Source organism: Agathobacter ruminis, assembly GCF_002735305.1.
Lineage (GTDB): Bacteria > Bacillota > Clostridia > Lachnospirales > Lachnospiraceae > Roseburia > Roseburia ruminis.
Map to the genome: position 1 here is coordinate 1 of NZ_PDYG01000012.1, position 57671 is coordinate 57671.

At 42.1% G+C, this 57671-nt stretch carries 57 protein-coding genes and 2 tRNA genes; 55 read left to right on the forward strand and 4 right to left on the reverse strand.

Annotated features, from left to right (window positions below):
- The 27 genes from flhA to CSX02_RS03570 all read left to right on the forward strand — a co-directional run.
- A partial coding sequence (flhA, locus tag CSX02_RS03440; RefSeq protein ID WP_099385654.1) for a flagellar biosynthesis protein FlhA occupies positions 1–1980 on the forward strand: 1980 nt, incomplete at its 5' end.
- The gene (flhF, locus tag CSX02_RS03445; RefSeq protein WP_031545700.1) at positions 1981–3243 is read left to right on the forward strand and encodes a flagellar biosynthesis protein FlhF; all 1263 of its coding nucleotides are present in this window, start codon (positions 1981–1983) and stop codon (positions 3241–3243) included.
- A gap of 3 nt (positions 3244–3246) precedes the next feature.
- Positions 3247–4125 carry a MinD/ParA family protein gene (locus CSX02_RS03450; protein WP_031545698.1) on the forward strand — a complete coding sequence of 293 codons (879 nt, stop codon included), beginning with the start codon at positions 3247–3249 and terminating at the stop codon, positions 4123–4125.
- 20 nt (positions 4126–4145) lie between these two features.
- Positions 4146–4886: a flagellar brake protein gene (locus CSX02_RS03455; protein ID WP_099385655.1), complete on the forward strand. Its 741-nt coding sequence runs from the start codon at positions 4146–4148 to the stop codon at positions 4884–4886.
- 9 nt (positions 4887–4895) lie between these two features.
- The gene (cheB, locus tag CSX02_RS03460; protein ID WP_099385656.1) at positions 4896–6038 is read left to right on the forward strand and encodes a chemotaxis-specific protein-glutamate methyltransferase CheB; all 1143 of its coding nucleotides are present in this window, start codon (positions 4896–4898) and stop codon (positions 6036–6038) included.
- A 1-nt stretch (position 6039) separates the two neighbouring features.
- A complete protein-coding gene (locus CSX02_RS03465; RefSeq protein WP_099385657.1) occupies positions 6040–8121 on the forward strand; it encodes a chemotaxis protein CheA in 2082 nt (693 codons plus the stop codon).
- A 12-nt stretch (positions 8122–8133) separates the two neighbouring features.
- Entirely contained in the window at positions 8134–8601 is a 468-nt protein-coding gene (locus CSX02_RS03470; RefSeq protein WP_031545690.1) for a chemotaxis protein CheW, read from the forward strand.
- Between the two features lie 71 nt (positions 8602–8672).
- The gene (locus CSX02_RS03475; protein WP_031545688.1) at positions 8673–9293 is read left to right on the forward strand and encodes a chemotaxis protein CheC; all 621 of its coding nucleotides are present in this window, start codon (positions 8673–8675) and stop codon (positions 9291–9293) included.
- 28 nt (positions 9294–9321) lie between these two features.
- The gene (locus tag CSX02_RS03480; protein ID WP_031545685.1) at positions 9322–9807 is read left to right on the forward strand and encodes a chemotaxis protein CheD; all 486 of its coding nucleotides are present in this window, start codon (positions 9322–9324) and stop codon (positions 9805–9807) included.
- Positions 9808–9826: 19 nt separating this feature from the next.
- The gene (locus tag CSX02_RS03485; RefSeq protein ID WP_031545683.1) at positions 9827–10114 is read left to right on the forward strand and encodes a hypothetical protein; all 288 of its coding nucleotides are present in this window, start codon (positions 9827–9829) and stop codon (positions 10112–10114) included.
- A 12-nt stretch (positions 10115–10126) separates the two neighbouring features.
- The gene (locus tag CSX02_RS03490; RefSeq protein ID WP_099385658.1) at positions 10127–10894 is read left to right on the forward strand and encodes a FliA/WhiG family RNA polymerase sigma factor; all 768 of its coding nucleotides are present in this window, start codon (positions 10127–10129) and stop codon (positions 10892–10894) included.
- An 11-nt stretch (positions 10895–10905) separates the two neighbouring features.
- Entirely contained in the window at positions 10906–12498 is a 1593-nt protein-coding gene (locus CSX02_RS03495; protein ID WP_099385659.1) for a DUF342 domain-containing protein, read from the forward strand.
- Between the two features lie 46 nt (positions 12499–12544).
- On the forward strand, positions 12545–12835 hold the full coding sequence (locus tag CSX02_RS03500; RefSeq protein WP_207653745.1) for a hypothetical protein: 291 nt from the start codon (positions 12545–12547) through the stop codon (positions 12833–12835).
- Positions 12836–12848: 13 nt separating this feature from the next.
- On the forward strand, positions 12849–13517 hold the full coding sequence (locus tag CSX02_RS03505; RefSeq protein ID WP_099385660.1) for a DUF6115 domain-containing protein: 669 nt from the start codon (positions 12849–12851) through the stop codon (positions 13515–13517).
- Positions 13507–14028, forward strand: a complete 522-nt coding sequence (locus tag CSX02_RS03510) for a hypothetical protein (protein WP_099385661.1) — start codon at positions 13507–13509, stop codon at positions 14026–14028. The genes CSX02_RS03505 and CSX02_RS03510 overlap by 11 nt, the downstream gene beginning before the upstream one ends.
- A 169-nt stretch (positions 14029–14197) precedes the next feature.
- Positions 14198–14938: a 30S ribosomal protein S2 gene (gene rpsB, locus CSX02_RS03515; protein ID WP_031545666.1), complete on the forward strand. Its 741-nt coding sequence runs from the start codon at positions 14198–14200 to the stop codon at positions 14936–14938.
- A gap of 29 nt (positions 14939–14967) precedes the next feature.
- Positions 14968–15903, forward strand: coding sequence for a translation elongation factor Ts (gene tsf, locus CSX02_RS03520; protein WP_031545664.1), 936 nt, complete (start codon positions 14968–14970; stop codon positions 15901–15903).
- A gap of 156 nt (positions 15904–16059) precedes the next feature.
- Positions 16060–16980 carry a polysaccharide deacetylase family protein gene (locus CSX02_RS03525; protein WP_099385662.1) on the forward strand — a complete coding sequence of 307 codons (921 nt, stop codon included), beginning with the start codon at positions 16060–16062 and terminating at the stop codon, positions 16978–16980.
- Positions 16981–17001: 21 nt separating this feature from the next.
- The gene (locus tag CSX02_RS03530; RefSeq protein WP_031545660.1) at positions 17002–17706 is read left to right on the forward strand and encodes a polymer-forming cytoskeletal protein; all 705 of its coding nucleotides are present in this window, start codon (positions 17002–17004) and stop codon (positions 17704–17706) included.
- Between the two features lie 25 nt (positions 17707–17731).
- The gene (pyrH, locus tag CSX02_RS03535) at positions 17732–18427 is read left to right on the forward strand and encodes a UMP kinase (protein WP_031545658.1); all 696 of its coding nucleotides are present in this window, start codon (positions 17732–17734) and stop codon (positions 18425–18427) included.
- A 15-nt stretch (positions 18428–18442) separates the two neighbouring features.
- Entirely contained in the window at positions 18443–18997 is a 555-nt protein-coding gene (gene frr, locus CSX02_RS03540) for a ribosome recycling factor (RefSeq protein ID WP_031545657.1), read from the forward strand.
- A 60-nt stretch (positions 18998–19057) separates the two neighbouring features.
- Entirely contained in the window at positions 19058–19771 is a 714-nt protein-coding gene (locus CSX02_RS03545) for an isoprenyl transferase (RefSeq protein ID WP_099385663.1), read from the forward strand.
- A gap of 21 nt (positions 19772–19792) precedes the next feature.
- Positions 19793–20614 carry a phosphatidate cytidylyltransferase gene (locus tag CSX02_RS03550; protein ID WP_099385664.1) on the forward strand — a complete coding sequence of 274 codons (822 nt, stop codon included), beginning with the start codon at positions 19793–19795 and terminating at the stop codon, positions 20612–20614.
- A gap of 27 nt (positions 20615–20641) precedes the next feature.
- Positions 20642–21784, forward strand: coding sequence for a 1-deoxy-D-xylulose-5-phosphate reductoisomerase (locus CSX02_RS03555; RefSeq protein WP_099385665.1), 1143 nt, complete (start codon positions 20642–20644; stop codon positions 21782–21784).
- Between the two features lie 11 nt (positions 21785–21795).
- Positions 21796–22830 (forward strand): RIP metalloprotease RseP, encoded by a 1035-nt coding sequence (rseP, locus tag CSX02_RS03560; protein ID WP_099385688.1) that lies wholly within the window; start codon positions 21796–21798, stop codon positions 22828–22830.
- A 20-nt stretch (positions 22831–22850) separates the two neighbouring features.
- Complete coding sequence (gene ispG, locus CSX02_RS03565; protein ID WP_099385666.1) at positions 22851–23906, forward strand: flavodoxin-dependent (E)-4-hydroxy-3-methylbut-2-enyl-diphosphate synthase; 1056 nt, start codon at positions 22851–22853, stop codon at positions 23904–23906.
- The gene (locus tag CSX02_RS03570) at positions 23899–28383 is read left to right on the forward strand and encodes a PolC-type DNA polymerase III (RefSeq protein ID WP_099385667.1); all 4485 of its coding nucleotides are present in this window, start codon (positions 23899–23901) and stop codon (positions 28381–28383) included. Before ispG ends, CSX02_RS03570 begins: the two co-directional genes overlap by 8 nt.
- 62 nt (positions 28384–28445) lie before the next feature.
- On the opposite strand, the gene CSX02_RS03575 is transcribed toward CSX02_RS03570, so the two are convergent.
- Entirely contained in the window at positions 28446–29465 is a 1020-nt protein-coding gene (locus CSX02_RS03575; RefSeq protein WP_242970406.1) for a DUF5050 domain-containing protein, read from the reverse strand.
- 116 nt (positions 29466–29581) lie between these two features.
- Between CSX02_RS03575 and pheA the strand changes: the two genes are divergently transcribed.
- The 6 genes from pheA to rplT all read left to right on the forward strand — a co-directional run bounded on the left by pheA (position 29582) and on the right by rplT (position 35679).
- Positions 29582–30712 carry a prephenate dehydratase gene (pheA, locus tag CSX02_RS03580; RefSeq protein ID WP_099385668.1) on the forward strand — a complete coding sequence of 377 codons (1131 nt, stop codon included), beginning with the start codon at positions 29582–29584 and terminating at the stop codon, positions 30710–30712.
- Between the two features lie 19 nt (positions 30713–30731).
- Positions 30732–32237 (forward strand): Ppx/GppA phosphatase family protein, encoded by a 1506-nt coding sequence (locus CSX02_RS03585; RefSeq protein WP_099385669.1) that lies wholly within the window; start codon positions 30732–30734, stop codon positions 32235–32237.
- Positions 32238–32254: 17 nt separating this feature from the next.
- The gene (locus tag CSX02_RS03590; RefSeq protein ID WP_031545635.1) at positions 32255–34369 is read left to right on the forward strand and encodes an RNA degradosome polyphosphate kinase; all 2115 of its coding nucleotides are present in this window, start codon (positions 32255–32257) and stop codon (positions 34367–34369) included.
- A gap of 216 nt (positions 34370–34585) precedes the next feature.
- A complete protein-coding gene (infC, locus tag CSX02_RS03595) occupies positions 34586–35080 on the forward strand; it encodes a translation initiation factor IF-3 (protein ID WP_031545633.1) in 495 nt (164 codons plus the stop codon).
- Positions 35081–35101: 21 nt separating this feature from the next.
- The gene (rpmI, locus tag CSX02_RS03600) at positions 35102–35299 is read left to right on the forward strand and encodes a 50S ribosomal protein L35 (RefSeq protein WP_031545631.1); all 198 of its coding nucleotides are present in this window, start codon (positions 35102–35104) and stop codon (positions 35297–35299) included.
- Between the two features lie 23 nt (positions 35300–35322).
- Positions 35323–35679, forward strand: coding sequence for a 50S ribosomal protein L20 (gene rplT, locus CSX02_RS03605; RefSeq protein ID WP_099385670.1), 357 nt, complete (start codon positions 35323–35325; stop codon positions 35677–35679).
- Between the two features lie 53 nt (positions 35680–35732).
- Here rplT and CSX02_RS03610 read toward each other — a convergent pair whose 3' ends face one another.
- Positions 35733–36578, reverse strand: coding sequence for an AraC family transcriptional regulator (locus CSX02_RS03610; protein ID WP_099385689.1), 846 nt, complete (start codon positions 36576–36578; stop codon positions 35733–35735).
- Between the two features lie 157 nt (positions 36579–36735).
- On the opposite strand from CSX02_RS03610, the gene galE reads away from it, so the two are divergent.
- A complete protein-coding gene (gene galE, locus CSX02_RS03615) occupies positions 36736–37752 on the forward strand; it encodes a UDP-glucose 4-epimerase GalE (protein ID WP_099385671.1) in 1017 nt (338 codons plus the stop codon).
- Between the two features lie 75 nt (positions 37753–37827).
- Here galE and CSX02_RS03620 read toward each other — a convergent pair.
- A tRNA-Glu gene (locus CSX02_RS03620) sits at positions 37828–37899 on the reverse strand.
- A 16-nt stretch (positions 37900–37915) separates the two neighbouring features.
- Positions 37916–37987: transfer RNA gene (locus tag CSX02_RS03625), tRNA-Glu, on the reverse strand.
- A gap of 215 nt (positions 37988–38202) precedes the next feature.
- Between CSX02_RS03625 and CSX02_RS03630 the strand changes: the two genes are divergently transcribed.
- The 21 genes from CSX02_RS03630 to CSX02_RS03730 all read left to right on the forward strand — a co-directional run bounded on the left by CSX02_RS03630 (position 38203) and on the right by CSX02_RS03730 (position 57570).
- Positions 38203–38667, forward strand: coding sequence for a ribosome maturation factor RimP (locus tag CSX02_RS03630; protein WP_099385672.1), 465 nt, complete (start codon positions 38203–38205; stop codon positions 38665–38667).
- A 21-nt stretch (positions 38668–38688) separates the two neighbouring features.
- Complete coding sequence (gene nusA / locus CSX02_RS03635; protein WP_031545618.1) at positions 38689–39831, forward strand: transcription termination factor NusA; 1143 nt, start codon at positions 38689–38691, stop codon at positions 39829–39831.
- Positions 39832–39844: 13 nt separating this feature from the next.
- Positions 39845–40114: an RNase P modulator RnpM gene (gene rnpM, locus CSX02_RS03640; protein WP_099385673.1), complete on the forward strand. Its 270-nt coding sequence runs from the start codon at positions 39845–39847 to the stop codon at positions 40112–40114.
- On the forward strand, positions 40107–40418 hold the full coding sequence (locus CSX02_RS03645; protein WP_242970407.1) for a L7Ae/L30e/S12e/Gadd45 family ribosomal protein: 312 nt from the start codon (positions 40107–40109) through the stop codon (positions 40416–40418). Before rnpM ends, CSX02_RS03645 begins: the two co-directional genes overlap by 8 nt.
- A 21-nt stretch (positions 40419–40439) precedes the next feature.
- The gene (gene infB / locus CSX02_RS03650) at positions 40440–43106 is read left to right on the forward strand and encodes a translation initiation factor IF-2 (protein WP_099385674.1); all 2667 of its coding nucleotides are present in this window, start codon (positions 40440–40442) and stop codon (positions 43104–43106) included.
- A complete protein-coding gene (gene rbfA, locus CSX02_RS03655) occupies positions 43106–43477 on the forward strand; it encodes a 30S ribosome-binding factor RbfA (protein ID WP_031545610.1) in 372 nt (123 codons plus the stop codon). The genes infB and rbfA overlap by 1 nt, the downstream gene beginning before the upstream one ends.
- Positions 43478–44425, forward strand: a complete 948-nt coding sequence (locus tag CSX02_RS03660; RefSeq protein ID WP_099385675.1) for a DHH family phosphoesterase — start codon at positions 43478–43480, stop codon at positions 44423–44425.
- A gap of 2 nt (positions 44426–44427) precedes the next feature.
- Entirely contained in the window at positions 44428–45312 is an 885-nt protein-coding gene (truB, locus tag CSX02_RS03665; RefSeq protein WP_099385676.1) for a tRNA pseudouridine(55) synthase TruB, read from the forward strand.
- Entirely contained in the window at positions 45309–46250 is a 942-nt protein-coding gene (locus CSX02_RS03670; RefSeq protein WP_031545603.1) for a bifunctional riboflavin kinase/FAD synthetase, read from the forward strand. The genes truB and CSX02_RS03670 overlap by 4 nt, the downstream gene beginning before the upstream one ends.
- A 62-nt stretch (positions 46251–46312) precedes the next feature.
- A complete protein-coding gene (locus CSX02_RS03675) occupies positions 46313–47524 on the forward strand; it encodes a C40 family peptidase (protein WP_099385677.1) in 1212 nt (403 codons plus the stop codon).
- Positions 47525–47675: 151 nt separating this feature from the next.
- Positions 47676–47942: a 30S ribosomal protein S15 gene (rpsO, locus tag CSX02_RS03680; RefSeq protein WP_034219439.1), complete on the forward strand. Its 267-nt coding sequence runs from the start codon at positions 47676–47678 to the stop codon at positions 47940–47942.
- A 170-nt stretch (positions 47943–48112) separates the two neighbouring features.
- A complete protein-coding gene (locus tag CSX02_RS03685; RefSeq protein WP_031545595.1) occupies positions 48113–50197 on the forward strand; it encodes a polyribonucleotide nucleotidyltransferase in 2085 nt (694 codons plus the stop codon).
- A gap of 136 nt (positions 50198–50333) precedes the next feature.
- The gene (locus CSX02_RS03690) at positions 50334–51086 is read left to right on the forward strand and encodes a segregation and condensation protein A (protein ID WP_099385678.1); all 753 of its coding nucleotides are present in this window, start codon (positions 50334–50336) and stop codon (positions 51084–51086) included.
- 23 nt (positions 51087–51109) lie between these two features.
- Positions 51110–51679, forward strand: coding sequence for an SMC-Scp complex subunit ScpB (gene scpB / locus CSX02_RS03695; RefSeq protein ID WP_099385679.1), 570 nt, complete (start codon positions 51110–51112; stop codon positions 51677–51679).
- 111 nt (positions 51680–51790) lie between these two features.
- Positions 51791–52498, forward strand: a complete 708-nt coding sequence (locus CSX02_RS03700) for a LytR/AlgR family response regulator transcription factor (RefSeq protein WP_189281323.1) — start codon at positions 51791–51793, stop codon at positions 52496–52498.
- Between the two features lie 6 nt (positions 52499–52504).
- Positions 52505–53758 carry a sensor histidine kinase gene (locus CSX02_RS03705; RefSeq protein WP_099385681.1) on the forward strand — a complete coding sequence of 418 codons (1254 nt, stop codon included), beginning with the start codon at positions 52505–52507 and terminating at the stop codon, positions 53756–53758.
- Between the two features lie 107 nt (positions 53759–53865).
- Complete coding sequence (locus CSX02_RS03710) at positions 53866–54243, forward strand: hypothetical protein (protein WP_099385682.1); 378 nt, start codon at positions 53866–53868, stop codon at positions 54241–54243.
- 2 nt (positions 54244–54245) lie between these two features.
- Entirely contained in the window at positions 54246–55475 is a 1230-nt protein-coding gene (locus CSX02_RS03715) for a hypothetical protein (protein WP_099385683.1), read from the forward strand.
- The gene (locus tag CSX02_RS03720; protein ID WP_099385684.1) at positions 55459–56142 is read left to right on the forward strand and encodes a hypothetical protein; all 684 of its coding nucleotides are present in this window, start codon (positions 55459–55461) and stop codon (positions 56140–56142) included. Before CSX02_RS03715 ends, CSX02_RS03720 begins: the two co-directional genes overlap by 17 nt.
- A complete protein-coding gene (locus tag CSX02_RS03725; protein WP_099385685.1) occupies positions 56136–56951 on the forward strand; it encodes a hypothetical protein in 816 nt (271 codons plus the stop codon). Before CSX02_RS03720 ends, CSX02_RS03725 begins: the two co-directional genes overlap by 7 nt.
- A gap of 1 nt (position 56952) precedes the next feature.
- Positions 56953–57570, forward strand: coding sequence for an ABC transporter ATP-binding protein (locus CSX02_RS03730; RefSeq protein ID WP_099385686.1), 618 nt, complete (start codon positions 56953–56955; stop codon positions 57568–57570).
- Positions 57571–57671 lie beyond the last annotated feature (101 nt).

A 57671-nucleotide genomic window follows, 5' to 3' on the forward strand; every position in this document is an offset into this window, starting at 1 on the left:
TTTATCATCCCAATCCCGAATATCCTTTTGGATGTAATGCTGGCAATCAATTTGTCGATGGCCTTGATTATCCTGTTTCGCGTGCTGTTTGCGCGTGAGGTTTTGGATATGTCATTCTTCCCGACACTGTTACTGTTTACAACCATTTTCCGAATCTCATTGAATGTTTCTTCAACGAGACTGATTCTGATGTCGGGTGATCCGGGTAATGTCGTTATGACATTCGGATCTTTCGTCGGCGGCAGCGATATCATCATCGGAGGTATTGTATTTATTGTTCTGGTATTGATCCAGTTCATCGTCATCAATAAAGGTTCGGAACGTGTATCTGAAGTAACCGCCCGATTTACATTGGATGCGATGCCGGGAAAACAGATGGCAATCGATGCCGATTTGAATACCGGTGCAATTACAGATGCAGAGGCAAAGCAACGCCGAGATAAGATTCAGCAGGAATCCGCATTTTACGGAGCCATGGATGGTGCTACCAAGTATGTAAAAGGAGATGCGACTGCCGGATTGATTATCACTTTGATCAACCTTGTGGGTGGTACTGCAATGGGTGTCATGAATCAGGGGCTTGGATTTGCGGAAGCAATTCAAAAATTCGGAATTCTGACAATCGGTGACGGACTTGTTTCCCAGCTGCCTTCCCTTTTGATTTCTTTATCAACCGGTATTCTGGTCACAAAGAATTCGGCCGAAGAAGATTTTTCCGGTACATTGGTCAAGCAGCTGTTTGGTACTTCACAGGTCATGTATATCGTGGGTGGTGTTATGGTCGCAATTTCTGTTGTGACACCGCTTCCGAAGCTGGTATTCATTCCACTCGGAATCGGATTGATTGCCTACGGATATATGACACAAAACGAAAAGAAGGAAGAGCAGATTGTAGAAGAGGTTCAACAGGCAGAGACCGAGGCCGAGGAAATCCGAAAGCCCGAAAATGTCGTATCGCTTTTGTCTGTGGATCCGATTGAACTGGAATTCGGTTATGGTATTATTCCGTTGGCGGATGTCAATCAGGGAGGCGATTTGCTGGATCGTGTCGTTATGATTCGAAGGCAGATTGCGCTTGAGCTTGGAACGGTCGTTCCAATCATTCGTCTTCGAGACAACATTCAGCTGAATCCGAATCAGTATATCATCAAAATCAAAGGAATTCAGGTTACCGAAGGAGAAATCCTTTTTGACCATTATATGGCAATGAATCCGGGATATGTGGAAGAAGAAATTACCGGTATTCCGACATTTGAGCCGTCGTTCCATCTGCCGGCAATCTGGATTACGGAAAGTCAGAGAGAACGTGCGGAAAGTTTGGGATATACGGTTGTTGACCCGCCTTCCATTATCGCAACACATCTGACAGAAGTGATTCGAAGCCATATCGCAGAACTTTTGACGAGACAGGATGTTCAGGGACTGATCAACAATATCAAAGAGACCAATCCGGTATTGGTCGACGAATTGACACCGAAGCTTTTGAATCTCGGCGAAATTCAAAAGGTATTGCAAAACCTGCTCAGAGAAGGCATTTCTATCCGGGATTTGCTTACAATTTTTGAAACATTGGCAGACCATGCGCAGACAACACATGATACAGATGTCCTGACAGAATATACGAGACAGGCGCTCAAGAGAGCAATCTCAAGCAAATATTTTGCTGCAAATGAGACAACCAGTGTAGTAACACTCGATCCGAAAGTGGAGCAGGAGATTATGTCTTCCGTAAAGCAGACCGAGCAGGGAGCATATCTGACACTCGATCCGGAAAAGACGCGGGAGATTATGAATTCTGTGGAAGAGGAAGTCGGAAAGCTCGAGAGCATGGGCAAGAATGCAATTATTATTACATCGCCGATTGTGCGTATGTATTTTAAGAAAATGACGGAGGATTATTTCTCAGATCTGATTGTTGTTTCTTATAATGAAGTAGAATCAAATGTAGAATTACAATCTGTGGGAATGGTGACAGCCTAAATGATTATCAACAAATTTCAGGGAAAAACAGAAGAAGAAGCAAAGAAAAAGGCAAAGGAGAAACTGGGCGAAAATTGTGTTGTGATGAATGTGCGCGAAATCAAACCGAAGGGCATGTTCAAAGGATTCAAGAGTTCGACCTATGAAGTGACGGCTGCCTTGGAAGAAAAAGAAGATTACGGATACGGTTCCATCTCAAAACCAAAGAAGATTTCAGACAGTATTAATCTGACTGCAGATGAGGACATTGTGATTCCACCACCGGAAAAGGAATTTGTCATTCCAAAGACTCCGATTCGCCCGGTGACCAGAAAGCAGGAGATTCCTCAGGAACCGGCAGCAAATTTGAAAAAGGCAAATATCATCGAACAAAATGAAGATGAGGTATTGCAATCCATCGAGAAGCGCCTGGATAATCTGACCAATCTTTTGGATGAAAAGAATATTCCGGTCAATCCGCTTTCTCAGGAAGAATTAAACTATATTCGTTTGATTTATTCAACACTTTTGGATAATGAAGTCAACGAAAAATATGCAAACCAGGTAGTGGAAGAGATTGAGAAGACCATTCGTCCGGGCAATAATCTGGATATGATCCTTTCCAATTTTTACCAGAAATTGGTTCTTCGTTTCGGCAGACCGCAGGCAATCAGCTTAAATGAGCATAAGCCGAAGGTGGTTTTCTTTATCGGACCGACCGGTGTCGGCAAGACAACTACCATTGCAAAGATTTCATCCAAATTCAAGCTGGATGCGCATAAGGACATTGCATTGGTCACCGCAGATACCTATCGAATTGCGGCAACCGAACAGCTCAATGTCTATGCGGAAATTCTCGAAGTGCCGCTGAAGGTGGTTTATTCTTCGGAGGAATTAAATGAGGCAATTGCGGAATTCGCAGACAAAGATGTGATTTTTGTAGATACAGCAGGTTTTTCTCATAAGAATGAGGAACAGCGCAATTCTGTCAAAAAATTGATCGCTGAGATCCCGGCAGAAATCGAAAAAGAAGTATTCCTGGTATTGAGTGCGACGACGAAATATAAGGATTTGTGTAATATCGCAGATATTTATAAAGATATCGCAAATTACAAACTGATCTTTACCAAACTTGACGAGACCGATACCTATGGAAATCTGTTAAATATCCGTTTATATACAAAGACGGAATTGTCCTATATTACGACCGGACAAAATGTTCCGAATGATATTGAACTGCTCGATACCCAAAAGATTGTGAAGCAGTTACTTGGAGGCAATTAGGGAATGGATCAGGCATCGCAGCTTAGAAATGTTATTAAGCTTCAAAATCAAAATCAAATAAATACTGCGCGCGTGATAACAATTACAAGTGGAAAAGGTGGCGTTGGCAAGAGCAATACGGCAGTCAATCTTGCAATACAATTTCGCAAGCTTGGAAAGCGGGTGGTCATTTTTGACGCGGACTTTGGTCTGGCCAATGTAGAGGTAATGTTCGGAGCAATTCCGAAGCATAATCTTTCCGATTTGATTTATCATGGAATGAATATCAAGGATATTATCACACCGGGACCGATGGAAATCGGATTCATTTCCGGCGGCTCCGGAATCATCGGGTTGAATAATTTGTATCGTGAGCAAATCATGTATCTGATCAAATGCCTTTCGGAACTGAACGATCTGGCGGATGTCATCATCATTGACACGGGAGCCGGAATTTCCGATCAGGTTCTCGAATTTGTCATCGCATCTCCGGAAGTGCTTTTGGTGACCACACCGGATCCGAGTTCTCTGACAGATGCGTATTCCTTATTAAAGGCATTATATCGCAATCCGAATTTTTCGGCGCAGGGGTCTTCGTTGAAAGTCATTGCCAACAAATGTATTTCGGCAGAAGAGGGAATTGCACTTTATGAGAAATTGAATTCCGTGGTTTCCCAGTTTTTGAACGGAAGCCTTGAATATTTGGGAATGATTCCTCAGGATACGGTACTGGAGAAAGCCGTTCGCGCACAAAAGACGGTTTCTCTGTATGACCCAAAGGCAAAATCGGCAAAGGCATATGAAGAGATTGCCGACCGCCTGATCAATGGCGAAAACGGGGAAGCACCGCGTGTAAAGTGGGGCATTTCCCAGTTGCTGACAAATTTTTTTACAAAGCGTTAAAGGATTAGGAAAACAACGAAATGGATGTTCAGGAAATTTTAACTTTAGGAGACAAGATAGATATCCGTCTTGCAGCTCAGCCGGATTCGGCAAATGATGGAATTGCAGCCAGACTTTACAAGAGTTCGCTGTTGGATTTTATTTCCGATTCCGATACGGAAATGGAAATCGGCATGCCGACCTATAACGGTAAGATGGTATTGTTCCATGTGGGACTTCATATAGAACTGGTTTTCTATACTTCACATGGCTTGTATTCCTGCACCGCAATCGTGCTCGATCGCTACAAGCGGGGAAATCTATATATGATCAGCGTCGAACGGAAGACACCGCTTAAAAAATTCCAACGACGTGAATTTTTCCGTATTGACTGTTATATCGAAATGAGTTATTACAAAATCACAGAGGAAGTTGCAAACTATCCGAAGACGCAAATGCTCTATCATGAAATTATGAAAGATTATTATATTGCGGAAGAGCGGCCGGGAGTTGCAATTGACATCAGTGGTGGTGGTATTCGCTTTGTCAGTGATTATCCGATTCCGGCAGATTCCTATATTCTGGTCAAGATTCAATTGTCAAATGACAAAGTCGATCAGGTCTTCTTCCTGGTCACCAGAATTATTGAATCCATTCAATCGGCAACAGATAAGACCAAATTTCAAAACCGCGGTAATTTTATGTTTAAGGAAATGAAGGATCGTGAGTCCATCGTTCGTTATGTTTTTGAAGAAGAACGACGCATCCGTAACGGAAGATAGGAAAAAAGTATGAAAAAAATTTTGGTTGTTGATGATTCTGCACTCATGAGAAGGGTAATATGTGATATTATCAATGCAGATAGTAATTTTGAGGCAAAAGACACCTGTAGGGACGGCCTTGAGGCATATGAAAGATTAAAGACCACCAGTTATGATGGTGTGGTACTTGATGTGAACATGCCCCGCATGGACGGACTGCAGCTGCTCGAAAAGTTGCAGGAAGAACGAATCCGTGCCAATGTAATTATGGTCAGCACTTTGACAACCAAAGATGCTGAAATCACCATGATGGCTTTGGAACGTGGTGCGATCGACTTTGTAACCAAGCCGACCAATGTCATTGAGGCAAAGGGAGAAGCGTTTGGAAACCAGCTTTTGTCTGTGCTATCTGCAGTGTTAAAAATCAGTCCTTCAGCCCGTCCGACGACGACTCAGCGCCCGGCTGCGACCAGGCCAAACAGCGTAGAACGGACAGCTACACAAAGTCAGGGAACCGTGAAATCCAGCTATTCTGTGATGTCAACACAGAAACAGAAGCCGGCGAATGTGACCAGACTTCGTGCAACCGGAAAGAACAAATTAGTTGCGTTGGCATGTTCGACCGGCGGACCGAAAGCATTGCAGGATGTAATTCCGAATCTTGATGCCAATATGGATGCACCGGTTGTGCTGGTTCAGCATATGCCAAAAGGATTTACCAAATCCATGGCAGACCGACTGAATGAAATCAGCAAAGTGCATGTCAAGGAAGCAGAAGATGGTGAGAAATTACAAAAAGGCTGGGTATATGTCGCTCCCGGCGGCAAGCATATCGAGGTGGTAAAAGCACCGGACGGATCACACAAAATCCAGTTTAATGATATGCCGGCAATCGGAGGACTCAAACCATGTGCGAATATTATGTACGATTCTCTCTCAAAGACGGGATATGATGAAATTGTCTGCGTAGTGCTTACCGGTATGGGCGCGGACGGAACAAACGGAATCCTGTCGTTGGTTCAGCACAAACCGATTCATGTAATAGCACAAAATGAAGAGACCTGTGTTGTATATGGAATGCCAAAAGCGATTGCGGACAGCGGAGTAGTAGATGATGTTGTGCCTCTCAAAGAAGTAGCCAAAACGATTATTAAAAGCGTGGGGGTAAATTAGTATGGATGTAAGCCAGTATCTTGAGATTTTTATCGACGAAAGCGCAGAACATTTACAAACATTATCAGATTGTATCATGTCACTCGAAAATGAGCCGGATAATAAGGATACAATCAACGAAGTATTCCGTGCAGCCCACTCCTTAAAGGGTATGGCCGGAACCATGGGATTCAAACGCATGCAGCATCTGACACACGACATGGAAAATGTATTCCAGGAAGTGCGTAGTGACAAGATTGCAGTAGACAGCGCAATGATTGATTTGCTGTTCAAATGTCTTGATGCGTTGGATCAATATCTCGAAAATGTCAAGAGTAGTTCTGATGAAGGAACCGAAGACAACGAGATTATTATCAAAGAATTGAATGATTTCATTGCAAAAGCAAATGGAGAAGCTCCGGCAGCTGCAGCTCCTGCAGCGGAAGCTCCGGCAGCTGCACCTGCAGAAGAAAAATCAGAAGGACCGGAAAAGAAATTCCTTCATCTGGAATTGGATGACAGTGAAACCGCTGCCATTGAGGATGCCCGCAAATCCGGAAACAAAGTATATGGATTTACCGTATATATTCATCCGGAATGTCTGCTTAAGGCAGCAAGAGCATTCCTTGTATTCCGTGCAGTGGAAGACTTCGGTCAGATTATTGTATATCGTCCGAGCTCACAGGATATCGAAGATGAGAAGTTTGAGTTTGATTTCAGCTTCTATGTATCCACCAATGAAGAGCTTGATGCAATTGTTGCAGCCGCAAAAGATGTATCTGAGATTTCAGAGGTTGTTGCAGAAGAAATTACCGAGCTTCCTGCTAAGGAAGAAAAGCCTGTTGAAGCAGCGCCTGCAGCACCTGCAGCATCTGCAACACCTGCAGCTCCTGCACCTGTAAAGAAGGATGACAAGAAAGCACCTGCAAAGAAGGATGCAAAACCTGTTACAAACCGTACGGTTCGTGTAGATATCGAAAAGCTCGATGCATTGATGAATCAGGTTTCCGAGCTGATCATCGCAAAGAACTCTCTGGTTTCTATCAGCAGTCAGGATGGTGGTTCATCTTCTAACCAGGGATTCCATGAGCAGATTGAATATCTTGAAAGAATTACCACCAATCTTCATGAATCGGTAATGAAGGTTCGAATGGTTCCTATCGAGAGTGTTGTAAACAAATTCCCGCGTATGATTCGTGATTTGTCAAGAACTCTCGGTAAGAAGATGGAATTGACCATGACCGGTGAAGATACCGAATTGGATCGTACCGTAGTTGACCAGATTGGTGATCCTTTACAGCATTTGCTTCGTAACTCCGCAGACCACGGCCTGGAGACTGCTGAAGTTCGTAAGGAGAGAGGCAAGCCGGAAATCGGACATATTTTCCTGAATGCATATCAGGAAGGCAACAATGTCATTATCCAGGTTGGTGATGATGGTAACGGTATTGATACCGAAGCTGTTAAGAATAAGGCAATTGAGCGTGGCATTATTACTGCAGAACAGGCAGAATCCATGTCTCAGAAGGAAATCGTCAACTTATTGTTCATGCCAAGTTTCTCTATGGCAAAGAAGATTACTGACATTTCCGGAAGAGGTGTAGGACTCGATGTTGTTAAGAGCGGAATCGAAGCCCTCGGCGGTGATGTAGAGACCCGCACCAAGCTTGGAGAAGGAACCACATTTACGGTTCGTCTTCCACTTACACTTGCAATTATTCAGGCTCTCATGGTTGAAATCCGTGATGAGAAATATGCAATTGCACTTGGTTCTATTTCCAATATTGAGAACATTCCTGTAACAGATATCAAATATGTTCAGGCTCAGGAAGTAATCCACCTTCGTGGTAGCGTCATTCCTCTTGTTCGTCTTGACAAGGTGCTCGACATCGAGCCACAGGATGATCCGGAGAATCTTACCGTCGTTATTGTAAAACGCGGTGACAGCCAGGCCGGTCTTGTTGTAGATAATCTGATCGGACAGCAGGAAATCGTTATCAAGTCGCTGGGCAAATATATCAACGGTAACAAATTGATCAGTGGTGCAACCATCCTCGGTGATGGCGAAATCGCAATGATCATTGATACGAACACTTTGATTTAACGGGGGTGCGATATGGCAGATACAAGTCTTGAAATTGCAGAGATGAATACAAAACAATACATCGTAGTGCAGATCGGCAGCGAGAAATATGGTATCGATATCGGATACATCGATAATATTGTTCGTATGCAGAAAATCACTCGTGTACCAAAGGCACAGTCTTATTTTAAGGGTGTAATCAATCTTCGTGGTGAAGTAGTTGCGGTTATGAGTATCCGCAAAAAGATGGGATTGGAAGAAGATGTATTTACAGACAAGTCCCGCATCATCATCCTGAAATTAGAGGAAAAAGGCCTTCTTGGAATTATTGTAGACGAAGTATGTGAGGTGGTTACCTTATCTGATGACCAGATTGAGCCGCCTGCAACAGGCCCTAAGAAGGGCAAAGATTCTTTCATCAATGGCATTGGAAAGAACGGAGATACTTTGATTTCCCTGTTCGAAGTAAGTGCTATTGTGGAAGAAAAGGAAGAAAAATAAGTAACTGATATAGTGAGGCGTTCAGCCTCACTATATTTCGATTTTTTATTTAAGAGATTTTAGGAGAGAATATGGCAGATTTTTCATTAGATCAAGTTAATGAGATGTACATGGATGTCCTGAAAGAAATCGGAAATATCGGTGCCGGAAATGCAACAACAGCCATTGCCGGAATGCTTGGAATGCGCCTCGATATGAAGGTTCCATCTGTATTATTTAAAGATGCCGCAAAACTTTCGGATGCGATTTGTCCGGAAGAGGAAACCATTGTCGGCGTATTTTTGGAAGTAACAGATGCAATCACCGGAAGCATGATGTTTATTTTGAAACTTGATTCCGCAGCTTATCTTGTATCCAAGTTGATGGGGATGCCTCATGAAGAGGGTGAACCGTTTACCGAAATGGAACTTTCCGCTATGCAGGAAATTGGAAATATTATTGCGGGAAGTTATTTATCCGCTCTTTCAAATATGACAAATCTTAGAATTCAACCGTCTGTACCTTACATTTCGGTTGATATGGCCGCAGCCATTTTGAGTGTTCCGGCTGTAATTTTTGGGCAATATGGGGAAAATGCATTGTTGATTGAGACAGAGTTTGGTGATGATGTGATGATTCAGGGATATTTCATTTTGATGCCTGATCAGGAATCTTACCCAAAGATTTTACAAGCACTGGGAATGCCTGTTTAAGGATTTCCATCATTCATAGGAGAAATGCATGGGTAGCTTAATTAAAGTCGGAATGGCTGATTTGAAAGTTGCGAAAGCCCCGGATGTGCTGACAACACTTGGTCTTGGCTCGTGCATCGGATTGACATTCTACGATCCGGTAGCGAAAGTTGGCGGACTGGTGCATTATATGCTCCCGGACAGTACACAGTTAAGAAATAATTCAAATATAGCGAAATTTGGTGATACAGGGATTGAGGAACTGCTCAAGCAGGTGACTGCCGCAGGCGCTTCAAAGTCCCGTCTGGTTGCCAAAATTGCAGGCGGAGCAAGTATGTTCCAGGTGTCCAACAATTCAACGGTTGGACAGGTTGGCGCCCGCAATGCACAGATGGCAAAGACGATGCTGACAAAGCTTGGCATTCGTCTGGTGGCAGAGGACACAGGGCTTAATTATGGTCGTACTGTGGAACTGGATTGTTCAACAGGAGATTATTTGATTAAGTCTGTCGGCAAACCGGTAAAAACAATTTAGAACAGATTGAGGGAGTTGTATGAAAACGGATCAAGTTCCTGCTCTCGTAACACTCTCAGCGGGTGCTGTTTATTGTGTTGTCGGACTATCACAGCATTTGAGCGGCTTTACATTTGCAAAAGAATTGCTGATTGTATTGATCGTATTTTATGCTATTGGTTCGATCATCAAAATCATTCTGGATAAAAACTTCGGAGATTTTGGTGAAACAGAAGAAACAGAAGAACCGGAAGAAAGCGAGAATGAAGAATCAGAAGAAAAAGAAGATATTGATTTCTCTGAGAAGGATAATTCACAAGAATCATAATTGGGGTATCGGATGAAGGCAGTTGACACAGAAAGTTTATGGAATGAATATGTAAAAAAACCGACACAGGAATTGCGCGAACAGCTGATTATTGAATATTCACAGCTTGTGCGTATTGTTGCCGGTCGCCTCAGTATGTATCTGGGTCATAATGTTGAATATGAAGATTTGGTAAGTTACGGAATTTTTGGACTAATTGATGCAATCGACAAGTTCGATGCTACCAAACAGGTCAAATTTGAAACTTATGCAAGTCTTCGTATTCGTGGTGCAATTCTTGACCAGATTCGTAAAATGGATTGGATTCCGCGAACCGTGCGTCAGCGTCAGCGCCGCATCGACGAAGCGATTAAGGCCATCGAGATGCGAACCGGACATACTGCCACCGATGAAGAACTTGCAAACGAATTGGGATTGAGCGAAGAGGAATTGCTGAATTGGCAATCCCAGCTGAAAGTAACCAATCTGGTTTCGCTCAATGAATTTGAAGAAACCGGTCCGGAACCGGTCATGGATGCGACGCATAATTCACATTTTGCTCAACCGGAGGATGTGATTGCGGAGACCGAATTAAAAGAAATGTTGATAGAATCATTGCAGTTGCTCACGGAGAAGGAGCGACGCGTGATTGAATTGTACTACTATGAGGATTTGACATTAAAAGAAATCAGCAAGGTTCTTGATGTGTCAGAATCGCGTGTTTCACAGCTTCATACCAAAGCTCTTGTGAAAATGCGCAAGAAGATGGGGCCATACATGGATATCCTGGATAGCCAGTAGTTGGGGGTAAAATGCGAAATCAATATTTTCAGCTTGTGTTTCATGATGACCAGGCTTATGTACATATTTATCCGGCACAGGACGGTGGAGAAAATTTAAAAATCAATGAATTGACCGCTTATCTGGATTTGAAAAAGTTTCAGGGATATGATATCAAATTATTAAATGAAGCACTTTCAAATGAGGAAGAAACGGAAGTCGCAATCGGTGCGTGGGATGGATACGAAGTCCGAGAGATGATGGAAGTGGATGTTTCAATGGATAAGATGATTGCTTATGCACGTTTTTATCCGGCATCTCCGGGTGGTCAACGAATGGATGCGAGGGAGATTGTCGGCAGTTTAATCCGCAAAAGGGTAAAATTCGGATTGAACCAGCAGGCAATTTTTGATTTTCTGAACAAACCGGTATATTGTAAAGATATTATTATCGCAAAGGGACAACCTGTCAGACAGGGCGAAAATGCAAAGATTGAATATTTTTTTAATACAGTCAAAAATTTGCAGCCAAAGCGCAATGAAGACGGGTCTGTAGACTATAAAGACTTAAATACCATCAGTCATGTCAAAGAGGGGGACCTTTTGGCCCGATTGATTAAAGAAGACCCGGGTGATCCCGGCAAAAATGTGTTTGGTGAAATCATCAAACCGCGCAATGTAAAAACTGCCAAGCTTGGCTTTGGCAAGAATATCACCATTAATGAAGATAAGACAGAGATTTATACGGATGTGACAGGCCATGCCGTTTTGCAAAACGGAAAGGTATTTGTTTCCAATGTATATACAGTTCCGGCAGATGTTGACAATTCCACGGGAAATATCAATTATGACGGAAATGTTCAGATTAATGGCAATGTAAAGACCGGATTTACGGTTGAGGCGACCGGTGATGTAGTCATCAACGGTGTGGTTGAGAATGCAACGGTCAAGGCCGGCGGTCAGATCGTAGTAAAAAGCGGAATCCATGGCGGTGGTTCGGGAACATTGATTTCGGAGACCAATGTCATGTCTAAATATATTGAAAATTCAACGGTAAAAGCCGGCGGATATGTGGAAGCTGAGATTATTATGGGCAGCGATGTATCTGCTGCGGATGCGGTTCGCGCAAAGGGCAAAAAGGGCCTGATCAGCGGTGGCACGGTTCGCGCCAAGAATGTAATCGAAGCAGAAAATCTCGGCTCTAATATGGGAACCCCGACGATGCTTGAAGTCGGAATTGAGCCGGAAAAGAAGCAACGCTATCTGGATTTGAATAAATATATCAAAGAAAAAACGCAGGAGCTTGAAGACATGCAGGTGATCATTGCAAATTATGGCAATTTGGTCAAAAAAGGGGAGCATGTTCCGAAAGACAAACTGATCTATGCACAGAAGCTTGCTGAACAATATAAAGAAGAAAATGCAGCACTTTTGCCGCTAAAGGAAGAAATCGCGGCAATACATCAGGAAATGCTCGAAACGGATGGCTCTTATGTGATTGTGTCGCAGATTGCTTATCCCGGCGTTACAATCGCAATATCGGATATCAGTATGAATTTGAAAGACAATCGAAGCCATACGAAATTTCATAAGGCCGAAGGTGAAGTAAAAGCGGATATTTATTAGAAAAGCAGGTGGGAATATGACAATTCGTCCGATAGAATTTAATGGAATGTTACAAAGAACGGATGATGTTTCACAATTAAAGCATCATGAGGACAGTAAGCCGCTTGTGGATCAGCAGAACATCCAAAAACTCGTGGATGATCAGGCGGATGCAATGCAGCATGCGGTCGTCAATAAAGATGAGAGCAGCGGCGCCGAGAATCATGCGGATGCGCGTGACGAAGGGCACGGCCTTTATTTTGACAATCGCAAAAAGAAAGAGAAGAAGAAAAAAGAACAGACAGACGGATGTGTCATTCGTAAGCAACCTACAACTTCGTTTGATATTAAGATTTAGACAGAGGGGCAAAATGGGAACGACGGAAATCATATTAATTGTAATCGGCCTGATATTTATAATAGGTAGTTTCTTTTTGAAGGAAGTGCTTTCACAAAAAGATATCGAGCAAATTGCAAAATTAAGTGAGATAGAATTAAAAACCATCATTGACCGCAAAATGAAGGATGCAAATGAGGAGATTACCGCATCCATCGATGATGCCATTGAGGAGGCGTCAGACAAAACCAAGCGCGAAATGGAAAAAGAGACGAACGAGAAGATTATGGCAATCAGTGAATTCTCAGATACAGTGCTTGACTCGATGAACAAGACGCATAATGAGATTATGTTTTTGTACAGCATGCTCAATGACAAACATGGGGAGCTGACCAGTCTGGCTGGTGACTTGTCTCATTTTTCAGCGCAGATGAAGGAAACCGAAAATGAAATTCTGACACATTTGTCGGAAGCTGCCAATGAAATGGAAAATAAAGTCAACAACATTGAATCGGAAACGATGATGCAGTCTGAAAGCCCGACGGAGGAAGCAGAGGACGATAATCGCTCCAATGACCGGATTCTGGAATTGCACAGACAGGGTAAGACAGATGTCGAAATCGCCAAAACACTTGGAAGAGGTCTCGGTGAAGTAAAACTGGTATTGGGATTGTATCAGGAGGTTGAAAATCGTGAAGCTTAAATTCTATTTGAGAGGACTGGGCATCGGAATTGTATTTGCGACCATTGTTTTGGCAGTCTCTTTTCATATTCATAATGATGCTTCACAGCTATCCGAATCGGAGATTATATCGGCTGCAAAAAAGCTGGGTATGGTTTTTGCGGAAGATGCGACGCAGACAGAAAATAATACGCAAAATACAGAAACGCAAAATACGGAAACGCAAAATACGGAATCGCAAAATACGGAAACACAGAACACGGAAACACAAAGTACGGAAACGCAAAAAGCAGAGGAGACACAACAGAGGGAACCTGAGGTGAAAACGGTAACCCTGACCATTACCAATGATGTCTCATGGAGAATGGCGGGAAAGATGCTGGCAGATGCCGGTGTCATCAAAGACGGAAATGACTTATATGATTATTATAATGCGCATTATCCGGATGCCTATCTGCAAAACGGAACTTTTGAAATTCCAAGTGATGCGGATCTGGATACAATTATCAAAATTTTGTCTACAAAACAGTAAATTTAAAAGAAAACCGCTTGCAACAAGGCCTTTGGTATGTTATAATGCCAAAGGCTTTTAATCTATTAAGCACATGTATTCATGTTCAGCGGGTGTCGGTAACGCTAGCCGATGGTTGAAATTGAGAATACATGGAAGAAACTTTTTTAACCAAATGGAGGTAAACAAAATGAGCGTAATTTCAATGAAACAGTTACTTGAAGCAGGTGTTCACTTCGGACATCAGACCAGAAGATGGAATCCTAAAATGGCTCCGTACATCTATACCGAGCGTAACGGAATCCACATCATCGACTTACAGAAGTCTGTAGGAAAAGTTGATGAAGCTTACGATGCAATCTCTGATATCGCTGCACAGGGTGGTACCGTATTATTCGTTGGTACCAAGAAGCAGGCTCAGGATGCAATCAAGACCGAAGCTGAGCGTTGCGGAATGTTCTATGTAAATGAGAGATGGTTAGGTGGTATGCTTACCAACTTCCGCACCATCCAGACCCGTATCGAGCGTCTTAAGGAAATTGAGACCATGTCAGAAGACGGAACATTTGATGTTCTTCCTAAGAAGGAAGTAATCGCACTCAAGAAGGAGTGGGATAAGCTTGAGAAGAATATCGGTGGTATCAAGGAAATGAAGAGAATCCCTGATGCAATCTTCGTTGTAGATCCTAAGAAGGAAAGAATCTGCATTCAGGAAGCTCAGGCACTTGGAATCACTTTGGTTGGTATCTGTGATACAAACTGTGATCCGGATGAATTGGATTATGTAATTCCTGGTAATGATGATGCAATCCGTGCAGTTAAGCTGATCGTTTCCAAGATGGCTGATGCTGTAATCGAGGCAAACCAGGGAACAGAAGCTACCGCAGAAGAAGTTGAGTCTGCAGCAGCTGATGAAGCAGTAGAAGAATAATAGATTATATACATTCGGAGGAAATCAAAATGGCAAACATTACCGCTTCTATGGTAAAAGAACTGCGTGAATTAACAGGCGCAGGAATGATGGATTGTAAGAAGGCACTCGGCGAGACCGATGGAAACATGGACGAGGCTGTTGAGTACTTGAGAAAGAATGGTCAGGCTAAGGCTGAGAAGAAGGCTAGCCGTATCGCTGCAGAAGGTATCGCACGTGCTGCAATCGCTGCTGACGGAAAGGCTGCTGTAGTTGTAGAAGTTAACTCTGAGACTGACTTCGTTGCAAAGAATGAAACTTTCCAGACTTTCGTTGAGTCTGTTGCAAAGCAGGCACTTGCTTCTTCTTTGGCAGGTGGCAAGAACGGCGAAGATATCGAATCTTTATTGGATGAGAAGTTTGTTGATGGTGAAGGATCTGTTAAGGATGCTTTGGTTGAGAAGACCGCAACCATCGGAGAGAAGCTTTCTATCCGTCGTTTTGAGAAGGTTTCCGGTGATCTGGTTGTTTCATACATCCACGGTGGCGGAAGAATCGGTGTTATCGTTGCTGCAAACGGTGCAAATGATGATGCAGCAAAGGAAGCAATCCAGAATATTGCAATGCAGATTGCGGCATTGAATCCAATGTATATTTCTGATAAGGATGTTGAGCAGTCTTACATCGAGCATGAGACCGAAATCATCCGTGCACAGATTGAGGCTGATCCTAAGGAAGCAGCTAAGCCTGATAAGGTAAAAGAAGGTATGGTAAAAGGCCGTATCAACAAGCAGCTTAAGGATGTTGTATTATTAGATCAGGTATATGTAAAGGCAGAAGACGGAAAGCAGTCTGTTGCAAAATATCTTGAGTCTGTAAACAAGGATCTTGTTGTTGCTAAGTTCGTTCGTTTCGAAGTTGGTGAAGGAATGGAGAAGAAGAACGAAGATTTCGCTGCAGAAGTTGCTGCACAGATGAATATGTAATCATTATTGGATTGATTCAGTTACGCCACTTCGGAAAATGCCGAAGTGGCGTTTTTGTGTTTTTGATTATTTATCCTATCTTTCGAACATAATTTTGTTTACAAGATTCTAAAATATGATAAAATAGATAAGGATATTTTATGGCGGAGGGTGACTATGCCGGAAAAAGACATAGATACAATTAACCGTCAACAGCAGCGGCGCAAGCGAATTAACCGTATCAAAAACGGAATTGTTATTACAATTGCAAGCTGGATGTTGATTTCCATTGCCACAATTATCATCCTGGTTGTGCAAGTGGTAGGGTTAAATCAAAAATACAAAAAAATAAATGCAATGGTGACTTCACTCGATACTTCCGAGACGGAGGATACCGAGCAAAATGATAAATATGCGAATGTTGTTACCGGAATTGATACGGAAGACAATATGTATCAGGAAGGTGATCAGAGAAAGGGGTATTTAACCTTTGACTGCATTCCGAATGAGAATACGAATGTGATTCTGGATGCATTAAAGGAATTAAATGTCAAAGCGACCTTCTTTGTGACCGGAGATGATTCGGAAGAGGCAAAGGCCATCTATCGGAGAATTGTAAATGAAGGACATACACTGGGTATGCTTTCTTACTCCAATTCGTACAGCAAGATTTATTCTTCGACGGACAGCTTTCTCGAAGATATGCAGAAACTGCAGGATTATTTGCGCGAAGTGACAGGCGTGACATGCAAATACTATCGCTTTCTCGGAGGCAGTTTCAACGAGATCAGTGACTTGAATATGGCTGAATTCGTGCATGTCTTAAATGAAAATCAGATTGTATATTATGACTGGAATGTCAATGCCGGTGATACCGGAGCCAATTATACGGTTGATGATGTCGTAATGAATGTGACACAGGGTGTTTCACATTATAAGAATTCAGTGATTCGCCTGCATGACAGCGATCATAATCAAAAGACCACAGAAGCGATTACCACATTGGTAAATGCATTAAAAGAAGCGGATGTGGATGTATTACCAATTGATGAATCTACCTATAAGGTTCAATATATTAAAGCGGATAGCGTTGATTAAAAAATGGAGGAATAAATTACCATGGGATTATTTAAAGATTTCAAAGACGATTTTTCACAGGCAGTAAACGAGCTCGTTCCGGGCGGAGAAGAAGTTCAGGCTCCAGAAGAAACTGCCAGCGTAGATTCCTTAAAGCAGGATATCGATGTAAAGAGTGAAATGTCCAAACTCGACGGACTTCTTGTTGAAGAAGCTCCTGCACCTGCACCGGCTCCGGCAGCACAGAATGTTTCAGCTCCGGCTGCAAATGCACAGCCTGTAAACAACGGACCGGTAGTAGTAGATGAGACATCTACCATTACATCCGGAACCGTATTGACCGGTGATGTAAGCTCAAACGGACATTTTGATATTCAGGGTACCATCAATGGTAATGTTACCTGTCTTGGTAAGCTGGTTGTAACCGGTACCATCAATGGTAACAGTGAATCATCTGAATTCTTTGCAGATGCTTCCAAGATTGCAGGTGAAGTAAACTGCAGCGGTACCGTTAAAATCGGAGCAGGATCTGTTATTATCGGAAACATTACTGCGACCTCTGCTGTTATTGCAGGTGCGGTTAAGGGCGATATTGATGTTCAGGGACCTGTTGTTGTGGATACATCCGCAGTTGTAATGGGCAATATCAAGTCTCGTTCCGTACAGATTAACAATGGTGCTGTAATCGAAGGTTTCTGTTCACAGGCATATGCGGATATCGATATGCAGACCTTGTTCAATATCTAAAAAATAGGAAAGAAGGAGCTTTTTTATGAAGCGAATTTTGTTAAAACTCAGCGGAGAGGCACTTGCCGGCGAGAAGCATCAGGGATTTGATGAAGCAACTGTAATCGGAGTTGCTAAGCAGGTAAAGCAGCTTGTTGATGCCGGTACACAGGTTGGTATTGTAATCGGTGGCGGTAATTTCTGGAGAGGCCGTTCCAGTGAGACGATTGATCGCACAAAGGCAGATCAGATCGGTATGCTTGCCACGGTCATGAATTGTATTTATGTCTCTGAAATTTTCCGTTATGTTGGCATGAAGACAGCCGTTTTAACTCCGTTTGAATGTGGTTCCATGACAAAACTTTTTTCAAAGGATCGTGCAAACAAATATTTCAGCCGTGATATGGTTGTATTTTTTGCCGGTGGAACCGGACATCCTTATTTCTCAACCGATACCGCAACCGTTTTGCGTGCGATTGAGATTGAGGCAGAGGGCATTTATCTTGCAAAGGCAGTTGACGGTGTCTATGACAGCGATCCAAAGGTGAATCCTGACGCAAAGAAATATGATGAAATTTCTATTCAGGAAGTAATCGACAAGAAGCTTGCGGTTGTTGATCTGACTGCTTCCATTATGTGTATGGAAAATAAAATGCCTATGTTTGTTTTCGGATTAAATGAGACAAACAGCATCGTTGAAAGTGTTAATGGCAAATTCTCCGGAACGAAAGTTCTGGCATAATTCTAGGAGGACGATATGGACGAAAGATTAATTCCTTATCAGGAAAAAATGGAAAAGACACTGAATAACTTGCATGAGGAATATGCTTCCATCCGTGCAGGAAGAGCAAATCCTCATATCCTTGATAAATTAAAAGTAGATTATTACGGAACACCTTCACCGATTCAGACGGTTGCGAATGTCAGTGTTCCGGAAGCACGTATTATTCAGATTCAGCCATGGGAAGCTTCTCTCGTGAAGGAAATTGAAAAAGCGATTCTTACATCCGATATTGGAATCAATCCAACCAATGATGGTAAAGTGATTCGCCTGGTTTTCCCTGAATTGACAGAGGAACGCCGTAAAGAGCTGGTGAAAGATGTGAAAAAGCATGGCGAAGATGCCAAGGTCGCAACCAGAAACATCCGTCGTGACGGTATGGACGCATTCAAGAAGCTCGGTAAGAGCGAGGATATGTCAGAGGATGCAGTTGCAGATCTTGAAGATGGCATGCAGAAACTGACAGACCAGTTCATTGCAAAAATCGATAAGGCAATCGAAGAGAAATCAAAAGAAATCCTTACGGTTTAGTAAAATCGATGAAATTTGAGACTTGCTTGCCGGCAAGTCTCATTTTGTTTGGAGAAAAATATGAAAATACCGGAACATGTCGCCATCATTTTAGATGGCAATGGAAGATGGGCAAAAGAAAAAGGTATGCCGCGTAACTACGGACATACCGTTGGTGCCAAAAATGTGGAGACCATTTGTAAAGCGGCCCATGATATGGGAATTAAATATCTGACCCTTTATGCTTTCTCGACAGAGAACTGGAAGAGACCGGATGCGGAAGTGTCTGCGCTGATGAAATTGCTGGACGGGTATTTGAAGACCTGTATCAAAACCGCAAATAAAAATAATATGAGAATCCGTGTGATCGGAGAAATTGCGCGACTGGAGCCGAAATTCAGAGAGCGCATCCAGGAAGTGGAAAGGGTCTCAGCCGTCAATACCGGATTGAACCTGACAATTGCAATCAATTATGGCAGCCGCGATGAGATGCTACGTGCAACGCGCAAAATTGCGCAGGAATGCATGGATGGAAAGTTGCAATTGGACGCAATTGATGAAGCCTGCTTTGCAGCACATCTGGATACCTTTGATCTGCCGGATCCGGATTTGATGATCCGGACAAGCGGAGAACAGCGATTGTCCAATTATTTGCTGTGGCAGCTTGCATATAGTGAATTTTATTTTACAAATGTTCCATGGCCTGCTTTCTCAAAAGAAGAACTGCAAAAGGCTGTTGAAGCATATAATGCCAGAGACAGACGCTTTGGCGCATTAAAAGAAGAAGAAAAATAACAAACAATAGGAGAAATATTTATGTTTAAAACAAGATTGCTCAGCGGCATTGTTTTGGTCGCAATCATTGTTGCATTTGGAATCTTAGGCGGATATTATTTGTTTGGATTCACATTGGCAATTTCGCTGATTGGAATGTATGAATTATATCGTGTTTTCAAGATTGAGCGAACCGCGCTTGGCCTGTTCGGATATCTTGCTGCAATCTGCTATGATTTGAATCTGTTATGGCATTTTATCCCGGGCAGAGATGCTGCCGTGATGATTTTTGCCGGATTGTTTATCCTTCTGATGGCTGTATTTGTATTTGGCTATCCGAAATTTGATGTCACTCAGGTGATGGCATCATTCTTTGGAATGTTTTATGTGGCTGTAATGCTTTCCTTTGTTTATCGTTTGCGTACGGAGATTCCAAACGGATTGTATCTGGTCTTTTTGATTTATCTTTGTGCATGGGGCAGTGATACATTTGCTTATGTGAGCGGAAAAACATTTGGCAAAGGCGGCAAACACAAGATGACACCGAAGCTTTCCCCGAATAAGACAATCGAAGGCGGCATTGGCGGTGTACTCGGTGCCGGCATTATCACAGCAATCTACTGTACCATTTTTGCATCTGCGATGAATCTGGATGCAACCAAGATCGTAATTCTGGCTCTGATTGCCGCTGCGGGCGGACTGGTATCTATGATCGGAGACCTCTGTGCCAGCGCAATCAAACGTTTTTATGATATTAAGGATTATGGCAAATTGATTCCGGGACATGGTGGAATTATGGACCGTTTTGACAGTATCATCATTACGGCACCGATTATATATTATCTCGCTTTCTTATTTGTCTAATCAAATCAGGATAAGAAGGATTGATTTATGAAAAAAATATCGATTCTCGGATCTACCGGATCCATCGGCAGCCAGACGCTCGAGATTGTTTCAGAACAGGGCGATATTGATGTGGTGGCAATGTCCTGTGGACATAATATCGGCTTGTTTGAAAAACAAATTCGAAAATATCATCCGTCACTTGTTGCTGTCTGGGAAGAAAAAGATGCTTCAGACCTGCGGACACGCATCGGTGATTTGCAGACGGAAGTCTGCTACGGACTCGACGGTCTGATTCGTGTGGCAACCGCTGATGCGGCGGAATATGTTGTAACTGCCATTGTTGGAATGCTTGGAATCCGACCGACGATTGCTGCAATCAAGGCCGGCAAAAAGATTGCACTGGCCAATAAGGAGACGCTGGTTACAGCAGGTCATCTGATTATGCCATTGGCAAAAGAATATCAGGTGCCGATTCTTCCGGTAGACAGTGAGCACAGTGCGATTTTTCAGTCTTTGAACGGGCAGGAAAATCAAAAAATCAATAAAATATTACTAACGGCTTCCGGAGGACCTTTCCGTGGAAAGACAAAAGAAGAGTTGAAGCATGTGACATTGCAGGATGCTCTGAATCATCCGAACTGGTCCATGGGACGCAAAATCACTGTCGATTCTTCGACATTAGTCAACAAAGCGCTTGAAGTGATGGAAGCGCATTGGCTCTTTTCGGTTGACGCGGATCAAATTGAGGTTGTGGTCCATCCGCAAAGTGTGATTCATTCCGCAGTCGAATACGAAGATGGCGCTATTATTGCACAGCTGGGAACACCGGATATGCGTCTGCCGATTCAATATGCGCTTTATTATCCACAGCGAAGACCACTTTCCGGAGCGCGTCTGAACTTGTTTGAACTTGGACAGATGACATTTGAAAAGCCGGACTATGAAACCTTTGAAGGTCTGCAGCTTGGGCTCGATGCCATGCGCGAAGGCGGCAATATGCCAACCGTATTTAATGCGGCAAATGAGCGTGCAGTGGCATTGTTTTTACAGGAAAAAATCTCCTATCTGACGATTGCGGAGATTATTCGTGCATCAATGGAGCATGTCACAAAGATTGAGAATCCAAATCTGGAGGAGATTCTTGATACGGAACAGTTAACTTATGAATTTATCAATAACAGGTGGTAGTTTTGATTATTATTAAGATTCTGATTGCAATTTTAGTTTTTTCGGCAATTGTATTATTTCATGAGCTTGGACATTTTTTGCTTGCAAAAGCAAATGGAATTCAGGTCAATGAATTTTCACTTGGCTTAGGCCCGACATTGATTGGTTTTACAAAGGGTGAAACAAAGTATTCCATCAAATTGCTTCCGTTTGGAGGCGCCTGCATGATGGAGGGAGAGGATGATGCATCGGATAATCCGCGTGCTTTCCCGAACAAATCCGTTTGGGCCAGAATCAGTGTGGTATTTGCCGGCCCGTTCTTTAATTTTATTATGGCATTTGTGTTTGCTTATATTCTCGTTTGTATGAATGGCACACTTTTACCGAATATTTCTGTTATGGACGGATATCCGGCGCAGGAGGCAGGAATTGAATCCGGAGACCGTCTGGTCAAGATCAATCATTTTTATCTGGACTCGTACAATGACCTGCTGGTATATCTCCAGTTTCATCAGGGAGAGGAAGCGGTCATCACTTATGAACATGACGGAAAAGAATATCAGACGACACTGACTCCGAAATTCTCGGAAGATGAGCAGCGTTATCTTTATGGATTTGCATCTGATGGAACGATGACACATGGCAATGCGATTTCGAATATCAAGCATGCTTTTTTTGAATCCCGTTATTATGTCTATCTGACATTCCAGAGCCTTCGTATGCTCTTTACGGGAAAAGTCGGCGTGAATGATTTGAGTGGTCCGGTCGGCATCGTATCCACAGTCGGAGATTCCTATGAATCCGCGGTGAAATCCGATGGCGCAAGAGGCGGCATTGAGATTTTGTTTGTCTGGATTGTATTTTTGTCTGTCAACCTCGGTGTGATGAATTTGCTGCCGATTCCGGCATTGGATGGCGGTCGACTGCTGTTTTTGATTATTGAAGCAATCAGACGAAAACGCATTGACCCGCAAAAAGAAGGATTCGTTCATTTGGTGGGAATTGTTTTGCTGCTTGGCCTGATGGTGCTTGTCATGTTTAACGATATTCGCAAATTATTCATGTAAATAAGGTCGGAGGAATCATGATGAAAACAAAAGCAATACAGATTGGAAATCGTGTGATTGGCGGTGGCAATCCGATTTTGATTCAATCGATGACAAATACAAAGACCGAAGATGTGGTTGCGACGGTAGGCCAGATCAGACAACTTACGGATGCGGGATGTGATATAATCCGCTGTGCCTGTCCGACCATGGAAGCTGCGAAAGCATTGGCTGAGATTAAGAAGCAGATTTCTATTCCTTTGGTTGCAGATATCCATTTCGATTATCAGCTTGCGATTGCCGCAATGGAAAACGGCGCAGACAAAATCCGGATTAATCCGGGTAATATCGGAAGCAAAGAACGCGTAAAAGCGGTTGTCGATGTAGCAAAAGAACGCAATATCCCGATTCGTGTCGGTGTAAACAGTGGCTCACTGGAAAAGGATTTGCTTGAGAAATATCATGGTGTGACTGCAGAAGCAATTGTCGAGAGCGCACTGGGACAGGTGGCAATCATTGAAGATCTGGGCTATGACAATCTTGTCATCAGTATTAAGTCATCTGATGTGATGATGTGCGTCAAGGCACATGAACTGATTGCACAGAAGACCAGTTATCCGCTTCATGTTGGAATTACAGAGGCGGGAACCGTGACGCGCGGCAATATCAAATCCGCAATAGGTCTGGGATTGATTCTGAGTCAGGGAATCGGAGATACCATCCGTGTTTCATTGACCGGAGATCCGATTGAAGAAATCAAATCCGCAAAGATGATTCTCCGGACACTTGGATTGCGCCGAGATGGCATTGAAGTGGTGTCCTGTCCAACCTGTGGTCGTACGCAGATTGATTTAATTGGCTTGGCTAATCGTGTTGAAAATCTGGTGGAGAATTATCCATATCATATCAAGGTTGCTGTCATGGGCTGTGTCGTAAACGGACCGGGAGAAGCACGCTCAGCGGATCTTGGCGTGGCAGGCGGAATCGGAGAGGGCCTGATTTTAAAGCATGGCGAAATCTATAAAAAGGTTCCGGAAGCAGAATTGTTGGATTCCCTGAAATATGAACTTGATCATTGGGAGGAAACAAATGATTAAACCCCTTTTTGATGTTTTTACAGAGCTCGATTTGAGCGCGGACGAAAGGGCATTGTTTGAAGATGCGCAAATAACAAAGATAGGTGCGAATCGCGATCGTAATCGCATTCGCATTTATTTGCATGCAAATCATTTGATTCCGAAGGAATCTGTCAAAAAACTAGAAGACAAAATTTGTCGTTTTATGTTTCCGGCCCAAAACGGAACCGTACATATTATTGAAAAATTTACTCTCTCTTCGGTATATACACCGAAGTCATTGTTTGATCAATATTGGGAAAGCATTTTATTTGAATTAAAATTGCATTCGACACTGGAATATAATTTGCTGCGTACTGCAAAGATTGATTTTGAAGAAGATGATAAAACCATTTGTGTTACGATGGATGATAATATCATAGGACGCAGCCGGGGCCATGAGGTAATTGAATTTCTCGAGAAGGTCGTATGCGAGAGATGTGGGCTGGATTTGATTGTCAATACGCAATTTCGTGAGCCGGAGGAGACCAAATACCGCAAGAACCAGGAACTGCAGATTCGGGAAGAAGTATTGAATATTATGAAGAATACTGCAACCGGAAATGCAATTTTGAATGGAAAGCAGGAAGAAACAAAGCCTGCACAGAATAGTGAAAATGAAAGTTCTCCTGCAAAAAAGCAGGAAAACAAGGCGGATGCAAAGCCGAAATTCGAGAAGAAGGGCGAGTTCCGCAAACGATACGAAAAAGGTTCTATGCCAAAGTCTGACAATCCGGATGTGATTTACGGTTCTGATTTTGAAGATGAGAGTATCGCAATCGAAAAGATTGATGCGCCAATCGGAGAAGTTGTTGTCAACGGACAGGTGCTTTCGATTGAAACAAGAGAAATCCGCAATGAGAGAACCATTGTCATTGGTGCAATCACTGATTTTACAGATACGATTTTGTTCAAGATGTTTCTGAAGAATGAAATCTTACCGGAGGTATTGCCAAAAATCGGTACGGGCAATTTTATCCGTATGAAAGCGGTTGCCAATATTGATAAATATGACAATGATCTGACCCTTGGCAATGTAATCGGGGTTAAGAAATCCGTGGATTTTCGTTCTTCCCGTATGGATACGGCGCCGGAGAAGCGTGTTGAGCTGCATTGCCATACCAAGATGAGTGATATGGATGCGGTCAGTGATGTCAAAGATATCATTAAACAGGCAAAGAAGTGGGGGCATAAGGCAATTGCAATTACCGATCATGGCGATGTACAGGCCTTTCCGGATGCCAATCATGCAGTCAGCCCGGATGATGATTTTAAGGTGATTTACGGTGTTGAGGCATATCTGGTTGATGACATGAAAGGAATTGTCACAAACAGCAAAAATCAAAGTCTCGATGATACCTATGTTGTCTTTGATATTGAGACGACGGGTTTTTCTCCGGAAAAATGTAAAATCATTGAATTTGGTGCCGTAAAAGTGGTGGGAGGCAAGATTGTCGATCGTTTTTCCAAATTTGTCAATCCGCAGGTACCGATTCCGTTTCGAATTGAACAGTTGACTTCCATCCGTGATGATATGGTAATGAATGAACCGACCATTGATGTGATTCTGCCGGAATTCCGTGAATTCTGCGGGGATGCGGTTATGGTTGCACACAATGCGGACTTCGATATGAGTTTTGTTTACAAGAATTGTGAAAATCTTGGAATCCGTTATCGTGCAACTGTGGTGGATACGGTTGCAATGGCACGTTTCCTGTTGCCGCAATTGAACCGTTTTAAACTCGATACGGTGGCAAAAGCATTAAATGTTTCGCTGGATCATCATCACAGGGCGGTGGATGACGCGGAATGTACGGCGGAAATCTTTGTCAAATTTGTCGAGATGCTCAAGAACCGTGGAATCGATCATTTGGATGCCATCAATGAAGAGGCGAAGTCTTCGGTGGAAAATATCTGGAAGCTTCCGTCGCATCATGCAATCATACTGGCAACCTGCGATCAGGGCCGTACGAATCTGTATCGTCTGGTCAGTGATTCGCATGTGAAATATTATCATCGCCAGCCGCGTGTTCCAAAGAGTGAATTCCTGAAATACCGCGATGGACTGATTATCGGTTCCGCTTGTGAAGCGGGAGAATTATATCAGGCAATTCTGGGCGGCAGACCCGAAGAAGAGATTGCTCGTCTGGTTCAATTCTATGATTATCTGGAAATACAGCCGCTTGGCAACAATGGATTTATGTTGCGCGGTGACGATCCGATTGTGGAATCGGAACAGGACCTGATTGATATTAACAAAAAGATTGTAAAACTCGGAGAGGACTTCAATAAACCGGTTGTGGCTACCTGTGATGTGCATTTTCTGAATCCGGAGGACGAAATCTATCGTCGCATTATCATGACCGGAAAAGGATTTAAGGATGCCGATCAACAGCCTCCGCTTTATCTTCATACCACAGACGAGATGCTTGAGGAATTTTCGTATCTCGGCAGTGCCAAAGCAGAAGAGGTGGTGATTACCAATCCGAATCGCATTGCAGATATGTGTGAGCGCATCGAACCGGTGCGTCCGGACAAATGTCCGCCGGTCATTGAAAATTCCGATCAGATGTTGCGCGATATCTGTTATCGCAAAGCGCACAGCATGTATGGAGATCCCCTCCCTGAAATCGTGCAGGAGCGTCTCGAGCGTGAGCTGAATTCCATTATTTCCAACGGATATGCCGTAATGTATATCATTGCGCAGAAGCTTGTTTGGAAATCCAATGAGGACGGATATCTTGTAGGATCCCGTGGTTCGGTAGGAAGCTCATTTGTGGCAACCATGTCCGGTATCACGGAAGTTAATCCACTCAAACCACATTATCTTTGTCCGAATCCGGAATGCAAATTCTCGGATTTTGATTCTGACCTGGTCAAAAAATATGAGGGACATTCCGGATGTGATATGCCGGATTGCAATTGCCCGAAGTGTGGCACAAAGATGCGCAAAGAAGGATTTGATATTCCGTTTGAGACATTCCTTGGATTCAAAGGAAACAAGGAGCCTGATATCGACCTGAACTTCTCCGGAGAATATCAGGCAAAAGCACACAAATATACTGAGGTTATTTTCGGAGAGGGGCAGACCTTCAAGGCAGGAACCGTAGGTACCCTGGCTGACAAAACAGCATTTGGCTATGTCAAAAATTATTATGAGGAACGCGGCATCAAGAAGCGTACCTGTGAGATCGACCGAATTGTACAGGGCTGTGTCGGTGTGCATCGTACGACGGGACAGCATCCGGGTGGTATCATCGTTTTGCCGATGGGGGAAGAAATTAATACATTTACGCCAATCCAGCATCCGGCGAATGATATGACGGTGGATATTATCACCACACATTTCGATTACCATTCGATTGACCATAACCTTTTGAAACTGGATATTCTCGGACACGACGATCCGACCATGATCCGTATGCTTCAGGATTTGACCGGCATCGATCCGACCACCATTCCGCTGGATGATGCATCGGTGATGTCCCTGTTCCAGAATACGGATGCATTGGGCATCAAACCGGAAGACATCGGCGGAACCAAATTGGGGGCACTCGGAATTCCGGAATTCGGTACAGATTTTGCGATGGGCATGTTGATTGATACCAAACCGACGGAATTCTCGGATCTGATTCGAATTGCAGGCTTGTCACATGGTACAGATGTATGGCTTGGCAATGCACAGGAATTGATTGCAAACGGAACCTGTACGATTTCGACAGCAATCTGTACGCGTGATGATATTATGACCTATCTGATCAGTAAGGGTCTGGAATCGGAGCGCTCTTTCAAAATTATGGAGGCCGTCCGAAAAGGAATGGTTGCGCGAGGCAAGTGCGGCAACTGGGAAGAGTGGAAAGAAGACATGCGCGCCCATGATGTGCCGGAATGGTATATCTGGTCCTGTGAGCGCATCCAGTATATGTTCCCGAAAGCGCATGCGGCTGCATATGTTATGATGGCATGGCGCATTGCCTATTGTAAGGTATTTTATCCCCTTGCTTATTATGCAGCATATTTTTCAATTCGAGCAAAAGGATTCTCTTATGAATTGATGTGCCTGGGCAAAGAAAAGCTTGAGCGCTATATGGCTGATTACATGAAGCGCAAAGATGAATTGTCTCCGAAAGAGCAGGGAACCTATTCCGATATGAGACTGGTGCAGGAAATGTATGCGCGCGGATACGACTTTGTCCCACTGGACATTTATACGGCGCATCCGAACCGTTTCCAGATCGTAGACGGCAAATTAATGCCATCCATCAATTCCATTGACGGTCTTGGAGATGCTGCGGCTGTTGCAATTGCTGAAGCGGCAAAAGATGGCCCGTTTTTGTCCAAAGATGATTTTAAGGATCGCACCAAGGTTTCAAAGACGGTTACCGATTTGCTGGGAGATTTGGGATTGCTCGGAAATATTCCGGAATCCAACCAGTTATCCTTATTTGACTTCCAATAAAATAATCCGCATCCCTCTAAAACAGAGGATGCGGATTTTTTTTGTTCCATTCACAGTCCGATTTATTTTTCTGCGCCCGGATGAAACGGATACAGTGTTCCGGGATTGGCTGTCGGGGTATAGAAAGTCTGTCCGGTGCTGAATTCCGTGAAATAAGTATAATGGCTGGTCACATTGATCTGCTTATAATTGCCGAATGCGATAATCTGCTGATCCGTGCCATCATTTTTGATCATGCATAATCGCGGATTTTTGGAATCATATACCTGATAATAAATATAGCTTCCATATACATTAAACAAATCCACGCTTTCCTTTGTCAGGATGACAGGATTATCAAAGGCAGTATTGGTATGCACCAAAGCCATGTTGCGGGTGACATCCATATAATAGACATTGCTGTCGCTGCTGACAATCGGTTTATAACAGTCACATTCATATACCATGCTTTCGATGCCGGTTGCAGTATCATAGCAATAGAGATTGCCGTCATTTTCGTTGCCGTTGTAATAAAAATATTGACCCAGCGTGCTGCAGGTAAAGACATAATGCTTGCGAATCTGCTTGCGTTCTTTTCCGTCTATCCGCACACGATAGAGGGAAGTGGCTTCACTGTTATCATAATGCAGATAATAGATGTAATTGCCGATCAGCGATGCGTAGATACATGGATCGCGATCGAGAATATAAATCTTTCCGCCTTTTCGCGGCATGCGGCATAAGCTGTTGTTGTTATAGGAGAAGAATGCATATTCACTGTCTGTCCGGTCATTGTTTCGCACATAATAGACATAATGATCATCGGCATTAATATACATTACGGTATCGTCACACAATTTATGAATGTTTGTGCCGTCCGGATTCATGACATAAAGCCGGCCTTCATCGTCCGGATTGGAGAAAAAGACTTCGCCGTTGCTTTCACAAAACAGTCCGGCATTGTAAAGATTTCCCGGTGTGTTTCCATTGACATAACCGGTGTTCATGATCACGCGGTGCATATGCTGATTGATAAACCAGGCCGCCGTAAGCCCCAGCACGAGAATTATGCAAAAAATAATAATCAGTTTTTTATTTTTCATAATCATTCCTCCTGATTTTATTATAATAATTGCCTGATTTTCTTGCAAGGCAAGTATTGAGTTTCGAGGCGTGTTGGGCTATATTCTTATTAACAGTTTTTTTGAAAGGAATAGAAATGAAAGATTTATTGGAACTTCGAAACGAGATTGACCAGATTGACAACGAGATTGTTTCCCTGTTTGAGCAGCGTATGCATATTTCCGAACAGGTGGCGCAATACAAAATCAGAACCGGGAAAAAAGTATTTGACAAAGAGCGTGAATCGGAAAAGCTGAAGACTTTGTCTTCGAAGGCTTCCAATGAATTTATCCGACATGGAATCTGGGAATTGTTTGAGCAGATTATGTCTGTCAGCCGAAAGAAACAATATCAGTTGCTGGGCGCGGAAGGCATGCTCGAAAAACCTGATTTTACAAAAGTAGACCGTCTGGTCGAAAAAAAGCCGACGGTTGTTTTTCAGGGTGTGGAAGGAGCATACAGCCAGCAGGCCATGCAACAGTTTTTCTCAGAGCAGCATGACAGTTTTCATGTGGAGACCTGGCGTGATGCGATGGAGGCAATCCGTCGGAAACAGGCTGACTTTGCTGTGTTGCCGCTCGAAAACTCATCCGCCGGAATCGTATCGGAAAATTATGATCTGCTTGCGGAATATGATGCATATATTGTCGGCGAGCAGGTCTTGAAAATCGATCATGCGCTGCTTGGCCTGGCAAATGCAGATGAGACGGAGATTCGAACCGTATATTCGCATCCGCAGGCCCTGATGCAATGCTCCAAATATCTCGAAGAACATAAGGAATGGGAAGAAATCAGCCTGAAAAATACTGCTGTTTCCGCGCAAAAGGTCAAGCAGGACGCAAAAGTGCATCAGGCAGCGATAGCAAGCCCTGTGACAGCTGAATTATACGGATTAAAGGTCATCAAAGAAGGCATTCAGGACAACCAGACCAATTGCACCCGCTTTGTGATTGTGACCGCCGATCCTGTCTATCAGAAGGATGCGCGTCATATTGCACTTTGCCTGGAATTGCCGCATACTGTCGGATCTTTGTATCACACTTTGTCACATTTTATTTATAATAATATTAATATGATTAATATCCAGTCCCGTCCGAAGCCGGACAAGAACTGGGAATACCGGTTTTTTATCGATATCGAGGGAAATCTGGAAGATGAAGGGGTTCAAAATGCACTTGGAGGATTGAAAGAGGAGACATCATTTTTAAAAATCCTTGGCACATATTAATTTTGGAGGAGGTCGAAACATGTCTGTTCATACTTTTGCATCGATTTATATCGGGTCATACGAATTAACGCTTAAGATTTTTGAGTTTACGGCCAAAAAGAAAATGAAAGAAATTGATTGTGTGCGCACGCGCACCAATCTCGGCAAAGATATCTATCACACCGAATCGGTTGGATATGAGACGGTAGAACAGTTATGTGACACCCTGCAGGAATTTCTTGAAATTGCAAAAAGCTATCGTGCCAATGCAACGGAGGTCTATATGTCAGTTGCGATTCGCGATGCATCCAATGAACTGTTTGTGCTCGACCAGATACAGATTCGCACAGGCATCAGAGCCAGAGTGCTGAGCAATTCGGAACACCGTTTTATCACTTATGAAACAATTGCCGGAAGAGAACGCTTTGCGGAAGCGGTAGAAGATGCGGCTTTTGTGGATATCGGCGGATCCGGCATTCAGATTACGCTATTCCGGAACGGAGAGATTATTACCACTCAGCATATGGATTTGGGAACCATCAGGTTGCGCAATATGCTTCGCAACAGCGACTGTTCCATGGACAATTACCGGCGCGGGCTGGCAGAATTTATCGACAAAAAGATAGAAGTCTTTCGTGCAATGTATCTCAAGCAGGATGTCAGTAATCTGATACTGATCAGTGATTACGGAGATATGCTGTTATCCACGGAAGAAGAGGATCAGCGGATTGTCAAGGCAGATAAATTTGCAAAAATGACGCAAAAATTATTAAAAAAGCCGGAGTTCGGTTATGAGGATCCTTTTGTGGTTCCTTCGCTGATTTTGTTTCATGCACTTGCCACCTCGCTTGGATGCAAGCTGGTCTATGTGCCGGGAACCAATATCTGTGACGGTATCGCTTTTGATTACGGAAGACGCAAAAATCTGCTGCTTGTCAATCATTCCTTTGAGGATGATGTGCTATCCGCATCGCGCAATCTGGCGGAACATTTCAAAAGCTATTCCCCGCATATCGAAGCACTAAACCGTCTGGCAACAGATATCTTTACCGCAATGAAAAAAGTGCATGGGCTGAACAAGCGACACCTTTTGTTGCTTCGTGTTGCGACCCTGCTGCATGACGTGGGCAAGTATGTCAGCATTTCCAACGGCTCCATCAGCGCTTATAATATTATTATGGAGTCGGAAATTATCGGACTGACACATCGTGAGAGAAGCATTGTGGCCTATACGGTTTTGTTTAATACCTTACCGTTGATGAAAATTGACGAGCTGCCGGATCCGGTGGATGAAGAAAGCTATATTGTATTTGCAAAATTATCTGCAATTTTGCGTGTGGCGAATGCACTGGATCAGAGTCATAAACAAAAATTCGACAGTTCGCGCATCATATTAAAGGACCGTGAATTACTGATTACGGTAGAAGCTTCGGAGGATCTGACTTTGGAGCGTGCACTGTTTGCCAATAAGACGCAATATTTTGAGGACGTATTTTCAATTAAACCTGTTTTGAAAGAAAAACGGGTATATCGTCTTCGCAGCTGATGAAAGGGGGCAGGGATATGGATTTTACCAATCCGAAATATTATGAAAATCGTGAATTGAGCTGGATTAAATTTGACCGGCGCGTACTTGCGGAAGCAAAAGACAAAAATATTCCGCTATTGGAGCGCCTGAAATTTATCAGTATCACGTCATCGAATCTCGATGAGTTTTTCATGGTCCGTGTAGCCTCTTTAAAAGATATGGTGCACGCCGGCTACAAAAAGCGTGATATCGCCGGAATGACTGCATCCGAGCAGCTTGCGGCAATCAATAAAGATACGCGTGATTTGGTGGAAGTACAATACAGCACCTACAATCGTTCTCTGATTCCGCTGCTGCAGAAAGAAGGCATTATCATTGTCGATTCCTATGAGAAACTGACGCAGGATCAAAGTGATTTTGTGGATTGCTATTTTATGGACAATATTTATCCGGTTCTGACACCGATGGCCGTGGATGCATCCCGTCCGTTCCCTTTGATTCGTAACAAATCATTGAACATCGGTGCGCTGTTGCAAAGCAAGAAGGATGAAAAAGACAAGGAGCGTGTATTCGCAACCGTTCAAGTGCCGGGGGGACTGCCGCGCCTGGTGGAAGTGCCTTCGCCTGAGAATCTTCGAACTTTTATTTTGCTTGAAGAAGTGATTGAAAAGAACCTCGACAAACTGTTCTCCAATTATACGATTCTGTGTGCACATCCATATCGTATCATGCGTAATGCAGATCTGACCATTGATGAGGAAGAAGCATCCGATTTGTTAAAAGAAATCGAAAACAAATTGAAGATGCGCCAATGGGGAGAAGTGATTCGTCTGGAAGTGGAAGAGCGTGTAGACAGGAAACTGTTAAAATTTTTGAAGCATGAATTAAAGGTTGCGGATGAGGATATCTTTTTCATCAATGGACCGCTTGATTTGACATTTACAATGAAAATCGCGGGACTCGACGGATATGATAATCTGCGCTACAAAAAAACTGTTCCGCAGAGAGTTCCGGAGATTGAACCGGGAAGCAATATTTTTGAGGCCATTCGCCGTGGAGATATCTTTTTACATCATCCGTATGAGACATTTGATCCTGTTGTTGATTTTATCCGTCAGGCTGCAGTGGATCCGGATGTCCTTGCGATTAAGCAGACCTTATATCGTGTCAGCGGCAATTCGCCGATCATTGCGTCTCTTGCTAAAGCCGCAGAAAACGGCAAGCAGGTTACCGTGCTGGTAGAATTAAAAGCCAGATTCGATGAGGAAAATAATATTGTCTGGGCAAAGATGCTCGAGAAAGCAGGATGCCATGTCATTTATGGTCTGGTTGGATTGAAGACGCATAGCAAGATCGCATTGGTTGTGCGAAAGGAAGAAGAGGGAATTCGCCGCTATGTACATCTTGCAACTGGCAATTATAATGATTCCACCGCAAAATTATATACGGATTGCGGCATTTTTACCTGCAAAGAATCCTATGGAGAAGATGCGACTGCAGTCTTTAATATGTTGTCCGGATACAGCGAGCCAAAGCATTGGAATGAACTGATTCTGGCACCGTACTGGATGAAAGACCGCTTCCTTGCCATGATTGAGCGGGAAGAAAAAAATGCAAAAAACGGTGGAGAGGCGCGCATTATCGCAAAGATGAATTCGCTTTGCGATCCGAAAATTATCGAAGCACTGTATCATGCGAGTGCGGCCGGTGTGAAAATTGATCTGATTGTCAGAGGCATTTGCTGCCTGCGAGTAGGCATTGAGGGTGTCAGTGAAAATATTACCGTGCGTTCAATCGTCGGCAACTTTCTCGAACACAGCCGTATCTTTTATTTTGAGAATGGCGGAGATCCGGAAGTTTATATGGGAAGTGCGGACTGGATGCCGCGTAATCTTGACCGCCGCGTGGAAATCGTATTCCCGTTGCTGGAAGATTCGCTGAAAGAGCGTGCCATTCATATTTTACAGCTTGAACTGGCGGATACGGAAAAGGCACATCTTCTGGATGCAGATGGCAATTATGAAAAGGTTGACAGAAGAGGCAAAGTTCATGTAAACTCACAGTTGGAATTTGTCAAAGAAGCAAAAGAAGCGGTTCCTGCCGTGGAAGCAAGTCAGGAGCGAATCTTTATTCCTGCGGAGCCGGTATAAAATTTTGCGGACAATAGGTTGACATTGTGCAATCGATATGTTATAGTGTCATAGTTGTTAGAAAAACAAGTAGAGTATCCACTCTCACCTAAGCGCAATCGGGCGACTTAGCGTTTATATTTTTAACATAATGATTTTGATGTTAGAAATGTTAGTGGATAGTCTGCCTATCCACTAATTTTTTTATTTTGGAGGTATAAAGCCATTAGCGATTACATGATTAATGAGCAGATCCGTGACAAGGAAGTGCGACTCATTGGGGCAAACGGAGAGCAATTAGGAGTCTTTTCCGTAAAAGAAGCAATGAAAATGGCAGACGAGGCAAATCTTGATCTGGTTAAGATTGCTCCGAATGCAAAGCCACCTGTTTGCAAGATTATCGATTACGGTAAATTCAAGTATGAGCAGGTTCGCAAGGAAAAAGATGCGAAGAAAAAACAAAAGACAGTTGAATTAAAGGAAATTCGACTTTCTCCGAATATTGACACTAATGATTTAAATACCAAGATAAACGCTGCCAGAAAGTTCTTATCCAAGGGAAATCGTGTAAAGATTACTTTGCGTTTCCGTGGAAGAGAAATGGCTCACATGAACCAAAGCAAGCACATCTTAGATGATCTTGCCGAGCAACTTTCTGATGTTGCGGTAGTGGAGAAAGCACCGAAGGTCGAAGGAAGATCTATCGGAATGGTACTGGCAGAGAAAAAATAACATTTTAAGGAGGAACACAAAATGCCAAAGCAGAAGACAAGCAGAGCAGCTGCAAAGAGATTCAAGATTACAGGATCTGGAAAATTAAAGAGAAATAAGGCTTACAAACGTCATATCTTAACCAAGAAGTCTACCAAGCTTAAGAGAACTCTCAGAAAGCCGGCTATGACTGATTCAACAAATGTTAAGAATATGAAGAAGATTTTACCATACGCGTAAGATAGAGGTTAAGGAGGAAAACAATGGCAAGAGTAAAAGGCGGATTAAACGCTAAGAAAAGACATAATAGAACATTAAAGTTAGCAAAGGGTTACAGAGGCGCTCGTTCTAAGCAGTATCGTGTAGCTAAGCAGTCTGTCATGAGAGCCTTAACAAGTTCTTATGCAGGACGTAAAGAGAGAAAGAGACAGTTCCGTCGTCTCTGGATCGCTCGTATCAACGCAGCTTCAAGATTAAACGGACTTTCTTACAGCCAGTTTATGCACGGCTTAAAGCTTGCAAACATCGACTTAAACAGAAAGGTACTTGCTGATATGGCTGTATCTGATGTAGAAGGATTTGCAAAGCTTGTAGATGTTGCAAAGAGCAAAATTGCTTAATTGTAATAAATGATGAATCTAAAAAAGTGATTCCCGTTTGGGAATCACTTTTTTTATGTATCAAAACCGTGTATCTGATGGCGTTTTCGGTATTGGGTAGGGGACATGCCTTTGGCATGGTGAAAGACTTTTGAAAAATATAAGCTGTTATCAAAGCCGACCGAATTGGCAATTGCGGTGATGGACAGGCCGGTATCTTCGAGCAGATGACAAGCCTGCCTGATACGATAATCGCTCAGATATTCCTTGGGCGAGAGCATGTCCTGATCCCGGAATGACCGGAATAACTGGCTTCGACTGATGCCGACATAGGAAGCAATGTTTTCCACCGTAATCGGATAAGCATAATTGCAGTTAATATATTCCACTGCCTTTTGGACATTGCCGGAAGCAGAATCGGTTGAATGAACTTTGGTTGCACCCTGCATGAAGACAGAAAGAAGCGTATACAGTCTGCCGGCCATTTCCACTGCATGGGAGAATTGATTCCCGCAGGCGTGATAAAGATGCTTGATTTCATGCTGCACACGGTCCCCATAGGGAATATTTTTCAAAAAAGGCACATCGGGACAGAAGTCGGTCGCGGACAAAACTGTCATCGCATCACTTCCTGTGAAGCCAACCCATACATATTCCCATGGTTCGTCTGCGTCAGCCTGATATGAAATTTCCGTATTGGGATAGATGAGAAAGGCATCGCCGGCGGAAAGCTGTTGGGTTTTATGGTCTGAAAAACGGTAGTTGCCCTTTCCTGCGATGATATAATGAATCAGATAATGATCGCGGATGCCGGGGCCCCATTTATGATTCGGAGCGGTTTTTTCCCATCCTACATTTGTGACAGACAGGGAAGCAAGTCCCTGCATGGTTGCTTTATAAGAGTATTTTGAAGCTTTCATATCATCAATTTTAAATGGTTCAAGTGCAAAATTCAATCATTTTGATGCAACATTTTTACATGTTTTTCATACATTTTTATCTGTACATTATTCTGCAAAAGAATTATGATGGATAGGAAGTTAAGAAAACTGTTTGAACAAATGGAGGTAAGAAGATATGGCAATATTGGTAACTGGCGGAGCCGGATATATCGGAAGTCATACCTGTGTGGAATTGTTAAATGCCGGATACGATGTGGTGGTATTGGACAATCTTTCCAATGCATCGGAAAAATCGCTGGACAGAGTGGAAGAACTTTCCGGAAAGAAGGTTACTTTTTATAAAGGAGATATTTTAGACCGCGATATTTTAAATGAAATCTTTGCAAAAGAGAAAATCGACAGCTGTATCCATTTTGCTGGATTAAAAGCTGTCGGAGAGTCTGTCGCAAAACCGTGGGAATATTATAATAATAATATTGCCGGCACATTGACACTGGTTGATGTCATGAGACAGAACGGATGCAAGAATATTATTTTCTCATCATCTGCAACCGTATATGGCGATCCTGCAGAGATTCCGATCACAGAGAACTGCCCGAAGGGACAGTGCACCAATCCGTATGGATGGACCAAGTCCATGCTCGAGCAGATCCTTTCCGATATGCAAAAGGCAGACAATGAGTGGAATGTGATTTTGCTTCGCTACTTCAATCCAATCGGAGCGCATCCATCAGGAAAGATGGGAGAGAATCCAAACGGTATTCCAAACAACTTAATGCCTTACATCACACAGGTTGCTGTAGGCAAGTTAAAAGAGCTTGGAATCTTCGGTGATGATTATGATACTCCGGATGGAACCGGTGTTAGAGATTACATCCATGTAGTTGATCTTGCGCTTGGACATGTGAAAGCGCTTAAGAAGATTGAAGAACATGCCGGCCTTAAGATTTACAACCTCGGTACCGGACATGGTTATTCCGTACTTGATATCGTAAAGAATTTTGAAAAAGCAAATGATGTCAAGATTCCATACAGCATCAAGCCACGCAGACCTGGCGATATCGCAACCTGTTATTGTGATCCGAGCCGTGCAAAGACTGAGCTTGGATGGGAAGCACAATTCGGAATTCTTGAAATGTGCCGTGATTCATGGAATTGGCAGAAGAACAATCCGAACGGATATGATGATTAAGAAAAGAAGAATAAAAAAAGACATCGCATATGCGATGTCTTTTTTCGGGTTGGGCTGTATTCGATTATACAGTAGCAGTTCCTAGGGGAATCGAACCCCTGTTTTCGCCGTGAGAGGGCGACGTCTTAACCGCTTGACCAAGGAACCATATTAATTTAAGAAGCAGTCCGTACGGGAATCGAACCCGTGTTTCCGCCGTGAGAGGGCGGCGTCTTAACCGCTTGACCAACGAACCGTGTATTAATTTATCATGAGAAACGTGTTTTGGCAAGTGTTTTTTTAGAAAAAGTGAAAAAAATTTTGCTTTCAAATGGAAATACCTTGATTTTACTGAACTTTCATGGTATATTATTTGAGTAAATGATGTGACTTGATTGAGAGAGGGCGTTCGGTCCTCTCTCAATTTATGTTATAGCGATTAGAAAAAGACAATTGAAAAGAGGTGCATGAATGTCAAAAGCAGCAGATTATGCAGCAAAGGCAGAACAGCTCGTCACACCGATTCTCGAAGAGAATCATTTCGAATTGGTGGATGCCGAGTTTGTAAAAGAAGCCGGTAATTATTACCTTCGTCTCTATATTGACAAAGAAGGTGGTATCACCGTAGACGATTGCGAAATTGTTTCAAGAGCTATGGATCCGCTTTTGGAGAAAGAAGATTTTATTCCGGAAGCGTATATCTTTGAAGTAAGCTCTCCGGGATTGGGTCGCCCGCTGAAAAAAGAACGCGATTATGTTCGCAACATGGGCAAAGATGTGGAAATCCGCACTTATAAGGCGATTGACCACTGCAAAGAATTTACCGGAACCTTGAAGGAATATGATGAAAATTCTGTTACCATAACGATTGGTGATGAAGATAAGACTTTTTTTAAGAATGAAATCGCCTTGATTCGTCAGGCAATTGACTTTTAGCACATAGGAGGAGAAAACAAAATGGCTAATTCAGAATTATTAGAGGCATTAAATGTCTTAGAACAGGAGAAGAACATCAGCAAAGCAACATTGCTTGAAGCGATTGAAAATTCACTTATCACAGCTTGCAAGAATCACTTCGGAACTTCCGAGAATGTTCGTGTAACCATTGATCCGGATACCTGCGAATATCATTGCTATCTGGACAAGACGGTTGTGGATGAGGTAGAAGTACCTGCAGAGCAGATTTCATTGGAAAAGGCACAGGCAATCGATGGCAAATATCAGATTGGAGATGTGGTGCCTGTTGAAATTATGTCAAAAGAATTCGGACGCATCGCTACACAGAATGCAAAGAATGTTATCTTACAGAAGATTCGCGAAGAAGAACGCAAGATTGTATACGATGAGTATATTACAAAAGAAAAAGATGTTATTACCGGTATTGTACAGAGATATGTCGGCAAGAATGTCAGCATCAATCTTGGAAAGGCAGATGCTCTTTTGACTGAGAACGAGCAGATCAAGGGAGAAACCTATACCCCGACCGAGAGAATCAAGGTTTATATTGTAGAAGTTAAGAATACAACAAAGGGTGCAAAGATTCTGGTTTCCAGAACCCATCCGGAACTTGTAAAGCGTCTGTTTGAGTCGGAAGTGACAGAAGTGAAGGACGGCATTGTAGAGATTAAAGCAATTTCCCGTGAAGCAGGAAGCCGTACCAAAATTGCAGTATGGTCAAATGATCCTGATGTCGATCCGGTAGGCGCATGTGTCGGAATGAACGGTGCCCGTGTCAATGCCATTGTACATGAACTGCGCGGCGAAAAGATTGATATCATCACCTGGGATGAGAATCCGGCAATCCTGATTCAGAATGCACTTTCACCGGCAAAGGTTATTTCCGTAATCGCTGATGCAGATGAAAAGTCTGCAAAGGTTGTTGTTCCGGATTATCAGCTGTCCCTTGCAATCGGAAAGGAAGGACAGAATGCGCGCCTTGCAGCACGTCTGACCGGATACAAGATTGATATCAAGAGCGAGACTCAGGCTCGTGAAGCAGGAGATATCCTTGATTATGAGAATGAGTACTATGATGAGGATGAAGAATATTACGAAGACGAGAATGAATTCGTAGAAGAGAATGTTTCTGAAGAAGAATAAATCGAGGTAATATATGGCGAACAAAAAGATTCCGACACGCGTCTGTGTGGGATGTAAGGAAATGAAACCGAAAAAAGAGCTCATTCGTGTCATTAAAACCAACGAAGGTGGGATTTTGCTGGACAAGACCGGAAGACAGAACGGCAGAGGCGCCTATCTCTGCAATGATCCGGCATGTCTGCAGCTGGCAATCAAATCAAAAGGATTAGAGCGTTCCTTAAAAGTTTCAATTCCGCCGGAAATCGTAGAGGCATTAACAAAGGAGATGATGCAAAATGACTGATCAGATATTGTCGATGCTCGGTCTGGCAGCGAAATCCGGAAATGTCGCCAGCGGAGAGTTCTCTACCGAACAATCGGTAAAAAAAGGGAAATCCTATTTGGTGATGGTAGCGACAGATGCATCGGATAATACCAAAAAGAATTTTTCCGACATGACAGAATTTTATGAAGTTCCGTTTTATATTTACGGAGACAAAGAAAGTCTCGGTCATGCAATCGGAAAAGAATTTCGTGCGTCCGTCTCCATCAATGATGAGAATTTTGCCAAAGCGGTAGAGAAAAAACTGAAACACGGACAAAACTGAATAATGGAGGAAACATAATATATGGCAAAAATGAGAGTACATGAACTTGCAAAAGAATTAAGTATAGAATCAAAAGATATTATTACGGCCCTGCAGGGGACGGAATATGAAGTGAAGAGTGCACAAAGCGGTGTGGAAGATGCTGCTCAGGCTGTGATTCGCAAGAAATACGGCAAACAGCAGGAAACAAAAGCACCTGAGGCAAAAGCACCTGAGGCAAAAGCATCAGAAACAAAAGCGTCAGATGCAAAGGCTGTAGCTGCCCGTCCGAAGAAGAAGAATATCACTGCGGTATTTAATGCGCAGTATAGCAAAGATCACAAATCTTCTCAGAGAAACGGTGGTCAGAAGCGCGACGGACGCCGTGACGGTAATTCTCACGGCAACCCAAATGGCAACAATCGCAAGCCACAACAGCCACAAAGAGGAATTATCAAGCCAAGACCGGTTGGCGAGCGTGCAATGCGTCCAATCAGTGAAAGAACGGCAGGCAACAATGATGAATTCATGAAGCCAAACAAGCCTCAGTCCAACGATCGTATGGACAGACCTGAAAGAACTGACAGACCTGAAAGAACTGACAGAACTGACAGAACTGATCGAACTGACAGAACTGAAAGAAATGACAGACCGGGCAGATCTGACAGACCAAACAGAAATGGGGAACGCAATAATAATCGCAATACCGATCGCAATAACGATCGTAATAATCGTAATAACGATCGCAAAAACCGTCCGGTTACAAATACGGAAGCTGCTGCAGCTCCAAGTACGGATAATCGCGGAAAAGGAAACCGCAACAATGCAAAAGGCAAGGGTCGCCAGGATCATGACAGACTTGGAAAGAGACAGGAAAACTATGTCAACCTTGAGAAGCATGGCGGCAAAAAGAAACCTCAGCAGCCTCAGCCGAAGCCACAGGAAGATCCAAACGAGATTAAAACCGTTACCATTCCTGAGCGCATCGTAATCCGTGATTTTGCAGATAAATTAAAGCAACAGCCTTCCGCAATCGTAAAGAAACTCTTTATGAAAGGCCAGATGGTAACCGTAAATCATGAAATTGATTTCGAAACAGCAGAAGAGATTGCACTTGAATTCAATTATATCTGTGAACCGGAAGAAAAGATCGATGTCATTGCAGAACTCCTGAAAGAGGATGCAGAAGATGAAGCTACAATGGTAAGCCGTCCTCCTGTTGTCTGCGTAATGGGACATGTCGATCACGGTAAAACATCACTTTTGGATGCAATCCGCGAGACCCGTGTGACCGACCGCGAGGCAGGTGGTATTACTCAGCATATCGGTGCATCTGTGGTATCCATCAACAACCGCGATATCACATTCTTGGACACACCGGGTCATGAGGCATTTACCGCAATGCGTATGCGTGGTGCAAATTCCACCGATATCGCAATCCTTGTTGTCGCAGCAGACGATGGTGTCATGCCACAGACCGTTGAGGCAATCAACCATGCGCGTGCCGCAGGGGTAGAAATTATTGTTGCAATCAACAAGATTGACAAGCCTTCTGCAAATATTGATAAAGTAAAGCAGGAACTTTCCGAATATGAACTGATTCCGGAAGACTGGGGCGGCAGCACCGTATTCTGTCCGGTTTCTGCACATACCAAAGAGGGTATCGACAATTTGCTGGAGATGATCCTTCTGACAGCAGATGTGCTTGAATTAAAGGCAAATCCGAACCGTAATGCAAGAGGTCTTGTCATCGAGGCACAGCTTGATAAGGGCCGTGGTGCGGTTGCAACCGTATTGGTACAGAAGGGTACCTTGCATGTCGGTGATCCGGTAGCCTGTGGAAGCAGCTATGGTAAGGTTCGTGCAATGGTAGATGACAAGGGACGCAGAGTAAAGACCGCAACCCCATCAACTCCGGTCGAAATTCTTGGTTTGAATTCCGTTCCGGTTGCAGGTGAGACCTTCGTGGCATGTGATTCCGAAAAGGATGCAAAATCATTTGCAGAGACTTATATTTCCGAAGAGAAGCATAAGCTTGTCGAGGAGACCAAGTCCAGAATGTCTCTTGACGATCTGTTCTCACAGATTCAGTCAGGCAATATGAAAGAACTTGATATTATCGTAAAGGCCGATGTACAGGGTTCTGTGGAAGCTGTCAAGCAGTCACTTGTCAAACTTTCCAATGACGAAGTTGCCGTTAAGGTAATCCACGGCGGTGTTGGTGCAATCAACGAGAGCGATGTCATTCTTGCATCTGCTTCCAATGCAATCATCATCGGATTTAATGTACGTCTTGACCCGATTGCAAAAGCAACTGCAGATCACGAAGGCGTAGATGTCCGCCTGTATAAGGTTATCTACAATGCCATCGAGGATGTGGAAGCCGCAATGAAGGGTATGCTTGATCCGGTATTTGAAGAAAAGGTAATCGGACATGCTGAAGTACGCCAGATCTTTAAGGCATCCGGTGTCGGTACCATCGCAGGTTCGTATGTGCTTGACGGTGTGATCAAGCGTGGCTGCAAGGTTCGTATTACGCGTGAAGGATCACAGATCTTCGAAGGAGATCTTGCATCACTGAAGAGATTCAAGGATGATGTCAAGGAAGTAAAAACAAATTACGAATGTGGTCTTGTATTTGACGGATTCAACGATTTGGCTGAGTTCGATCAGGTAGAAGCATATGAAATGGTAGAGGTGCCTAGATAATGAGAAAAAACAGCAACAAAAATCTTCGTATCAACGAAGAAGTGATGCGCGAATTATCCAAGATTATTCGTGAAGTCAAAGATCCACGCATTCATCCTCTGACGAGTGTGGTTGCAGTGGAAGTTGCACCGGATTTGAAAACCGCAAAGGCATTTATCAGCGTGCTTGGCGATGAAGAGGCACAGAAGAATACTTTGGTTGGTTTGAAATCCGCAGAGGGATATATTCGCAGAGAATTGGCACATTCGGTCAATTTACGAAATACTCCGCAAATTACATTTATTATGGATCAGTCCATTGAATACGGAATTCGTATGTCTCATATGATTGACGAAGTGATGGGCAATGATACAAAGAACGAGGAAGAATAAATGAAACATCTCGATGAGATTTTGGAAAATGTAAATACAGTCGGCATTTCCGGACATGTTCGTCCGGATGGCGACTGTGTCGGCTCAACGTTGGCAGTCTATAATTATATCCGTACATATTATCCGGCAGTGTCGGTTCAGCTTTATCTCGAGCCGATTCCGACCATCTTTCAATTCTTGAAGAATGCAGACCGGATGAAACATGAGCGTGAGGACAATCAACAATTTGATTTGTATATCGCGCTTGACTGTGGTGATCTGAATCGCCTCGGTGATTTTGCGGATTATTTTACAAATGCAAAAAGAACTGCATGCATTGATCATCATATCAGCAATTCGTCATTCGCGGATGTCAATTATATTGATCCGGATGCAAGCAGCACCTGTGAATTGCTTTGCCGTTTGATGGGCGAAGAGAAAATCACAAAGGAAATTGCGGAATGTCTTTATACCGGAATGGTACATGACACCGGCGTATTCCAATATACCTGTACATCGAGAGAAACCATGAACCTTGGCGGAATGTTAATGGAAAAGGGCATTGATTATACAAAAATTGTTGATGAGACTTTTTATCAAAAGACATTCGCACAAAACAAGATTCTCGGTCAGGCACTGCTGAACAGCCGATTATATCTGGATGGGCAGGTGAATCTTTCTGTGATTTCGCTTGCGGAGATGAAGCAGTATGACTGCCTTCCAAAGCATCTGGATGGAATTGTGCAGCAATTACGCGTGACCAAAGGCGTCAGAGTCGCCGTTTTTCTGTATGAAAATGAGGATCATACTTATAAAGTCAGTACGAGAGCAAATGATGATACGGATCTGGCGGCACTTGCACTGACCTTTCAAGGCGGCGGACATAAAAAAGCGGCGGGATTTTCGATTGATGGACCGCTCGATGACGCAATCAACAGAATTCTTGAGGAATTGGAAAAGAGTTTTTAGACATGGTAAACGGAATTATCAATGTTTATAAAGAGAAGGGCTTTACTTCATTCGATGTGGTGGCGGTTATGCGCCGGATCTTCGGGCAAAAGAAGATTGGCCATACGGGAACACTGGATCCGGATGCACAAGGAGTCCTTCCGGTCTGTCTGGGAAATGCAACAAAAGTATGCGATCTGCTTCTGGACAAGGACAAAGAATATATTGCGGACCTGCTTTTGGGCGTGACAAGCGATACCCAGGATATGACGGGAACGGTGTTGCAGGAAAGACCGGTTGCGGTTTCCGAAGAGCAGGTTCGACAGACCATCGATCGATTTGTTGGCAAACAACAGCAAATTCCACCGATGTATTCAGCCCTGAAGGTAAATGGCCGGAAATTATGTGACCTGGCCAGAGAGGGCAAAACCGTGGAGAGAAAGCCGCGCGATATAGAAATTTTTTCGATTGTGATTGAAGAAATGGACCTTCCGAGAATCAAAATACGTGTTCACTGTTCAAAAGGCACTTATATCCGCACATTGTGCAATGATATTGGTGAGGCACTTGGATGCGGAGGTGCCATGGAAAGTCTCCTGCGTTCGCGCGTGAGCAGTTTCACACTTGAAACGGCGCATACCCTGGCGGAACTGGAAGCACATTTTGACCGGGAATGGCTGATTTCCACAGATTCGGTCTTTTTAAATTATGAGAGACTGACTGCAAAAAATGAATATCAGAAAGCAATCGACAACGGGAACAAACTGTCACAGGAGATGGTTGACGATTGCAATTTTCATATAGGAACCTATTATCGAATTTACCGCGAAGACGGACGATTCGTCGGTATTTATGAGTGGACAAAGGATCAGAATCTGAAACCGGTAAAATTATTTTTTGAATCATGAAATACTATAATCATTTTGAAGACTTAAAATTGCATCATAATACGGTCATTACCCTGGGCAAATTTGACGGACTGCATGAAGGACATCGCAATCTGATCGAAACGATGATGAAAGTCAAAGAAAAGAAGGGACTTCGCGCTTTGATCTTTACTTTTTCGGTACCGCCAAAGAGCCATATTACAGGGCAGCCGATGCCTGTCATCACGACAAATGAAGAAAAGCGTGCACTGTTTGAAGAAATCGGTGTGGATTATTTTATCGAATGTCCCTTCTCCGATGAGCTGATGCGCATGAGCCCGCGTGAATTTGTGTCTTTTCTTGTCAATGAATTGCAGGTGAAATGCTTTGTCGTCGGGGAAGATTTTTGTTTTGGATACCAAAGAGCCGGCAATATCGAGACGCTTGAAGAACTTTCAAAAGAGTTCGGATATGACCTGTTTGTAAAATCAAAAATTCAGCATAAAGGACGTGATATTTCAAGCACTTATATCAGAGAAGAACTGGTTGCGGGCAATATGAAAACCGCAGAAAAGCTGCTTGGCTATCCGTATTTTATTGAAAATAAGATTGTGCATGGCAATCATATCGGCCGTAAAATGGGAATTCCGACCGTAAATATGGAGATTGACCCGCAGAAGGTGATTCCACCGAAGGGGGTATATGTTTCAAGGATTACCATATTGGATGACGGAAGTACCTATATGGGAATCTCCAATATTGGCAATAAGCCGACAATCGGAGATGATTATCCGACGGGAGTGGAAAGCTTTCTGTTTGACTTCGATGGAGACTTATATGGAAAGGTTTTGCGCGTTTCCCTTCTATATTATGTTCGCGCGGAACGCAAATTTGAAAATTTGGATGCGCTGAAAGCGCAGATTGACAAAGATATTTCTTTTGCGAGAGAATATTACGGAAATGTTACAAAAGTATGTTGACAATATTTCGTTTTGCTGTTATACTCGCAGAGGATTCTTGAATAGTACATCTGGAGGTATACATGAATATGAAACACATTACCAAAAGAGATAAACAACTGGCCATTGTATTGACATTTGCGTTGGTTCTTACCATCGCTGTGCGCGTTGGATTTGATAAAAAAGCGACAACTGATACGACTGCAACGGAAAGCGCATTGCGCGCAGGTGCGGTTACGGAATTTGAATCATTACAGACCGCAGGTCTGACTGCCGGCAGTATCAGTGATATCAATGATTATTCGAATGCAACGGCAATTGTATCAAATGAAGAGAAGACAAAAGTAACTTCACAGCTTTTGATTGATCAGAAATACGAAGAGGGAACTGTATACGGATACAAAAATCTCGGTTTCTCGGAAGTGGAAGGCAATCTGAATGTTCGTGAAGAAGCTTCAGAAGATGCTTCTGTTGTCGGTAAGCTGACCAATCATAATGCAGTTGAAATCAAAAGCACTTCAAAAGACGGAAAATGGCTGGAAATCACTTCCGGCAATGTGGAAGGCTATGTCAGTGCAAAATATATTCTGACCGGGGACCGTGCGCTTGCACTGGTTGACGATCTGATTGCTACTTATGCAACGGTAAAAGTTGATACTCTGAAGGTTCGCGAAAAACCTTCTACTGATTCGAACATTTTGAGCAAGGTACATGACGCAGATGATCTGCGTGTAATATCGATTCAGACGGTTGAAAACAAAGACAAGGATGGAAAGACCGTCACTGAGGAATGGGTTGAGATTGAGCATGACGATGAAGAAACAGAAGAGATTGAAACCGCTTTTGTATTTAAGAATCATGTGGAACTGGCAAACAAATTCCCAACAGGTAAGACCATCAAGGAACTCCATTATGGCAGTGAAGTAGATGATACCCGTGTTGCACTTTGCGAAATGGCTCTGAAATATTATGGCGGCCGTTATGTATGGGGGGGGTCCACACTGGGAAGCGGTGTTGACTGCTCAGGATTTACAATGGCAATTTATCGTCAGTTTGGCATTAAGCTTGAACATCATGCGGCAACACAGGCAACCCAGGGAAGACGTATTAAGGCTTCCGAGGCAAAACCGGGTGATTTGTTCTTCTACAAGAGACCGGGCCATTCCGGAATCGGACATGTAGGTATCTACATCGGTGGCGGACAGATCATTCATGCAGCAAGTTCAAGACAGGGAATTATTATTTCCAGCGCATATTATCAGACACCGCTTGCGGTTTGTTCATATTTGGATTAGTTCCATTTTTCGATAAAATTGTTGTTTACAATTGTATGCGCATATGATATATTATTTCAGTATGGTTTAGCCCATGTTCGGTTTTAGGACACTCCGACCTTTTGCTGAGCATTAGAAATATCGGGCAATATAATATGAAAGGAGAAACATTATGATTTCAAAAGAAAAGAAGCAGGCGATTATCGCTGAATATGCAAGAACAGAAGGCGACACCGGTTCACCGGAAGTTCAGGTTGCAATTCTTTCTGCACGTATTGCAGAGCTTACCGATCATCTTAAGGCAAATCCTAAGGATCATCATTCTCGTCGCGGTATGTTAAAGCTTATCGGACAGAGAAAAGGATTACTTTCATACCTTAAGGAAGTCGATATTGAGAGATATCGTTCACTTATCGAGCGTTTAGGTCTCAGAAAGTAGAAGCAAAAAGCGGAGTCTATGCTTATATAGATTCCGCTTTTTTGTTATAATGTTAGAATCACAGAAATATACCGAAGTTACTGAAATGTGAAAAAGCATATTTTTCCTGTTTCAGTAGTTTCGGTTTCTGTGAAAAAACAGAAGTACGACAAAAGAAAAGGAGAAAACAAATGTACAAGACTTATTCAATGGAGCTTGGCGGAAGAACACTCAGCGTGGATATCGGAAGAGTAGCCGCACAGGCAAATGGAGCTGTTCTCATTAAATATGGTGAGACAACTGTATTATCAACTGCAACAGCAGCTGATAAGCCAAGAGATGGGGTGGATTTCTTCCCGTTATCAGTAGAATTTGAAGAAAAAATGTATGCTGTAGGAAAAATTCCTGGCGGCTTTAACAAGCGTGAAGGTAAAGCTTCAGAGAATGCAATCCTTACCGACCGTGTGATTGACAGACCGATGAGACCATTGTTCCCAAAGGATATGCGCAATGATGTAACATTAAACAACCTTGTTATGTCTGTAGATCCGGAATGCCGTCCGGAAATCGTTGCAATGATTGGTACTGCACTTGCAGTTCATATTTCGGATATTCCGTTTGACGGACCATGTGCAATGACCCAGATGGGACTTGTAAACGGCGAATTTATCATTAACCCATCCCAGAAAGACTGGAATGAGGGAGACCTTCAGCTGACAGTAGCATCAACCAAGGAAAAGGTCATCATGATCGAAGCCGGTGCAAATATCATTCCGGAAGACAAGATGATTGAAGCAATCTACAAATGCCATGACATCAACCAGACAATCATTGCATTTATGGATCAGATCCGTGCTGAAGTCGGTAAAGAAAAATTTGAATACGAAAGCTGCGCAGTTCCGGAAGAACTGTTCAATGCAATCAAAGAAATTGTTCCTCCGGCAGAGATGGAAGATGCGGTATTTACTGATGAGAAGCAGAAGCGCGAAGCAAATATCAAGGCCATTACAGAGAGATTGGAAGAGGCATTTGCCGATAACGAAGAATATCTTGCTGTACTCGGCGAAGCAATTTATCAGTATCAGAAGAAGACTGTCCGCAAGATGATCTTAAAGGATCACAAGCGTCCGGACGGAAGAGCTTTGAATCAGATCCGTCCTTTGGCTGCAGAAGTGGATTTGATTCCTCGTGTACATGGTTCTGCCATGTTCACCCGTGGTCAGACACAGATTTGCGATGTTGTAACACTTGCTCCGCTTTCTGAAATCCAGAAGATTGACGGACTGGATGCAAATGTAACTTCAAAGAGATATATGCATCATTACAACTTCCCTGCATATTCTGTAGGTGAGACAAAGGTTTCGCGTGGTCCTGGACGCCGTGAAATCGGACATGGTGCATTGGCAGAAAAGGCACTTGTACCGGTACTTCCTTCTACAGAGGAGTTCCCATATGCAATTCGTGCCGTATCCGAGACTTTTGAGTCAAACGGATCTACTTCAATGGCATCTACCTGTGCTTCATGTATGTCACTGATGGCTGCAGGTGTTCCGATTAAGTCTATGGTTGCAGGTATTTCCTGTGGTCTTGTTACCGGTGATACAGATGATGATTTCGTAGTATTGACCGATATTCAGGGTCTTGAAGACTTCTTCGGTGATATGGACTTTAAGGTAACAGGTACCCATGAAGGTATTACTGCAATCCAGATGGATATTAAGATTCACGGATTGACTCGTCCGATCGTGGAAGAGGCAATTGCCCGTACCCGTGAAGCAAGACTTTACATTATGGATGAGGTTATGAGCAAAGCAATCGCTGAACCTCGTGAGAGCGTAAATGAATGGGCTCCTAAGATTGAACAGATTACCATTGATCCGGCAAAGATTGGTGATGTGGTTGGACAGAAGGGCAAGACCATCAATGAGATTATTGCACGCACCGGTGTGAAGATTGATATCACGGATGATGGAGCTGTTTCTGTATGCGGAACCGATCGTGCTATGATTGATGCAGCAATCAAGATGATTGAGACCATCACAACAGACTTCGAAGAAGGACAGATTTTTGAAGGTGTTGTTGTTAGCATCAAAGAATTCGGTGCATTTATCGAATTTGCACCTGGCAAGGAAGGTCTGGTTCATATTTCCAAGATCGCAAAAGAGCGTATCAACCGCGTTGAAGATGTATTGACACTCGGAGACAAGGTGAAGGTTGTCTGTCTTGGAAAGGACAAGATGGGACGCATCAGCTTCTCTATGAAGGATGTTCAGTAATTATATCCATGTATGATTGCAAGGGCTGTTTTGTACAGCCCTTGTTTTTGTCTGGTGAACCACTTGAAAAAAACGACTATACATTGTATAATGCATAGGTGAGTGAACACTATATATTGTGTATGGAGTTGCAGATATGGAAATTAATTTTAAACTGGAGACATTTGAGGGACCGTTGGACCTCCTGCTTCATTTGATAGAAAAGAATAAAATGAGCATCTTTGATATTCAGATCGTTGAAATTACAGATCAATATCTGGCTTACATTGATGAGATGAAGCGTCATGATCTTGGGATTCTCAGTGAATTTCTGGTGATGGCTGCAACTTTGCTGGCGATTAAATCCAAGATGCTTTTGCCGGCACCGGAAGTGGAAGAAGGCGAAGAGGAAGAAGATCCTCGTGCAGAACTGGTACAGCAGCTTCTGGAATACAAGATGTACAAATGCATGGCATTTGAATTGAAAGACCGTCAGTTTGATGCGGATCATATTATGTACAAAGAGCCGACAATTCCGGATGAGGTGCTTGCCTATGAAGAACCAATCGACATGGAAGCACTTGTCAGTGATATCACATTGGCCCGCCTGAACAGCATTTTCCGCGATATCATGAAAAAGCAGGTGGACAAAGTCGACCCGATTCGTTCCAAATTCGGCAAAATCGAAAAAGAAGAAGTCTCGATGGAAGACAAAATGGAATTCCTTCAGGAATATGCAAAGGAACATAAGCATTTTTCATTCCGTGGAATTCTTGAAAAGCAATCGACAAAGACAGATATTATAGTAACCTTTTTGGCAATTCTTGAGCTGATGAAGATGGGAATTATCAAGATCTCACAGGAAAAAATCTTTGACGATATTGAAATTGATTCTCAAATTGCCGCATAAATTGAGCAAAGAGTATTACAGAGATGGAAGATAAGAATTATAAAGCAATCATCGAAGCAATCCTGTTTACCATGGGTGATTCGGTGGAACTCGAAAAAATAGCAAATGCGATTGAACTGGACAAAAAAGAGACCAAGCGTCTGCTCGATGAGATGAAAGAAGAATTGAATCAGTCGCAGCGTGGTGTAGATATTATCGAACTTGACGGATCTTATCAGATGTGTACCAAACAGGAAATGTACGAATATCTGATCAAGATTGCAAAGCAGCCGACCAAACGCCAGCTGACAGATGTATTGCTTGAGACATTGTCTATCATCGCATACAAGCAGCCGGTGACAAAATCCGAGATTGAAAAAATTCGTGGGGTTTCCTGCGATCATGCTGTGAACAAGCTGGTGGAATATAATCTGGTTTGTGAACTCGGCCGACTGGATGCACCTGGGCGTCCGTTGCTTTTTGGCACGACGGAAGAATTCCTTCGCAGTTTTGGCGTTCATTCCATTGATGAACTTCCGGTATTGAGTTCCGACCAGATTGAGGAATTTAAGGCAGAAGCGGAAGCGGAAATGAAAGTACAATTGGATATTTAAAGTGTTTTAAACCACCCGGGAAGGGTGGTTTTTTGTTGCAAAAAAATAGGAATATGCGATAATGATACTAGGGTTTACTAAAAATTTACGATATGTTTGGGGTGTATGAAAATGTACAAAATCGCAATCTGTGATGATGATGCAATCATCTGTGAGGAACTTGAGTCGAAAATTATCGAATATTCTTTTGATAGAACTGTTTCATTTGAAATTCAAAAATGGAATGATTCTGTCTTGTTCTGTAATCAAATCGTAGAATATAATCCTGATATTTTATTTTTGGACATTGAAATACCGAACTTTAGTGGCGTTGAAGTTGCTAAATTTATTCGAAACGAATTAAACAATGAGAATTTAATTATCTTTTTTATTTCCTATAAGAAAAATTATGCGATGGAATTATTCCAGGTTCATCCGCATGATTTCCTTGTAAAACCAATTGAAACGCAGAAATTGAACAGAGCCTTGGATAAAGCGTTAAAATTATTACAGCTGAATTCTTATTTTCATTATTCCTATAAGAAAAAGAATTATGTAGTCCCTTATTCGGAGGTTATGTATTTTTACAGCCAAAATAAAACTGTATTCATAAAGAAGTATGATGGGGAAACTCTTTCTTATCTGGGGAAACTAAAGGATATCGTTTTGGATTTGCCGTTGGGATTTGTTTGCATAAGTAAATCATATATTATTAATCTGCGTTATTTAAAAAGTTGGAAATCAGATTTTTGCACAATGAAAGATGGTATGGAATTGTCGATTGCACAGTCGAAGCGCCAAAATTTTAAAACGGTATTACTTCAATTGGAGAGGGGATAATGGAGTATGTATTGGGAAGTTCTCATTTTTATAAGTCTTACGATATTATTGAAGAGTTTTATCTTTGGAAAACTTGCAGCTAATTATTTGAATTTGTGCAAGTGTAAAATCCTGCAGGCTGTAGTTTATTTCTTAGCAATATCATTTGCAATTTGTATGCAATTCTTTATTTCAAATATTTGGTTAAAAATGTTTTTAACCGCATTTGGACTTTCTATCATTGTATTGGCATATCGAGACGAGTTTAAGAAAAGAATATTATTTTGGTCATGCGTATTTTCAAGCAGCTTTTTGATAGATTGCTTGGTATATGTATTATTTTATGTGATTTTAGGCCTTGATGATTTTGGGGAACCTGCCAGTATCTTATCTATTTTTCTGCTTTTACCGATTCAATTGTTTACCGGAAGAATAATAACCGATGATTATAAATACAGGAAAAAGCAATGGATTTTCTATGGAATTGCATTGTTTTTATGTTTGCTTACATCTGTCGTAATTTATCTTGATAAAACGATTGGGATTTTTTCTTTGGAAGTCGTTTGTGGATTTTTATTGTTTATCAATTTGATAATTGCTTTTTTGGTAGAAAAACTCGTCGAACAATCGAAAGAAGATATCGATTATTTTGTTTTGCAGAAGCAGAATGAATTTTACGAAAGAGAATTAGCTCTTCAAAATGAAAAAGTGGAATTGATTCGAAGCATTCGCCATGACATGAAACGCCATTTGAATGAGATATTAAATCTTGCAAGAAAAAATCAAAATGAATGCATTGTAGATTACATATTATCGCTTGGGGAAGAATTAGAGGATACATCGCCAATTTGCGATTCCGGGAACGTGGCAATTGATACAGTGTTAAATTATATGTTTGATAAAGCAATCAAAGCGGGAATACAACCGGAATATTCGATTGTGGTTCCGCAGGAACTAAAAATATCAATGTATGACATGAATATTATTCTCGGAAATTTATTACAAAATGCAATCGATGCGTGTGAACTAACGGCCAACCCTCAAATAAATGTAGATATTCGATATGTCATGGATTCTTTGGTAATCGTTGTGGAAAATTCTTATGCAAATGAACTGATAATTAAAGAAGATAGATTAGAGACCACGAAAGAACCAAGAGAAGAACACGGTTATGGTTTGGCTAATGTAAAAAGGATTCTAAGTAAATATGATCATTCATTTTCAATGGTACATGATGAATCCAGATTCAAAATAGAAATTATTTTGTATTTACCATACTAATTTCGCCATGAACTCTACTATTTTCGCCATGTTGGAAATTTTGTCTTTTTTTTAGTGCTATAATCATTTTGCAATCAATTGACAATGCTGTTTATGGAGGGGTTATTATGGCAAAAAGAGTGAAATCGTTTTTATGTGTATGTGTAATGTTGGTTTCAATGGTGTTAATTAATCCGACGCAGGTTCAGGCGGCTAATGTAGGTTGGAATTTACGATTTATTAAAGGTGCACCGTCGTCGGAAAATATTTTAAGCTGGCGCAGAGAATATATTACAAAGACACAGAGGACTAGCTTGTCTGTATCAAAAATTGAAGGAAATGCAGAAATCTTTTTATATACGTCAAACGGAATTGCTACTATAGCAACAAAGGGAGGGACGGAAACTTCAGTTAGTACAAGAGTTGGAATTGTTTTATCCGCATCGGTGAAATTCCTTGAATATGATAAAATGACAGTTTATGCTAAAGGAAATCTGAGATATTGATTATGAATGGGAGAAAATATAAGAAAAATATAGGAATTATAATCTATACCATTTTTTTAATACTTGTATTGACGGCCTGCCAAAAAGTTCCGGATAATGTAAAAAATAATATGAATCGGTATGGCAATAATAAATTGGCAGACAAGATCGAATTTCAATATTGCAATTTGGATGAGCTGCGAAATAGTTCAATGGAGAATATAGAAACAGCGGATTCGAATATTTGTTATCCTGATAAAGTAGATTTTTCTCAAATTGACAATGTGATGGAGGGATCGTTTCAAATTACTTCTGAATATACGAACAATCAAAATAAATATTTGCAATTATTTGATATGCAAGGTGTCGAAGGTAAGAAATCTATTGGTAATTGGAAAGGAATGGACGGATTTGAATATGAAAAAAATGAAATCTATCCCTATTTATTTATAGGCGAGAATGGAGAATTATCCTATGTTTCTTCAGAAAAAGTGTTAGATGGTAACACGATTGACCAAACGAAGGAAGTGAAAAAAATCTATTTAAATCGAGGCGATTCAATAAATATACAGATTAATTATAGAGATGGTTCGTTAAACCTTTCGGAAGAAATTTCCTTCGTGAAATCATTTATTAAGGATAATATAGATATTGGAAATTGTGATGTAGATGTGCGAACAGTCTATATTCGGAAAGATTTGGATGGATATGATGTAGTATCAATGAATTTTGTTATGAAATATCAAGGAATGGTTTTAGATTTTTATTCTTTGGATGTTGGCATGAATAAAGATGGTAAAATGATGGTGTTGCAAACCAATCGTGATATTCTTGTTGATTTACATGAAAAAAACCATATTGATTGGATTTTTATCGGTGGTGTATTTCAATCTTTTGAGGGGAAAGCTGTAGACAAACTGATTGATTTACAAACTGCTATACACATTTTCGAAAAAGAAATGGCTTCTTTTCAAGAGATTAAAGTACTTGAAATCATACCTATGTATGTATTGAAACCGGTTTATAATCCGGCAGAAGAAGAGTATGAGGCTGCTCCCGGTAATATTGTAAATGTCGAACCTACCTATTCTTTTATGATTGAATGCGGAGTAGATGATACACCTACCGGAATTTTGGAAGGAAATGGAGTCGCTTATGTAAATGTAAATATGCTCACAGGAGAAGTGCATACGGATTTTGAAGATAAGTATTTTGCTTTAAAAAATAGGGGAAACAATGAACTTTCAAATTGATAAGAAGGCCATGTTATTATCGGTACTATTGATGTATGGCTCGTTTTTTGCAACCGGAACGTATTTGCTTGAACATGAAACGATGAATCTGTTTCAAGTAATAATGACATGTCCATATCTACTTAAAAATTATACTGCGCTACATTATATAGACCACCAGTATGGCATTTGGTTCTATTTATTGTTGCCGGTTGCATGCGGACTTCCGTTTATTGGAATCTTGTGTGATGAATTAAATACCAATTATTATCGGTTAATCAGTGCAAGAATCGGTAATATAAAATTTATTGTTTGCACGTTGCTGGTTCAATTTATTAGTACAATAAGTTCGTTTTTTGTAGCGACTGTATTCTTTAAGCTTACCGCATTGATAATAGGAATTTTAAAGAATAAGGAGGGAACATTTGATGAAATTCAACAAATGAATCTTTCGTATTTCCTGGTGGAAGATGGGCGGTGTTTACTTTATCTTGTGATGATTTCCGGCCTGATAATTTTCATGGCTATCCTGACTGCAGATTTTTATTTCTCAGTAATCGTCGTTTTTTTAATTAACTTTTTGATTCAAGATCATGAAATCAGTATTCTTGCATTAGAGATTGTCACTGCATGTTTTGCTTATATTGGTTCCGCCTATATTTTCAGAAGGCGGTGGCTGGCATGTTGAAATATTTATATACAAAATGGATTTTAAATACCAAGAACCTGGTAATTGTTGTATTACTGGTTTTTGTCAAAAAAATTATTGTCGATAAAGTTTATAACGTATATGCAATGACTGCAGAGCCATTTTGCATCTTTGAACCATTGATCATGATAATGAATTCCGGATTGATTGTGTTGTTATTGTCTTTATTTTTTATTTTTATGATGTCAGAATATCCGGTATCAGATTCAAGCTTGTATTATCAGCTGATTCGAAGCGGTCGTAAGAAATGGTTTTATGCGCAGATATATTTCGCAATAGTGGCAATTATTACTTATCTGGTCATTGTATTTGGCTATACAATATTGGCGACGCAGAGCATCTGCTTTTTGGCAGATGGATGGAGTTTGAACATCTCGGATTACTCTTATGAGATGGGGTTGATTTCCTATGTTCCGATTGAATTGTTTAATCAGATGCCGCCGGTGAAAGCATTTATATGGAGCCTCGTATTATTTCTGACATATTTATATTTCCTGCTTGGGATGCAGATGATTGGATTTGCTTACGGAAAGAAGAGTGTTGTAGACTGCATTCAAATGATTCTGCTATTTGCCGGAATTGCATCGTTGTTCATTCGTAATGAATTGACATGGCTTTTTCCGGTTTCACATTCCATTTTGTTCATTCATTTCACAAAATATTATAAGGCTGCTTTATTTTCGCCATATCTTTCATTTGTTTTATTATTTGGTTTTGGGACTTTGTTGTATGTAATGTCTTATATTCGGATGAAAAAAACAAATGTTGATGATTTGAAAGGGAATTGAAATGATAGAAATTAATAATTTGTCGTTAGAAATAAAGGGAAAAAAGCTATTAAATGATATCAATATGACTATTCACGATGGACAGATTACCGGATTTGTAGGACCGAATGGCTCTGGCAAGACGCTGATTATGAAATGTATTTGTGGATTTATTACTTCCTATAAAGGTGAAATACTAATTAATGGAAAAGATGCAAAGACGATTCCGATTAAGCCTATGGGGATTATAATTGAGACCCCGGGGTTTATTCCTTATTACAGCGGATATAAAAATTTAAAAATACTTGCTTCTTTAAATAATAATTGTTCATTGCATGGTATACGTTCGAGCATGGAGGATGTAGGACTTGATCCGGGCAATCATCTTCATGTAAAAAAATATTCACTCGGAATGAAGCAGAGGCTTGGTGTTGCGCAGGCACTGATGGAAGATCGAGAGATTTTAATCTTAGATGAGCCTTTTAATGGATTGGATTTTAGAATCACCGAAAAACTTAGAAATCGCTTGGCTGCGGAACGAGAAAAAGAAAAAACCATTATCTTAAGTTCTCATAATAAAATAGATATTGATTTGTTATGTGATAATCATTATTATATTGAAGATGGTTATGTCAAATAAAAGTAGGAAGATTAGTAAAAGTGGATTCGGAAGAATCCGCTTTTTTAATGGATGTGAAAAAATTAACAAAAAATAGTTGAATTCCATTGCTGTTTCGGATA

Excerpts from the sequence above, each read along its gene's own strand:
- flhF (WP_031545700.1), top strand. The coding sequence starts at position 1,981 with ATGATTATCAACAAATTTCAGGGAAAAACAGAAGAAGAAGCAAAGAAA.
- CSX02_RS03450 (WP_031545698.1), top strand. The coding sequence starts at position 3,247 with ATGGATCAGGCATCGCAGCTTAGAAATGTTATTAAGCTTCAAAATCAA.
- CSX02_RS03455 (WP_099385655.1), top strand. The coding sequence starts at position 4,146 with ATGGATGTTCAGGAAATTTTAACTTTAGGAGACAAGATAGATATCCGT.
- cheB (WP_099385656.1), top strand. The coding sequence starts at position 4,896 with ATGAAAAAAATTTTGGTTGTTGATGATTCTGCACTCATGAGAAGGGTA.
- CSX02_RS03465 (WP_099385657.1), top strand. The coding sequence starts at position 6,040 with ATGGATGTAAGCCAGTATCTTGAGATTTTTATCGACGAAAGCGCAGAA.
- CSX02_RS03470 (WP_031545690.1), top strand. The coding sequence starts at position 8,134 with ATGGCAGATACAAGTCTTGAAATTGCAGAGATGAATACAAAACAATAC.
- CSX02_RS03475 (WP_031545688.1), top strand. The coding sequence starts at position 8,673 with ATGGCAGATTTTTCATTAGATCAAGTTAATGAGATGTACATGGATGTC.
- CSX02_RS03480 (WP_031545685.1), top strand. The coding sequence starts at position 9,322 with ATGGGTAGCTTAATTAAAGTCGGAATGGCTGATTTGAAAGTTGCGAAA.
- CSX02_RS03485 (WP_031545683.1), top strand. The coding sequence starts at position 9,827 with ATGAAAACGGATCAAGTTCCTGCTCTCGTAACACTCTCAGCGGGTGCT.
- CSX02_RS03490 (WP_099385658.1), top strand. The coding sequence starts at position 10,127 with ATGAAGGCAGTTGACACAGAAAGTTTATGGAATGAATATGTAAAAAAA.
- CSX02_RS03495 (WP_099385659.1), top strand. The coding sequence starts at position 10,906 with ATGCGAAATCAATATTTTCAGCTTGTGTTTCATGATGACCAGGCTTAT.
- CSX02_RS03500 (WP_207653745.1), top strand. The coding sequence starts at position 12,545 with ATGTTACAAAGAACGGATGATGTTTCACAATTAAAGCATCATGAGGAC.
- CSX02_RS03505 (WP_099385660.1), top strand. The coding sequence starts at position 12,849 with ATGGGAACGACGGAAATCATATTAATTGTAATCGGCCTGATATTTATA.
- rpsB (WP_031545666.1), top strand. The coding sequence starts at position 14,198 with ATGAGCGTAATTTCAATGAAACAGTTACTTGAAGCAGGTGTTCACTTC.
- tsf (WP_031545664.1), top strand. The coding sequence starts at position 14,968 with ATGGCAAACATTACCGCTTCTATGGTAAAAGAACTGCGTGAATTAACA.
- CSX02_RS03525 (WP_099385662.1), top strand. The coding sequence starts at position 16,060 with ATGCCGGAAAAAGACATAGATACAATTAACCGTCAACAGCAGCGGCGC.
- CSX02_RS03530 (WP_031545660.1), top strand. The coding sequence starts at position 17,002 with ATGGGATTATTTAAAGATTTCAAAGACGATTTTTCACAGGCAGTAAAC.
- pyrH (WP_031545658.1), top strand. The coding sequence starts at position 17,732 with ATGAAGCGAATTTTGTTAAAACTCAGCGGAGAGGCACTTGCCGGCGAG.
- frr (WP_031545657.1), top strand. The coding sequence starts at position 18,443 with ATGGACGAAAGATTAATTCCTTATCAGGAAAAAATGGAAAAGACACTG.
- CSX02_RS03545 (WP_099385663.1), top strand. The coding sequence starts at position 19,058 with ATGAAAATACCGGAACATGTCGCCATCATTTTAGATGGCAATGGAAGA.
- CSX02_RS03550 (WP_099385664.1), top strand. The coding sequence starts at position 19,793 with ATGTTTAAAACAAGATTGCTCAGCGGCATTGTTTTGGTCGCAATCATT.
- CSX02_RS03555 (WP_099385665.1), top strand. The coding sequence starts at position 20,642 with ATGAAAAAAATATCGATTCTCGGATCTACCGGATCCATCGGCAGCCAG.
- ispG (WP_099385666.1), top strand. The coding sequence starts at position 22,851 with ATGAAAACAAAAGCAATACAGATTGGAAATCGTGTGATTGGCGGTGGC.
- CSX02_RS03570 (WP_099385667.1), top strand. The coding sequence starts at position 23,899 with ATGATTAAACCCCTTTTTGATGTTTTTACAGAGCTCGATTTGAGCGCG.
- CSX02_RS03575 (WP_242970406.1), bottom strand. The coding sequence starts at position 29,465 with ATGAAAAATAAAAAACTGATTATTATTTTTTGCATAATTCTCGTGCTG.
- pheA (WP_099385668.1), top strand. The coding sequence starts at position 29,582 with ATGAAAGATTTATTGGAACTTCGAAACGAGATTGACCAGATTGACAAC.
- CSX02_RS03585 (WP_099385669.1), top strand. The coding sequence starts at position 30,732 with ATGTCTGTTCATACTTTTGCATCGATTTATATCGGGTCATACGAATTA.
- CSX02_RS03590 (WP_031545635.1), top strand. The coding sequence starts at position 32,255 with ATGGATTTTACCAATCCGAAATATTATGAAAATCGTGAATTGAGCTGG.
- infC (WP_031545633.1), top strand. The coding sequence starts at position 34,586 with ATGATTAATGAGCAGATCCGTGACAAGGAAGTGCGACTCATTGGGGCA.
- rpmI (WP_031545631.1), top strand. The coding sequence starts at position 35,102 with ATGCCAAAGCAGAAGACAAGCAGAGCAGCTGCAAAGAGATTCAAGATT.
- rplT (WP_099385670.1), top strand. The coding sequence starts at position 35,323 with ATGGCAAGAGTAAAAGGCGGATTAAACGCTAAGAAAAGACATAATAGA.
- CSX02_RS03610 (WP_099385689.1), bottom strand. The coding sequence starts at position 36,578 with ATGAAAGCTTCAAAATACTCTTATAAAGCAACCATGCAGGGACTTGCT.
- galE (WP_099385671.1), top strand. The coding sequence starts at position 36,736 with ATGGCAATATTGGTAACTGGCGGAGCCGGATATATCGGAAGTCATACC.
- CSX02_RS03630 (WP_099385672.1), top strand. The coding sequence starts at position 38,203 with ATGTCAAAAGCAGCAGATTATGCAGCAAAGGCAGAACAGCTCGTCACA.
- nusA (WP_031545618.1), top strand. The coding sequence starts at position 38,689 with ATGGCTAATTCAGAATTATTAGAGGCATTAAATGTCTTAGAACAGGAG.
- rnpM (WP_099385673.1), top strand. The coding sequence starts at position 39,845 with ATGGCGAACAAAAAGATTCCGACACGCGTCTGTGTGGGATGTAAGGAA.
- CSX02_RS03645 (WP_242970407.1), top strand. The coding sequence starts at position 40,107 with ATGACTGATCAGATATTGTCGATGCTCGGTCTGGCAGCGAAATCCGGA.
- infB (WP_099385674.1), top strand. The coding sequence starts at position 40,440 with ATGGCAAAAATGAGAGTACATGAACTTGCAAAAGAATTAAGTATAGAA.
- rbfA (WP_031545610.1), top strand. The coding sequence starts at position 43,106 with ATGAGAAAAAACAGCAACAAAAATCTTCGTATCAACGAAGAAGTGATG.
- CSX02_RS03660 (WP_099385675.1), top strand. The coding sequence starts at position 43,478 with ATGAAACATCTCGATGAGATTTTGGAAAATGTAAATACAGTCGGCATT.
- truB (WP_099385676.1), top strand. The coding sequence starts at position 44,428 with ATGGTAAACGGAATTATCAATGTTTATAAAGAGAAGGGCTTTACTTCA.
- CSX02_RS03670 (WP_031545603.1), top strand. The coding sequence starts at position 45,309 with ATGAAATACTATAATCATTTTGAAGACTTAAAATTGCATCATAATACG.
- CSX02_RS03675 (WP_099385677.1), top strand. The coding sequence starts at position 46,313 with ATGAATATGAAACACATTACCAAAAGAGATAAACAACTGGCCATTGTA.
- rpsO (WP_034219439.1), top strand. The coding sequence starts at position 47,676 with ATGATTTCAAAAGAAAAGAAGCAGGCGATTATCGCTGAATATGCAAGA.
- CSX02_RS03685 (WP_031545595.1), top strand. The coding sequence starts at position 48,113 with ATGTACAAGACTTATTCAATGGAGCTTGGCGGAAGAACACTCAGCGTG.
- CSX02_RS03690 (WP_099385678.1), top strand. The coding sequence starts at position 50,334 with ATGGAAATTAATTTTAAACTGGAGACATTTGAGGGACCGTTGGACCTC.
- scpB (WP_099385679.1), top strand. The coding sequence starts at position 51,110 with ATGGAAGATAAGAATTATAAAGCAATCATCGAAGCAATCCTGTTTACC.
- CSX02_RS03700 (WP_189281323.1), top strand. The coding sequence starts at position 51,791 with ATGTACAAAATCGCAATCTGTGATGATGATGCAATCATCTGTGAGGAA.
- CSX02_RS03705 (WP_099385681.1), top strand. The coding sequence starts at position 52,505 with ATGTATTGGGAAGTTCTCATTTTTATAAGTCTTACGATATTATTGAAG.
- CSX02_RS03710 (WP_099385682.1), top strand. The coding sequence starts at position 53,866 with ATGGCAAAAAGAGTGAAATCGTTTTTATGTGTATGTGTAATGTTGGTT.
- CSX02_RS03715 (WP_099385683.1), top strand. The coding sequence starts at position 54,246 with ATGAATGGGAGAAAATATAAGAAAAATATAGGAATTATAATCTATACC.
- CSX02_RS03720 (WP_099385684.1), top strand. The coding sequence starts at position 55,459 with ATGAACTTTCAAATTGATAAGAAGGCCATGTTATTATCGGTACTATTG.
- CSX02_RS03725 (WP_099385685.1), top strand. The coding sequence starts at position 56,136 with ATGTTGAAATATTTATATACAAAATGGATTTTAAATACCAAGAACCTG.
- CSX02_RS03730 (WP_099385686.1), top strand. The coding sequence starts at position 56,953 with ATGATAGAAATTAATAATTTGTCGTTAGAAATAAAGGGAAAAAAGCTA.